We start from the raw sequence: 57,069 nt of genomic DNA on the forward strand, positions 1-57,069 counted from the left end.
GACGGGCCGGGCGGTACCGGGCCAAGGCGTGCGCCTGGCCAACGGGTAACGGGCCAGGGCGGGTCGGCCCGCGAGAAAGGCCAGATTCCAGCGTCGGGACGCCCGCCGGAGGACCGGGAACGCGCGCCGGACGGACCGTCAGCGGACGGGCAGGTGGTACGCGACGCGGTACCGGTCGGCGGGCACCACGATGTCGGCGGTCTCCACGGGGCGGCCCGACGCGTAGTACGTGCGCTGGACGACGAGGACGACGTGGCCGGGCACCCCGCCGAGCGCGAGCAGCTCCTCGGCGAGGCCGGGGCGGGCGCCGACCTCCTCGGCCACGTTGTCCACGACCACGTCGATGGCGGCCATGCGGTCGACGACGCCACAGCCGCCGAGGGGCCCCTCCTCGGGGAGCATCACGGGGGTGCGGCCGGTGACGGCGAGCGGCTCCCAGGAGGTGGAGAGCATCATCGCCTCGCCCGCGTCCCGGAAGACGTACTTGGTGCACATCACGCGGTCGCCCACGCGGATGCCGAGCCGCTCGGCGACGGCGCCGGTCGCCTCGGCCTGCTCGCTGCGGGACTCCCAGGTGCCGCGGGTGCCGTCGGCGGCCTGCTCCTGACGGAAGGGCGAGGAGGCGCCGGGGCCGCGGAACCCCGTGCGCGCGATGCGGCGCGGGACGGGGCGCTCGCGCACATAGGTGCCGGAGCCGGAGCGCCCCTCGACCAGACCCTCGGCCATGAGGACCTTGCGGGCCTCCAGGGCGACCGTGTCCGAGACGCCGTACTCCTCGCGGATCCTGGCCTGCGAGGGGAGCCGGGTGTGCGGAGGCAGCGAACCGTCGGCGATCTTCTTGCGGAGATCACCCGCGACGCGCAGATAGGCCGGCTGCTCACCGAAAGTCACTGGCCACTCCCATCAGGTTGACAGACAGCAACAGCGTGGCAACCGTGGGTTGTTGGCCGCAACCCTAGGCCAAGGAATCACCCGAAGTGATGATTTCCCGGTCCGCAGGGCTTTACGCAGCACCTTTCCAGCGCTATATCCCTCAACTATCCGTAATTCCCGGCCCATTGACGCTCATGCGCCCGGCCGGTGACACCGCCGGAGCGGGCGGCCGCCCCGCGATCCGGTCCAGGAAGCGCCCGAGCACGCCCCGCGCGACCTGGCTCGCCCACCCGCCCCAGTTGACGTCGAAGCAGTGGTCGGCCCAGGGCAGTTCGACGTAGGTCGCGGGGGCCCCGGCGGCGGCGAGGCGTCGGGCCAGGTCACGCGCCTGCGCCACCGGCACGGCCCGGTCCGCGCCGCCGTGCAGGAGCAGCGTGGGCGGCACCCGGCGGTGGACGAGCCGCGCGGGCGAGCCGAGCCGGTAGCGCTCGGGCGCACCGGCCGCCGAACCGCCCATCAGACGCGGCATCAGCGGATCGGCGCGCAGCACGGTCCGCTCGATGAGGCGCCGCATGTCCGTGGGCCCGTACAGCGAGACCACTCCGGCCACGGGACGGTCACGCATCGCGCACGCCGACCGCGTGTGGTGCTCACTCTTCGTACCCGCCGCACGCGGTGCGCCCGGTGTGTGCGAGGAGGGCGCCCGCGCGTAGGCGGCGGCGAGCGCCAGGTTGCCACCGGCGGAACTGCCCGCGAGGACCAGGCGCTCGGGGTCCACGCCGTAGGTGCGCGCGTGCCGCCGCACCCAGCGCACCGCGCACCGTACGTCACGGATCTGGTCGAGCTGGGTGACACGCGGCGCGAGGCGGTAGTCGATGTCGAAGACCGACCAGCCGCGCGCGTTGAGCCAGCGGTTCCAGCGGGGCGACTGACTGCGGTGGCCCTTGTTCCAGCCGCCGCCGTGCACCCAGACCACGGCGGGCCGCCGCACCGCGGGCAGCGCGGGCAGCGTCCACAGGTCGAGCCGGACGCGCTCGCCGCCGGGGCGCGCGTAGGTGATGCCGCGCCCCCGGGCCGGTGTCTTGGCGTAGTTGACGCCGCCGCTCACGTACGTGCCGAGGTCCAGCGTCGCGCCGTGGCGCTCGGCGGTGCGGTACGCCGCCGCGTACGGCATCACGCCGTACACCAGGGCGGCGAACGCGGTGAGGGCGGCGGCCCCCGCCCACCACGGGCACCGCCGCGCCGCGCACACGGCGGCCGCGAGCCCGAGGAGCGCGGGCGGCACGAGGGTGAGGCTCCAGGAGGTGACCGCGACGGCGACGGCCACGAGGGCGGGGACGCGGGGCAGTGGCGCGGCGACGAGCACGGCGAGCGCGGCGTTGAGCAGGCAGAGGACGGCCAGGAGCCCGCGGATGACCACCCCACAGAACTATCACAGAAGCAGACAAAAGGCCCTTAGGGTCACGTTCCCGGGCGCGCACATGCCTCGCCCCCGCGGGCGGCCGGGACGGACCCGGGAACCGCACCGCGAGGGCGAGGCCACTCGCTCATGTCACTGACTCATGTCACCGCTACGGGCAGGAAGGGCTCAGAACTGCAGGCCCCAGCTGTCCAGGGTGCCCTCGTCCTGGTCCGCGTTGTCGGTCACCCGGAGCTTCCAGGTGCCGTTGGCGGTCTCGGAGGAGGCGTCGACCGTGTACGCGGTGTTGATGTCGTCCGAACTGCCGCCCACGCCGAAGTCCTTGAGGACGTACGCGGTGGTGTCGGGGGCCACGAGCTCGATCTTCAGGTCACCGACGTACGTGTGCTTGATGGCGACCGGCACGCTCAGCGTCGACGGGGCGTTGCCCGGGACGCCGGAGACCGTGATCGGGGACTCCACGGAGGAGTTGTCGGTGATGGAGAAGTCCGCGCCGTTCTCGAACTTCGGTCCCGGCGGGTTGGTGCCGCCCCCGCCCACGTACAGCAGGCGGTTGGGCGAGCCGGTGCCGGGGCTGCCGACGACGTTCGGGGTTGCCGCGCTGACCAGGGCCTGGGAGACCTGGGCCGGGGTGGCCGTGGGGTTCTCGGCGACGTACAGGGCGGCGGCGCCCGCGACGTGCGGCGAGGCCATCGACGTGCCGGAGATGGTGTTGGTCGCCGTGTCGCTGGTGTTCCACGTCGACGTGATGCTGGAGCCGGGCGCGAACAGGTCCAGGACGGTGCCGTAGTTGGAGTAGCTGGCCTTGGCGTCGGTGTTGGTGGTGGCGCCGACGGTGATGGCTTCGGTGACGCGTGCGGGCGAGCGGGTCGAGGCGTTGGTGGTCTCGTTGCCCGCCGCGACGGCGTAGGTGACGCCCGCGGCGATGGAGTTGCGCACGGCCGTGTCGAGCGCGCTGTCGGCCGGGCCGCCGAGGCTCATGTTGGCGACGGCGGGCTTGACGGCGTTCTTGGTCACCCAGTCGATGCCCGCGACGACCTGGGCGGTGGTGCCGGAGCCCTGGTTGTTGAGCACGCGGACGCCGACGATCTTCGCCTTCTTGGCGACGCCGTGCGCGGTGCCGCCGACGGTCCCTGCGACGTGCGTGCCGTGGCCGTGGCCGTCCTGCGCGACGTTGTCGTTGTCGACGGCGTCGTAGCCGTCGGCGGCGCGACCGCCGAAGTCCTGGTGGCTCTTCCGGACGCCAGTGTCGATGATGTAGACGGTGGCGCCCTCACCGGCCTTGTCCGGATACGTGTACTTCTGGTCGAGGGGGAGGTTGCGCTGGTCGATGCGGTCCAAGCCCCACGACGGCGGGTTGGGCTGGGTCCCGGCGACCTTATAGGTGCGGTTCTGCACGACGGAGGTGACGGCCGGGTCGGCGGCGAGCTTCTTCGCCTCGGCCTCCGAGGCGTGGACCTCGTAGCCGTTGAGCACCTTCTTGTACGTCCGCTCGATCTCCGCGCCGTGCTTCGCGGCCAGGGCACGGCCCTTGGCCGAATCCGCCTTCGCGGCGTCCTCGTCGAGCGTGACGATGTAGCTGTTCGCGACGGAGCCGGGGGCGCCCGCGTACTGGATCCTGCCTTCCGCGCCGCTCGGCTGCGCGGCCGCCGGGAGAGCGGACACGACGCCCAGGGCGACCGCCGTGGCGGCGGTCAGTGCGAGAGGGCCTGCACCTGTCAGTCTTCGTCGACTGTGACGCGTCACTGCCATCTGAGGGGTCCTCCTCGATCGGTGGTGCGCCTGTGGGGGATACGACAGGGGCATGACAAGGCAGTGGCGCCATGTCTACGCCGAGTTGATCAGTGGTCAACTCTCTGTCGCCGTCGAAAGGTTGTCGGATCCCCAAGGGACGCACAAGGGTGGCGTTCGGACGTAACACGATTGCCATGTGCGGGTCATGGCCGAAATGTGCCGCTGGGCGGGCCCGCGAAGGCCCGCACGCCCATCGCCGCGCACCCCGCGGCCGCCTACGTGATCGACGTGTCGCCGTGCAGCTCCAGGAACGTGCGCAGCAGCTCAGCCGCGCGCAGGACCTCGTCGCGGTCGAGGCCGTCGAGGAGCCGGTCGTAGTTCTCCAGGTGCTCGACCATCAGCGTGTCCGTGAGTTCCTTGCCGCGCTCGGTGAGCTGAATCCTGACGGTCCGGCGGTCGGTGGCGTCCCGGACGCGCTGGACCAGGCCTTTGGCCTCCATGCGGTCGATGCGGTTGGTGATCGCGCCCGAGGTCACCATGGCGGCCTTGAGGAAGGCGCCCGCGGTCAGGGCGTACGGCGGCCCGGAGCGGCGCAGCGTGGTGAGGACGTCGAACTCGCCGGTCTCCACCCCGTGCCGGGCGTGGAACGCCTTCGCCTCCCGGTCGAGCAGCCGGTGCATGCGCTGCACCCTGGCGATCAGCTGCACCGGCCACAGGGCGTCGGCCAGCTCGGGCCGCTCCTTCTCCCACTGCCCGACGATGGCGTCCACGGCGTCGCTCATGCGGACCCACTCTCCTTCGCTTCTGCTCTCTCAACGGACGACTTCTCAATGTTAAGACACTTGACGCTGAAAGAACCTGCGTGCTTTTATCTCAACGTTGAAACTCTCACTGCTCAGAAGACGAGCACGAAGAGAACGAACGCGAAGAGAATGAAGGAGCGCCCCGATGTCCGCCGCCGCCCAGCCCGCTCTCGCCCTCGGCCCCAGCGCCGCTCTCGCCCTCGGCCCCGACGCCCAGGACCTGCTCTTCCGCGAGGCCCGCACCGCCAACACCTTCACCGACGAGCCCGTCACCGACGAGCAGATCCAGGCCGTCTACGACCTGATCAAGTACGGCCCGACCGCGTTCAACCAGTCGCCGCTGCGCGTGGTGCTCGTCCGCACCCCGCAGGGGCGCGAGCGGCTCCTGAAGCACATGGCCGAGGGCAACCGCGCCAAGACCGCCACCGCTCCGCTCGTCGCGATCCTCGCCGCGGACCACGAGTTCCACGAGGAGCTGCCGCGCCTGGTGCCGCACGCCCCCGACACCGGCCGCACGTACTTCTCCGAGCGCGGGGTGCGCGAGCGGTCCGCCCTGCTCAACGGGGCCCTCCAGGCCGCGTACTTCATCGTCGGCGTACGCGCCGCGGGGCTCGCCGCCGGGCCGATGACCGGGTACGACGCGGCGGGCCTGCGCGCGGAGTTCCTGGACGCCGACCACGAGCCGCTGATGGTCGTCAACATCGGCAGGCCCGGCCCGGACGCGTGGTTCCCGCGCTCGCCCCGCCTGCCGTACGACGACGTCGTCACGACGACCTGACCCGACCTCGCGCGTCGACTTGGCCCGGCCTGGCCTCGGCACGACTGCCCGGCCCGGCAGTCCGGCACAGGGCCGTCTCAACGGCCCGGCACCGGCCGCCCGCACACCATTCGCTTCAGGGGGTTCCCATGTCCACCGTCACCGCCCTCGGCAAAGCCGTCCCGCGCCCCGCCGCCGCCCGGGCCCGCTCCGGCCAGGTCCCCATCGGCTGGCTGGCGTTGCTCGCCGCGCCCGTCGCCGCCGGGGCCAACGCGCCGGTGCTGATCCTGCCGGACATGGCACGCTCCCTCGGCGTCGCCACGGCCACGGCGACCTGGCTGGTCACCGCCTTCGCCTGGGCCATGGCGGCGGGCACCCCGCTGCTCGCCGGGCTCCTGCGCCGCCGCGGCCTCGCCCCGGTGCTGCGGCTGAGCACGGGCCTCGTCCTCGGCGGCACCGCGCTCGTCACCGCCGCGCCCTGGCTGCCCGTGGCCCTGGCGGGACGTGCCGCGCAGTCCCTCGGCGGCGCGGGCCTGGTCGCCATCGCGATGAACCTCGCGGGCAACGCCCGCCGCATGGGCGTGATCAGCTCCGGCTTCGGCGTCCTCGGCGCCGCCGGGCCACTGCTCGGCGCGACGCTCACCGACGCCGTGTCGTGGCGGCTCGCACTCGCGGTCTCGGCGGTCGCGGTCGTGGCCGTACCGGCGGTCGCCCGCTACGCCGGACAGACGCCGCCCGCCCAGGGCCGCTTCGACACCCGCGGCGCCACGCTCCTCATCGCGCTCGCCACGACCCTGATCCTGCTGCCGACCGCCCCGCTGCCCGCGCTCGCGGGCGCCCTGGTCGCCGCGGCGCTCCTCGCCGCGCACGTCCGCCGCCGCCCCGAGGGCTTCGTCCCGGCCCGCCTCCTGCGCTCCCCGCTCTTCGTGACCTCCGCGGTGCTCGGCGCGGCCCTGTCCACCTCGTACTTCACGCTCCTGTTCACCGTGCCGCGGCTGCTCCAGGACCGCGCGGGCTGGACCACCGGCACCATCGGCACGGGCCAGCTGGTCACCCTGCTCATCGCGTCCGCCGCGTCGTGGCTGCTCGCCGCGGGCTCGGCCCGCATGGGGCGCGCGGCGGTACGCGCGGTCCTGATCACCGTGGGCGTGACGGCGGCCGTCACCGCGGCCCTCGCGACCTCGGGCGCCCTGCTCCTGCTGGCCGCGGGCGCGGCGGCCTTCGCCGCGACGGGCGCCAACGCGACGCTCTCCGTGCAGGCCGCCGCGGCCACCACGGACGCCCAGCGCCCCACCGCGATCGGCCTGTTCGCCCTCAGCTACCAGCTCGGCGGCGCCTTCGGCCCCGGCCTCGCCACCCTGCTCGTCCTCGGCTAGCCCCCGCACGCGCCACGGCCCCCGCCCCCTCCCCGGCGGGGGCCGCGCCCCTGTTCACAGCGCGGGCCGCCGACGCCCCCACCCCGTCGCGGCCTCGAAGGCGGCCCCCACCTCCAGGACGGCCCGCTCGGCCCGGGGCGCCCCCACGATCTGGATCCCGACCGGAAGCCCGGCCTCCGTGAACCCGGCGGGCACGGCGAGGGCGGGCCCGCCGAGCAGCGACACGTACGACGCCGACCGCATCCAGTCGATGTACGTCTCCTGCGCCTGTCCGTCCACGACCCGCGGGTACTCCCACTCCGCCGGGAACGGCGCGACCTGGCTCACGGGCGCGATCAGCACGTCGTACCGCTCGAAGAACCCGACGGCCGCGCGCAGGACGCGGGTGTGCTCGGCCGTCGCCGCCGCGAGGTCGGCGCCGGTCAGCCTCCGGCCCTCCTCGATGTTCCACACCACGCTCGTCTTGAGCAGCTCGCGGTGCTCGTCGAGGAGCGGCCCCAGCCCCAGCAGGAAGGCCTGCGCGCGCAGCGTACGGAAGACGGCGTCGGCCCCGTCCAGGTCCGGGCAGTCCTCCTCGACCCGCCACCCGAGCGCCTCGAACACCGCGCCCTGCCGGTCCAGTACGTCCCGTACATCGGACTCGACCGGCACCCGCCCGCCCAGGTCCGGCGCCCACGCGACCCGCAGCCCCCGGGTGTCGCGCTCCAGCGGCGCCCGGAACGAGGAGGCGGGCGGGGTGTCGAGCGACAGCGGGCAGCGCGGATCCGGCCCGGCGATGACGGACAGCAGCAGCGCCACGTCGGCGACCGTACGCCCCATGGGCCCCGGCACGGTCAGGCTGTCCCACGCGTTCGCCGCCGGGTACGACGGCACCCGGCCCGGCGTCGGCCGCAGCCCCACGACGTTGCAGAAGGAGGCCGGATTGCGCAGCGAGCCGCCCATGTCGCTGCCGTCCGCGAGCGGCTGGAGCCCCGCCGCGAGCGCGGCCGCCGCTCCTCCGCTGCTGCCGCCCGCGGACCGTCCGAGGTCATAGGGGTTGCGCGTCACGCCGAACACGGCGTTGAAGGTGTGCGACCCGGCCCCGAACTCCGGCACGTTCGTCTTGCCGAAGCCCACGGCCCCCGCCGCCCGCATCCGCGCCACGACCAGCTCGTCCTCGTCCGGCACCCACTCGGCGAACACCCTCGACCCCAGCGTGGTCCGCGTCCCCCGCGTCAGATGCGTGTCCTTGAACGCCACCGGCAACCCGTGCAACGGCCCCACGTCGCCGCCCCCGGCCAGCCGCTCATCCGCAAGCCCGGCCGCCGCGAGCGCCCCCTCACCATCCACGGAGACCACGGCATTCACCCCAGGATTCACCCGCCCCACCCGCCCCAGATGCGCCCCCACCACCTCCCGAGCGGACACCTCCCCCACCCGCACCCTCCGCGCAAGCTCCACCGCATCAACAAAACAGAGATCGTCATCGCCCATACCGGACCACGGTGGGGACCCAGGGCCGGAACGTCAACAGCGACGAAGGGGCCCCCAGAAGCAGACTCCTTCCGAACCTCTTACTTTCCCGGGCAGTAAATCGCCGAGCGGCAGGCAGCATCGAGCCTTGGACGGTCGACTCCGCTGCGCGATACCGGGGTGATCGAGAGAACCTCACTCTCGATCAGCTTGTCCCACTCGTGATCGTCCCCAGTCATGGCAAGGAATGGACGAAGAACAGAAGAGGCAACGGGCAACCCCACCGAACCCCGATTCCTGAGGCGCACCTCGTGTCAAACTCGCTCTCGGATGCGAAGCGAAATGACTACGTCACGACGGGTGTTCGCCGTCGATCTTCGCGTCGACCAGCGAACGTCGAACGCAAGTTCCCGGCGAGAGCGCATAGCTCTCGTGATCGCTGTTCAAGGGGAGGTTTGGCAGTGAGTACAACTCGACGTTTTGGCCCGGAACTTCGCCGTTTACGACAGGAAGCGGGGCTTACTCTGACCGAGTTCTCCGCGGCACTCAACTACGACAAGGGGCACCTCAGCAAAGTCGAGCGCGGAGAGCGTTCCGCGTCTCCCGAACTTTCCCGGCGGTGCGACGCCTTCCTCGGTGCGAACGGCGAGCTGCAACGTCTCGCCGTCCGCCCCGAGATCGGTTCGAGCGCCACCGAAACCCCCGCCACCCCGACCCGCTGGCGCGTCGGACGCCGGGCGGTACTCGCGGCGAGTACGGGAACACTGATCGACCTCGGCCTGAAACTCGGCAGCCAGACGTCCTCCCCCGTCGACCCCCTGCTTCCCTCCTTCCGCGAGCAGTTCGACCAGCTACGCAAGCTCGGCCAGTCCACCGCACCGAAGGTTTTGCTTCCCCTGTTGGAGGCCCAGACGCGCACAGTCGCAGGACTGGCGGTCGACGCCCCGTCCGCCACTCGGGCACCCGCACTCTTACTCGCGTCGCGGTTCGCGGAGTTCACCGGCTGGATGGCACAGGAGACTGGGGACAGCCGCGCGGCACTCGGCTGGACCAGTGAAGCCACCGAACTGGCACGCGCCGGGGGCGATCCGCACCTCGGTTCCTACGCGCTTGTGCGACACGCCCTGATCACGCTCTACGACGGGGACACCGCAGGCACCATCGCTCTGGCCCGCCGGGCCCAGGGCGACGAACTCCCGCCGCGCATCAGAGGGCTCGCAGCCCAGCGGGAGGCGCAGGGACACGCGCTCGTCGGCGCCGAGCGCGACTGCCTCCGCAGCCTCGATAAGGCGCGGGAACTGCTCGACAGCGACGATGCCCGCAGCGGTGCCGAGCCCGTGATCGGTACCACCCACACAAGCGATCCAGCAGCGATGACGACCGGCTGGTGCCTGCACGATCTCGGTCGCCCCAAGGCCGCCGCCGAGATACTCGACCGGGAGTGCCGCCGTCTCCCGCCGCACGCGCTGCGAACTCGCGCCCGGTACGGCTTGCGCAGGTCCCTGGCCCACGCCGCCTCCGGAGAGGTCGAGCACGCGTGCACAATCGCCAGTGAGTTTCTGGGGGTGATGCCGACCGTGCCTTCAGCGACGGTGAACAGCGACATCCGGCGACTCGCTCGGGAACTCTCCCGCTTCCGGAGCAGCCGAGCCGTACGGGACCTGCAACCTGCGTTGGCACGGGTACTCGCCCCCGCGCACGACTAACACCGGCTGGACGACAGAACCCGGCTCAAGTCTCCGGACTCGCCGGACCACCGACCCCTCCGGTCCTGCTCATCACACAGGCTCCGGCGGTATCCCCTGACCCCGCCCGACGGTTCGTACCGTGTCTCCGGCTTCTTCGGCCTGCCCACGATCAGTGACGCACGGGCAGTGCACCACCATCCGTACGCCCTCCCGTCGACCCGCCATGCCGTCACACGGCCAGAACCTCATGGCCAGGGTGGACCCGGCCCTGGAACGCCGGTCCGCAACCCCCGCGCTTGTCCCCCGTCACCCCGTCTTCCGTTTACCTCTCACGAAGGGAACCTTCATGCCCGACGTCTTCGTCAACTACCGCACAGGCGACGAGGAATCCGCAGCGACCATGATCGCTCGGGAGCTCGCCCGACGGTTCGGCAGCGACCGGATCTTCTTCGCAAGCAACTCGATCGAGCTCGGGCACCGCTTCCCGGTGGAGCTGGTCAGGGCGGTGGAGGAGTGCCAAGCACTCCTCGCCGTGATCGGCCCGCGCTGGGCAGAAGTAAGGGGGGTGGACGGCCGCCCCGCCCTCGAAGCCGAGCAGGACTGGACCCGTCGTGAGATCCAGACCGCGCTCGACCGCGGGATCCTAGTGATCCCTGTGCTCGTCGGAAAGGCCACGCGGATCGACCGCGCCACCCTCCCGGACAACCTGCGCGAGCTGGCAGACTGCCAGTACAGGCGATTCGACCACCGCAACGCCGAGTCGGACCTGACTGCGCTGGGCGATGCCCTCGCCCGGCTGCTGCCCGAGATGGGCACAGTGGACCGCGACGCCCGTGCAGCGCAGGAACGGGCTGAGGCGAAGTCCCGCAAGAAGTCGGCCCAAGACACCGAGCACACCAGGATGCGGACCCGTGACGTCGAGCAGCGCGTGCGCGGCGGCATCGGAAACCTCAACGGAGACCTGTCCGGCACTTTCGTCAACGAGCCACAGGGGCCCGTGAACACCGGTCGGGGTCCTCAGTACAACGCTCCCCGCTTCCAGGGAGACAACACCGGAGTCCAGTTCACCGCGGGCGACAACAGCGGTACGGCCCACCAGCGCTTCGAGCGCGAGTGCCAACACTCGGACGACGGGCGATGACCGATCAGGACCGTGTCACCGTCAACGATCCGCGCGGCCCGGTGAACAACGGCGTAGGGCCCCAATACGTCTTCTACGGCGCCGGCGCGGATTGGATGAGCCGCAAAGGGGTCGAGTCCCTCAGGATCGTCCGCGAGGACCGGGTGCGCCTGGCCGACCGGTTCGTTGCGCCAGGGGGCTACCGCGTCGCTGCCGACCGCCTGGAGAAACCCGGATCGATGGTGCTCTTGGAGGCGCCACCCGGCAGCGGCCGCCGCGCTGCGGCGATCATGCTGTTGCACGAGCTCGGTGAGGACCGGGGCGCCGATGAGAAGAAGGTCCGGTTCGAAGAGCTTCCTGCCACGGACAACAACAAGGACGAGGTCCCCCTCACCCCCGGTGCAGGGGACCGCTTCCTCCTCGACCTCTCCCGGATCACCGACGAGGAAGGGTACGCCAAGGCCCAGCACCACCTGGCCGTACGCCGGTCACAGATCCAGGAGGCGGGGGCCCACCTGGTCGCCGTCCTGCCCTCGGGCATGGAGCACGCCCACGCGCCGGACCTCGAGCCGCACACGGTGACGCTGGGGCGCCCCCGAGGCATCGCCGTCGTCACCCGGTACCTCCGCATGGACCGGATGGCATTCCGCCCCGGGGACCTGGGGAGCGCCGACCTCCAACGCCTGTGCGACCGCTCCCCCATGCGGGAACTGGCGCGGCTCGCGAGGCTGGTGAGGGCCGCTCGCGACAGCGGGTTCGGCGCCGACTTCGCGGGATGGCTCGACCAGGCACTGCACGCGGTGACCAACCGGGCTGGTGAGGTGGGCCGACAGGTGGCTACGGTCCGCACCACACCCGAGCGGGCTTTGCTGCTCGCGACGGCGGTGTTCGAGGAAGCCCGTGCAGACACTGTCTACGAGGCGTGGCACGGCCTGATGAAGACGGTGAGGCACGAAGAAGAGACGACGACCGAGCTCGCGCGAAAGGATTTCGGGGAGCAGTTGGCGGCGCTCGGGATCGAGCGGGACTCGGACGGACGGCTCCGCTTCGGTCGGCTGGCCTACGCCGACGCGGTACGGACGTACTTCTGGGCGAACTTCCCCGGGACGCGCGACGACCTGAGGGATTGGATCGGCCAAGCCGCCGGACTCCGCGGTCTGACCATCGACGACCGAGTGAACGTCGTCGTCCGCTTCGGCGAACGGTCCTTGGCCGTCGAACGGCCCGACCACCTCTTCGACCTTGTGACCCTCTGGGCAGACAAGGCGACTGGGGCGTCCTGCGACCCACGAGCCGTGGCCGCCCTCGAACTCGGTCTCAGCCACGAGCGGTTCGGAGGATGGTTCCGCAGGCGGATGTACGAGTGCGGAAGGTCCGGCCCCCTCTCGGACGGACTCGTCCGCGTTCTGACGGCCGCTTGCCTCCAGAGCCTCAGCACGACGCACCCGGATCAGGCGCTGGTGCGGCTCCATTACCTCGCCGTACGGAAGGGAGGGGCAGCGCGCGAGGCCCTGGAGGCCCTTCTCGACCTTGCCAGCCGCGACCGTCGGCTCTACCGGCTGTTGGTCGACCGCGTGCGGGACCGGACGCGTCGGGAGCTGCGCGGGGCGGAGCCCCACCTTCAGCTGCTCACAGAACTGTTGTGGAGTGACCGGGCACCGGACCCGCCGCCCTGGCCGGACCTGTTCCTAGGCTGGGAAACGGTGTTCTCCCAGCCCCCGACGGAGCTCTGGCACCCGATGGTGAGCAGCTGGCTGAACACTGCGGCGGGTGACAGCACGCAGGAGATGGCGCTGAGCGTGATGGTCGGGGCAACACACGGCCGCACGGCCGCTCTCCACCGCCTCTACACCATCGCCTGCGACTGGGCCGGGCCCTCGCGTCACCCGCCACGGGCGGCCGTCGCCGCCACTTTCTGGCAGCACATCGACCACGCGCAGTTCGCCCGCGCGGAGAGCGCGAAGCGTGCGAGCGCCGGCCCCCGGACCACGGAAGAGGAACGATGAAACGCCGTTTTCCCAGCCTGCTGTTCGTCGCTCTCTGCGGCCTCTCACCGGCTGTGCTCGGAAACCTCCTGGCCTGGTCAGCATGGCTGTGGGGCTTCATGTCCATGGTCACGGTCTCAGGTTCCCTGCTGCTTGTGATGACGGTCCTCAGCGGGGGACGCGCGCTGACCGATCCGTACGAGCCCGGGGAATCTGAGCCCCCCGCGCCGCCGACGGAGCGGCCGTACCAGGAGACGCGGGTGGTCGACGCGGCGCTGCCGAGCGCAGTGGACGGCTACGACTTCCGCTTCTCCGCCACCGTGTGGTGGCGGCCGGTCCCCGACCACGCCGACCGGTCGGACAGCGCCTTCCCGGCCCTCGCCGTGTCCTCGGTCGTCAGCCGGGCCCTGGAGGTCGTCCGCCACGAGGAGCCCGGCCGGGCGAGCTTCGCGCGATATCTCCTGGATGGCGAGCTCGGCGTCCCGCTACCGGACCGGAGCGGACGAGTGAAGGCCCTGGCGGCTGATGTGACGTTGACCCTCGCCCCTGCCGACCGAGAGCGCCTGCGGAAGTTGAACGACCTTCGCAAGGACGAGGAGATCTGGGAATACGAGCGGCAGCACGAGCGCAACAAGCGGCGCTACCTCGGCGACGACGTACTCAAAAGCGCGGGCAGCGCGGTGGTGTGGTGGCTGACCCGTCACGAGAACGAAATCGAGAAGGCAGTCGACATGATCGGCCCGCTCGCGCAGATCACGGCGGCGGCCAACGATGAAGAGGTGCCCGAGCTCTTTCGCCACCTGCTTGTCCCGCCGGTGGGCGCGCGGAGTGAAACGACCGTCGGGAGCCCTCTGTGGGACGGCCACGGCAAGGGAGGAGGGATGTACGACCGCGAGGAGGAAGTGGGGGTTTCGGATCGGCTACTGCTGTTGCTGGCGGCAGTGGGCCTGAAGCCAGACATGGACGAGTACACGGTGCTCGTACACCGTGTGGTGCGGAGCCTGGAAGCCACCGGGCTGGACGAAGCCGCCGAGGAGATCAGGCAGACCCTTCTGTCTACGCCCGCCGAGGGCGGGGGGCCGGAGGGTGAGTCTTCAGGCGAGAGGGACACCACGAGGCCTTGGGAGCCGCGTTCACCATTCACCGACGCGGCCACAGCCTCCAACCCGGGTGCCGACAGGGGGGCGGGCACGTTCACGCCAGGGATGGCGGAGAACGGAGCAGACGAACGGACGCACGGCTCGCGGGAGCCGAGCGAGGAAACCACGCCTCCGTACTTCTGGGACACCTCACACAGTCCGCAGCGGCCCGCCGCAACGCGTGCATCGGACGAGGACGACGAGGACGAAACCTAATCCGGTAGGCAGTCGGCTCGTCGGGGCTCCCCCTTCACCACACACCGCGGCGAGGGGGGACCTTGCGAAGCTGCGCCCCATGAACCCATGCGGGAGCCTCACTGGCGGCCCACCAGATCAGCGACGTGGCGATACAGCGTCCACTACACGTTGAACCTGAATCTGTAGCGCAGAGCCCCCACCTGCGGAAACGCAGGTTTTGGAGGGGGTATCACAGCACCATCCCAGCACGGGGCCGCCATTCCAGCACCGTGCAGCTCGAATGTCGCCTCCATCACTCATCACTCGGCTGTTGCGGCCGGTGGAGTCCAGCAAGCGGTGAAGGCCGTGAGGCTTCAGGAGCAGGCTGGGGACGGGGCCCCGCAGCGCTCTACATCCGGGACACGGGCTCGCGCCTTCGTCGCCCCGTAGCTGATTACCGCTTCCGGTGTGTCCGATTATTACTGGGCTCTCCGCTCCTATGTGACCGAAGGGATGGCTCTGTCGCTGGTGTGTCCCCCTGCGGCGCGATCGGCCTGACTGCATGCGGCTCCCGCAGTTCGATGCCCTCAGTCCCTGGAATGGTTTGGTCACGCGATGGGGCCGGAGCTGAACGGCGAGCGCGTTCGGGCACAGGAAGGACACCACGCCTGAGGAGCTCTTCCACACTAATCAGTGGGGAGGCAAGAATACGGTCAAGCAAAAGGGATTGAGCGGGCTGCGCCTCGACCAGGTGCCACAGGACTGCCAGCACATGCTGGAGTTCTTCACTCCAAGAAGGAAGCCAATGGTTCGGGCGTATATGGTCCAGTTCACTGCCTGCCTTGGGTGACAGGGGACCGCTTCGCCGCCGTAGCCAGCCGTCGAGTACGTTCTGCCCGCCGACCTGGTACGCACGCACTCCAGGCGTTACCGGCCCGAAGACACCACTACCGAGACGAAGCTCAAGACGGTCGGGATCGTAAAGGAATCTCTCGGGAAATTCATGTCTACCGACCTGCTTGCGATACGTGATGGTCGGCAGTGCTGTTTCCCAGACCTGGTCAGCGCCTCGGGATCGCCCTTCCTGCGGATCAATGAAACGTTCACCAAAGGTCGAGGCCCAGATCACGGCCCTGCCGATAGAGAGTGCTTCCGACCACAGAGTGGCATCACCAGTGAGCGGCACTCGAACGCCGCGCGTAGTCAGTTCGTCACCGAACCGCGATGTGAAGCCAGGATGAGCGGTGACGGCTGCAATGTACGCAGCCAGATCCATCGCGGAGACCTTCTGGAAACCGTAGGAGTTGGTCAGGTGCTGGAGTAGGCCGGGAACCACATTAGGCGCGCCATCCTTCTGAAGAAGAGACAGAACTCGACCGCCCCGACCATCGAAGCAATGATGGTCGGGCAACAGAACCGAAAAGACCACAGCTGGCCCAGGGCCGAACTTTCTGGAATGTTGCTCAACTACTCGTAACTGATTCGGAACCTGACTCTCCCACAGGTCTGGTGAACTTCTATCAAGGACCCTATTATCCGGAATAACCCACTGGCGATCGAATGGACGATAGGCCACTGGCACTGGCTCGGGACAGACAGGGGAAATTTCCATCATCGACTGTCTCTGCAGTCCAGAGCCAGGCAGAGGATACACCTTCCGGTCAATGGTTCTGCTGTGCGTTTCCCGAAAAAGCGAACGCTTTTCCTCGACGTCCCTCTCTGTGGCCAGTCTCTGCCATCGATCTCGTAGCGTGTCCTTGTCCGTGGAGTATACCTACGTACGCTTAGGCAGCACACCGGGCGCCGACCACGGCAATAGGTCACCGAGGGCTGGATAGCGTCCCTCTAGAGCAACATATCGAATGTTGGCTGGCTCCTCATCGCCCTCAGCGCGAACGAACACGGCGATCGCGAGCTGCTGTTGCGCATGAACTCCCACTGCTCGCGGTCGCGTTTCGTAAAGCCATCCGGTGTGATGTCGTGGCTCGGCGCCTTCAACTCCAGAAAGCCAGTGACACGCCCCCCGCTCTCCACTGCATAGTCGGGCCGAACTTTCGCTTCTGGAAGAGGAAATTCTGGATGGAGACGGGAGTTCAACTTCCAGCGTGAGCCGAATGCCTCGACGAGCTTCTTCACCGGAGGACTGATCGACGCCTCTGTATCACTAAACCTCAGTCCCGCACTGCATTCGACTCCAAAGTTCGCCACGAGATCCCGGATCCAGTCCTTCGGCACATCGCCCCCCTCCAGGCTGCAGCCCTTTGCGATGCTTCATCACCGTCCCACAGCATCGGCCAGAACAATAGGGCAGGGGAGCGCTCATACAAGGGCGCAGGGCGCGCGGGGGGCGCATACCGAGGCCAATGGTTCTCGAGGTAAGGGTGTTAACTCAGTGGGGCAGATCCGGCGATCGCCTACTGCCACCGACCCCATTGCGCCTGGCGGGGGGGGAGGCTATGCATGGCCGTCCGATGACGACTGGGGCTGACGTGCCCCGCAAGATCCTCCGGTTCAGTGAGCGGAAAGCGACGGACCATCCGCCACCCCGCAGCGGGAAACTGCAACCAGTGGAGTATCCGGGCCAGCGCCAGGCACGGCCACCATGTCACGCACCAAGACGTCGTACTCGTGACGGCCAAAGAGCTGGGCCTCCAGCCACTTGACCGACCCGACAAAGTGCACCTGCCGGACCACCGGCTCGCGGTCTGCCCCAACGGGGTCGATCTCGGGGCTGTTCTGCCGTTTCCACCAACCGCCGATGGCCTCGGTCTCAGGCCACTCGTCGTTGGGCATCAGACACAGCAGGGACTCTCGGATCAGCGGCTCGACCGCTCGATCGTGCCAAGAGGTCCACGACCGCTCAATGCGTTCCAACGCCAGTCACCACAGCCACGCTCGATGAGCGGGATCGCGCGGCCCAGGGGACATCACACCGCCACGAGCCGGACCCGATCGCCGCAGAGCTTGGTCATTTCGTCGATATCGGAGGTCAACATGACCACGGGGCGGTGCTGGCGCAGCGCAGCCTCGGCGACAGCCGCATCGATCGCGTACTTGTGCCCGTGCAAACCGGCATTCATTAGCAACTTCGACGCTGCCCTGGCCTCCTCGTTACCCACCGGGGCCACACGCAGTCCGGAAAGCGCCCAGTTCAGGCGGGAGGTGTTCGTACGGGCATGGACCGCCTCGATAATGGTCAGCGCGCTGATCACGACTTCCATGCCGCGCGAGCGCGCCTCAGCAACCAGAGCCACCACCTGCTCATCGTCAGCGAGCAGCTTCGAGAGCCCTTCGCTGTCGAGGACCAGCGTTCCCTCGTGACTCAGCCTGCGGCGGGCCACTCGGCCTCCCCAGCAAACACCTCGTCGAAGACCTGCCGCGCCCGCTCACGGGCCGACTCAGAAACCGGCCCCTTGCTCTCATAGTCCGCCAGGTACTCGTCCAGGACCTGCCCGCGCAGCTCCCGTTCGACCGCCCCGGCGATGAACGCTGAGAACTCCCGCTTGCCCACCCGCGCCCGGATTGCCTCAGCCGTCCCTTCCGGCAGTGACAAGCTCACGCGCGTCGCCGGCCCTTCCCCGATGCCGTACGTCGTCACACCCACACTCCGGGTGTGTCAAACGAGTAGGAAAAGCGCCACGGTCGATGCCGCCCACAAGCGCCGAGCGGCACGCATCCCAGCACGGGCCTTCTTATGCCATCCCAGCACGACCCCAGCACGGTAGGGATGAGCAGGGGTGATGACAGGTGACGAGGGGTCAGCTATCCCAGCACCATCCCAGCACGGGAAAAAACAAAGGGCCCGACTCCGAAGAGTCGGACCCTCTCTGACCTGCATGTTTGCCAGATCGGCAACGTGGCGATATGTCAGCCGCTACACGTTGAAGCGGAACTCCACCACATCCCCGTCCTGCATCACATACTCCTTGCCCTCCATGCGGGCCTTGCCCGCTGCGCGGGCGTCGGCTACCGAGCCCGTTTCGACCAGGTCGGCGAAGGAGATGACCTCGGCCTTGATGAAGCCCTTCTGGAAGTCGGTGTGGATGACACCGGCCGCCTCGGGGGCCGTGGCGCCCTTCTTGATGGTCCAGGCGCGGGATTCCTTGGGGCCTGCCGTCAGGTAGGTCTGGAGGCCGAGGGTGTCGAAGCCGACGCGGGCGAGGGTGGCGAGGCCGGGCTCCTCGGCGCCGACGGACTGGAGGAGCTCCAGGGCGTCGTCCTCGTCCAGCTCGGCGAGGTCGGCCTCCAGCTTGGCGTTGAGGAAGATCGCCTCGGCGGGGGCGACCAGGGCGCGCTGCTCGGCCTTGAAGGCGTCGTCGGTCAGCTCGTCCTCGTCCACGTTGAAGACGTAGAGGAAGGGCTTGGTCGTGAGGAGGTGCAGGTCGTGCAGGAGCTCCGCGCGGTCCGAGCCCTGGACGACGCCCTGCGAGAAGAGCGTGTCGCCCTTCTCCAGGATCTCCTTGGCCTCCTCGACGGCCTTGACCTTCGGCGCGATGTCCTTCTTGATGCGCGACTCCTTCTGGAGGCGCGGCAGGACCTTCTCGATCGTCTGGAGGTCGGCGAGGATCAGCTCGGTGTTGATCGTCTCGATGTCGTCCTTGGGCGAGACCTTGCCGTCGACGTGGACGACGTTCTCGTCCGCGAAGGCGCGGATGACCTGGCAGATCGCGTCGGACTCGCGGATGTTCGCCAGGAACTTGTTGCCCAGGCCCTCGCCCTCGCTGGCGCCGCGCACGATGCCTGCGATGTCCACGAAGTCGACGGTCGCCGGGAGGATCTTCTGGGAGCCGAAGATCTCGGCGAGCTTGTCCAGGCGGGTGTCGGGGACACCGACCACGCCCACGTTCGGCTCGATCGTCGCGAACGGGTAGTTGGCCGCAAGGACGTCGTTCTTGGTCAGGGCGTTGAACAGGGTCGACTTGCCGACGTTGGGCAGACCGACGATTCCGATCGTGAGCGACACGTTGCGACTTCCCGTACGTGAGGAGTGGGGTCTTGGCTGGGGCTGCGCGAGGGCCCCGTGGGCGGACCCGGCGGGTCGGCTGCTGCGCTCGCCGTCCCCGTCGTACGGGGGTCTCCTCCGGGGCCCGCGGTGGTCCCTCACCGGCCCCGCACTGCCCGGGGCACGATCCACCAGTCTACGGTGTGCCGGGGCCCGTGCCCCGCCCGCGTACCGCCTCCGCGTCGAACGCCGGACCAAGGTCGGCCAAAACGCGTGTCCCAGTCCCGGTTCCGCCCCCGGCCCGACCTAGGTTGGTGCGGTGGAGCAACACAGGACCCGTCCCCCGCGCGCCAGGCCGCGCCCCGCCGCGCCCCTGCCCGGGCAGGGCAGCCCCACGGAGTCGGCGACGGTCTACCGGGCCGCCTCCCGGCCGCCCGGCGCCTCGTCCCCGCTCACCCGGATCCTGCGCAGGAACCCGGTGTACCGGGCCCTGAGCCGGATGCCGCTGTACCGCAAGCTGCGCCGGATGCCGAACCCGCGCCTCACCGGGCTCGGCAGCGGCCTGTTCGCGGCCGTCGTCATGCTGCTGCTCGCGTGCCTGCTGCGGCTGCTCTTCGGCAGCTCGGTGGTCGCGTACGGAGTGCTGTTCCTGCCGGTCAGCGCGCTCACCGCGCTGTGGGTGCGGCCCGCGGACCTGGTCACCGCGCCCGTCGCCGTGCCGATCGCCTTCGCGGCCGGGGTGCTGCCCATCGCCGAGGGCACCGGTGGCCTCGGCGGCCACGTCATGGGCCTGCTCACCTCGCTGGCCCTGCACGCGGGCTGGCTGTACGGCGGCACGCTGGTCGCCGGGGTGATCGTGACCGTGCGCAAGCTGCGCCTGATGGGGCGCCGCCGGGCCCAGCGCAGGGAGCAGCGCGCGCCGCGCCCGGGCGGCCGCGCCCCGCGGCCCGCCGAGCGGGACAGCATCAGCCCGTCCGGCGTGTGAGGACGAGCGCGCGGCGCGATGAGGGCCCGCGCGGACGCGGGGCCCCAGGCCCGCCCTAGTCCCCGGCGGCAGCCCTCGCGGCCATGGCCGCCCCCACGATCCCGGCGTTGTTCTGCAGCTTCGCCGGGATCAGCTCGGCCCGGACGCCCTCGATCAGGGGCAGGAACTTGTGGGCCTTGCGGCTGACGCCGCCGCCGATGATGAACGCCTCGGGCGAGAACAGCATCTCCACGTGCGCCAGGTACTTCTGCACGCGGCGCGCCCAGTGCTCCCAGGTCAGGTCCTCGTCCTCGCGGGCCTTGGAGGAGGCGCGCTTCTCCGCGTCGTGGCCGTGCAGCTCCAGATGGCCGAGCTCCGTGTTCGGCACGAGGCGGCCGCCGGTGAAGACGGCGCTGCCGATGCCCGTGCCGAGGGTGAGCACGATGACCGTGCCGGTGCGGCCGCGGCCCGCGCCGAAGTGCATCTCGGCGACGCCCGCCGCGTCCGCGTCGTTCAGCACGGTGACCGGGACGCCGCCGAGCCGGTCGGCGATCAGGCCGCGGATGTCCGTGCCGACCCAGCTCTTGTCCACGTTCGCCGCCGTGCGGGCCGTGCCGTCGGTGATGACACCGGGGAAGGTGGCGCCGACCGGGCCCGACCAGCCGAAGTGCTCGACGACCTCGCACACGCGCGCCACCACGCCCTCGGGCGTGGCCGGGTGCGGCGTCAGGACCTTGTGCCGCTCCTGCGCCAGGTCTCCGCGGTCCAGGTCCACGGGAGCGCCCTTGATCCCGGATCCGCCGATGTCCACACCGAAGATCTGCATGGCCCCACCGTACGACGGCGGACCGACAGTGACGCGGTGGTCACTTCTTCCCGGACAGCTCCGCGGCCTCGGCGCGCAGGTCCCGGCGGAGCTCCTTGGGCAGCGAGAAGGTGATCGACTCGTCGGCCGTCTTCACCGTCTCCACGTCCGCGTACCCGCGCTCGGCCAGCCACTCGATGACGCCGTCCACCAGGACGTCCGGGACGGACGCGCCCGAGGTGAGGCCGACCGTGGTCACGCCCTCCAGCCAGGCCTCGTCGATCTCGCCCGCGTTGTCCACCAGGTACGAGGCGGGCACGCCCGCCTCCAGGGCGACCTCGACCATGCGGATCGAGTTCGAGGAGTTCTTGGAGCCGACGACGATGACAAGGTCCGCGTCCTCGGCGAGCTTCTTGACCGCGGTCTGGCGGTTCTGCGTGGCGTAGCAGATGTCGTCGCTGGGCGGCGAGAGCAGGTTCGGGAACTTGTTCTTCAGGGCGCCGACCGTCTCCATCGTCTCGTCGACGGAGAGCGTGGTCTGGGAGAGCCAGACGACCCGGTCCGGGTCGCGGACCTCGACGTTCGCCACGTCGTCCGGGCCGTCGACCAGCGTGATGTGGTCGGGGGCCTCGCCGGAGGTGCCGATGACTTCCTCGTGCCCCTCGTGGCCGATCAGGAGGATGTCGAAGTCCTCCTTGGCGAACCGGACCGCTTCCTTGTGGACCTTGGTGACCAGCGGGCAGGTCGCGTCGATCGTGGCGAGCTTCCGCTCGGCGGCCTCCTCGTGCACGGTCGGCGCGACGCCGTGCGCGGAGAACATCACGATGGACCCCTCGGGCACCTCGTCCACCTGGTCGACGAAGATCGCGCCCTTCTTCTCCAGGGTCTGCACGACGTACTTGTTGTGGACGATCTCGTGGCGGACGTAGATCGGGGCCCCGTACTGCTCCAGGGCCTTCTCGACGGCGATCACGGCACGGTCCACGCCCGCGCAGTAGCCACGGGGAGCGGCGAGCAGGACACGGCGGGAGCCAGGCGTTGCAGTCATAGGCCCATCGTAAGGCCGCGTACGAGAGGTCAAAGATCGCCTGTGTGGGGAGACTGGGAGCCAAGTGTGCGATCAGCGTCAGGCACCCGGAGGCACGATGTCCGCCCACAGCACGAATGCGCACCCGCCGTCCGACGGGGACCACGGGTCCGCCACGAACAGGGCCGGGACCGAGGGCGAGGGCCTGCGGCGCAGCCTGGGCTTCCGCGACCTCGTCGTCTACGGACTCCTCTTCATCGCCCCCATGGCCCCCGTCGGCGTCTTCGGGACCCTGGACGCCAAGTCGCACGGCGCGGTGGCGCTGGTGTACGTCGTGGCGACGGTCGCCATGGCGTTCACCGCCTTCAGCTACGCCCAGATGGTGCGGGTGGTGCCCCAGGCGGGCTCGGTCTTCGCGTACGCGCGCGTGGGCCTCGGCAACGGCGCGGGATTCATCGCGGGCTGGATGGCGATGCTGGACTACCTCCTGATCCCGGCCGTCGCGTACCTCTTCTCCGGGATCGCCATGCACGAGCTGGTGCCGGAGGTGTCCCGGTGGGTGTGGACGGCGATCGCGGTGGTCGTGACGACCGCCCTGAACCTGTGGGGCGTACGTCCCGCCGCGCGGGTCGGCTTCGCGGTCCTCGCCATGGAGATCGTGGTCCTGGTGGTCTTCGTGGTGTCCGCGATCGTGGTCCTCGCGCGCGACGGCGCGGAGCGGGGCTGGCTCTCGCCCCTTTCGGGCGACGGTACGCAGGGGGCGTTCGCCCTCTCCGCGGTGGTGGGCGCGGTGTCCGTGGCGGTCCTGTCCTACCTGGGCTTCGACGCGATCGCCTCGTTCGCGGAGGAGGTCACCGGGGGCTCGGCGAAGGTGGCGCGGGCGGTCCTGTTCTGCCTGGCCCTGACGGGCGTCCTGTTCGTGGCGCAGACGTATCTGGTGGCCCTGATGACCCCGATGTCCTCCGCCGACCTGGCCGCGCACCCCAATGACCAGGGTTCCGCCTTCTACTCGGCCGTGGAGGCCTCCGTCGGCTCCTGGCTGCACGACCTGGTGGCGGTGAGCAAGGCCATCGGCGCGGCCTTCGCGGCGCTCGCCGGGCAGGCCGCGGCGGGCAGGCTGCTCTTCGCGATGAGCCGGGGGCGGCGCCTGCCCCGGCTCCTGTCCCGTACGGAGTCCGGCACTCCGCGGGTGGCCCTGCTGTGCGCGGCGACGGTGACCATGGCCGCGGCGGTGTGGGCCGCGCGCCGCGACGACGGCATGGACCACCTGGTCTCGGTCGTCGACATCGGCGCCCTGACGGCCTTCGCCCTGCTGCACGCGAGCGTGGTGGGCTGGTTCGTGGTGCGGCGCCAGGGAGGCCCGGTGAGCTGGTGGCGGCACCTCCTCGTGCCGGTCCTGGGCGCGGCGATCGTCATCGCGGTCATCAAGGAGGCGTCGGGCACGGCACAGGTGGTGGGCGCGATCTGGCTGGGGGTGGGGCTCGTGGTCCTTGCGGCGCAGGGCGCCGCGGAGCGGCGGGGATAGGACCTGCGTCGGCGAAGCCGGGGAGACACGGGCGGGTGGGCGAGCACGCCGCGGAGCGGCGGGGATACGACCCGCGCTGGCGAAGCCGGGGAGAGACGGGTGGGCGGGTGGGAAACCCCGCCGCGGAGCGGCGAAGAGCCCCGGCCCGCCGCGGAGCGGCGGCACTGTCCGCCCCGACGGCTAGTCTCGGGCGTCATGGGTCTCAATACGTCCGCCGACACCCCCCTCCCCGTAGGCGAGGTGTCGCGCCTCATCGGCGGCTGGATCGACCGGCTCGGCGCCGTCTGGGTGGAGGGGCAGATCACTCAGCTGTCCCGGCGCCCCGGCGCGGGCGTGGTCTTCCTGACGCTGCGCGACCCGTCGCACGACATCTCGGTGAGCGTCACGTGCTACCGCCAGGTGTTCGACGCGGTCGCGGACGTCGTCTCGGAGGGCGCCCGCGTCGTCGTCCACGCCAAGCCGGAGTGGTACGCGCCACGCGGTCAGCTGTCCCTGCGGGCGGCGGAGATAAGGCCGGTCGGGGTCGGCGAGCTGCTCGCCCGCCTTGAGCAGCTGAAGAAGACGCTCGCCGGGGAGGGCCTGTTCGCCGCCGACCGCAAGCGGCCGCTGCCGTTCCTGCCGCAGCTGATCGGCCTGGTCTGCGGCCGCGCGTCGGCCGCCGAGCGCGACGTCCTGGAGAACGCCAGGCACCGCTGGCCCGCCGTCCGCTTCGAGGTGCGCAACGTGGCGGTGCAGGGCGTGCACGCGGTGCCGCAGGTGGTGCAGGCCGTCAAGGAGCTGGACGAGCTCGCCGAGGTCGACGTGATCATCGTGGCGCGCGGCGGCGGCAGCGTGGAGGACCTCCTGCCGTTCTCGGACGAGCAGCTGGTGCGGACGGTCGCCGCGTGCCGTACGCCGGTCGTGTCGGCGATCGGCCACGAGCCGGACAACCCCCTCCTCGACCACGTGGCGGACCTGCGCGCCTCGACGCCGACCGACGCCGCGAAGAAGGTCGTACCGGACGTCGGCGAGGAGCTGGAGCGGGTCGCGTTCCTGCGGGAGCGGGCGCGGCGCAGCGTGACGGCGTTCCTGGAGCGCGAGGAGCGGGGCCTCAAGCACGCCCTCGCCCGGCCGTGCATGGAGCAGCCGCACCGCATGGTCGAGGAGCGCGAGGAGCAGGTCACGGCGTATGTGGACCGGGCCCGGCGCACGCTCGGGCACCTCCTGGACCGCGCGGAATCGGAGCTGACCCACACGCACGCGCGCGTGGTGGCGCTCTCCCCCAAGGCCACGCTCCAGCGGGGGTACGCGGTGCTGCAGAAGCAGGACGGCGCGGTCGTCCGGGCGGCGGACGAGGTGACGGACGGCGAGGCGCTGCGCGCGCGGGTCGCCGAAGGCGATTTCCCCGTACGGGTCGACATCTAGGGTGGGCGCATGACCAGCAAGACGGACGAAGCCGCCGGGACGGCGGGCGCGCTCGGCTACGAGCAGGCGCGGGACGAGCTCATCGAGGTGGTGCGCCGCCTGGAGGCCGGGGGCACCTCCCTGGAGGAGTCCCTGGCCCTGTGGGAGCGGGGCGAGGAGCTGGCGGCGGTGTGCCGTCGCTGGCTGGAGGGCGCCCGGGCCCGCCTGGACGCCGCGCTGGCCGAAGAGGACTGAGCCCCGGCCTCCCGACCCCAGGGCCCCGCCCCCGGCCGAAGAGGCCCGGCCCCCGGCCCCGCCTCGCGACCGAAGAGGCCCGGCCCCGGGGCACCTCCCCGGCCCGCCCCGAATGTTGCGTAGCTCACCCCGCCCTCACTTTAGTTGAAGGTTGAACCTCACTGGAGTAAGGTCATCCTCACGTCCCCGCCCTTGACGTACGGCGCCCCGTACGACGACGCATTGAGATTGAGAAGGCTGACTCAGATGTCCCTCGTTCTTGACCCCGCCGCCCAGGACCTGCTCTTCCGCGAGGCCCGCACCGCCAACACCTTCACCGACGAGCCCGTCACCGACGAGCAGATCCAGGCCATCTACGACCTGGTCAAGTACGGCCCGACCGCGTTCAACCAGTCGCCGCTGCGCGTGACCCTGGTGCGTACGCCGGAGGCCCGTGAGCGGCTCGTGCAGCACATGGCCGAGGGCAACCGCCCCAAGACCCTGACGGCCCCGCTCGTCGCGATCCTGTCGGCGGACAACGAGTTCCACGAGGAGCTGCCGCACCTCTTCCCGCACTTCCCGCAGGCCAAGGACGTCTTCTTCGCCGAGCGCCCCGCCCGTGAGCAGGCCGCGGGCCTGAACGCCGCGCTGCAGGCCGCGTACTTCATCGTCGGCATCCGCGCCGCGGGCCTCGCCGCGGGCCCGATGACCGGGCTCGACTTCGAGGGCGTGCAGAAGGAGTTCCTGGACGAGGACCACACCCCGCTGATGGTCATCAACATCGGCAAGCCGGGCGAGGACGCCTGGTTCCCGCGCTCCCCGCGCCTGGAGTTCGACCAGGTCATCAAGACCGTCTGAGCGACTCCCCGCGCGTACGGCACCCCCGTAGCGCACGTCTAAGGCCCCCGGCACCGTGCCGGGGGCCTTAGACGTGCGCGAGACGGAGAGGGTCAGCCCGCCTTCACCGGCTCCACCGGCGTCCGCTTCATCTCCAGGGACTCCACCATCGTCGACAGCTGGTCGAAGGAGGCCGTGCCGAGCACCACGGTCGTGGCGCCCTTGTCCCGCAGCACGAGCGCCTTGTAGCGCGTGCCCTTGTAGCGCTGCCACGTCTTGCCCGCGATCTTCTCCGTCGCGTCCGTCTTCCGGGCCTTCTGCGTGGCCTCGTCGATGAACTCGGACGGCTTGCCGGTGGACTGCTTGATGGCCACGTACTCACCGGCCGGGTCGAGGAAGCCCAGGTGCCAGTTGTCGTGGGCCGCGCCGTTGTACCGGACGGAGGTGGGCTTCCAGGACTCGGGCAGGCCCGTGGGGGCCGCCACCGGGTACGGCGCCGCCCGCCGGGCCGTCAGGAGTTCGACGCGGTAGTCGACCCGCTCGACCGGGTCCTTGGACTCGTCGTGGGGGATGAAGACGTAGATCGCCGCTACGACGAGGCCGATGACGGCCAACGAGAGCAGCATGTTGCGCACGGTCTGCTTGCCAGTTCTGCCTGCCACACCCCCATCGTCGCAGGTCTCCGGCGGGGCTCTCGCGCGCCCCCTCCCCTGCCGCCGCTCCGCTCATGCGTGGGGCCCTCTGCTCACTTTGTCGACCTGCGGATAGAGTCAGGGCATCACCCTCATCCGGCCGCCCGCCCGTCTCCCACCACCGCCCTTTCAGGGACGCCCTTCGGGCGGAGTTCTTAATTCCGTATCAGAAAGGTGCGCCTCGATGACCGAGCATCACCATTTGCCCTCCGAATTGGAGGTCTCTCCGGAGGCCCCCGACCGCAACCTCGCCCTGGAGCTGGTCCGGGTCACCGAGGCCGCCGCCATGGCCGCGGGCCGCTGGGTCGGCCGCGGCGACAAGAACGGCGCGGACGGCGCGGCCGTGCGGGCCATGCGGACCCTCGTCCACACCGTCTCGATGAACGGCGTCGTCGTCATCGGCGAGGGCGAGAAGGACGAGGCGCCGATGCTCTTCAACGGCGAGCGCATCGGCGACGGCACCGGCGCCGAGGTCGACATCGCCGTCGACCCGATCGACGGCACCACGCTCACCGCCAAGGGCATGCCGAACGCGATCGCCGTGCTCGCCGCCGCCGACCGCGGCACCATGTTCGACCCGTCCGCCGTCTTCTACATGGACAAGCTGGTCACGGGCCCCGAGGCCGCCGACTACGTGGACATCAACGCCCCGGTGTCGGTGAACATCCGCCGGGTCGCCAAGGCCAAGAAGTCCTCCCCCGAGGACGTCACGGTCGTCATCCTGGACCGGCCCCGGCACGAGGGCATCGTCAAGGAGATCCGCGAGACCGGCGCGCGCATCAAGTTCATCTCGGACGGCGACGTGGCCGGTTCGGTCATGGCCGTGCGCGAGGGCACCGGCGTCGACCTGCTCATGGGCATCGGCGGCACCCCGGAGGGCATCATCAGCGCCTGCGCCATCAAGTGCCTGGGCGGCGTCATCCAGGGCAAGCTGTGGCCCAAGGACGACGAGGAGAAGCAGCGCGCGCTCGACGCGGGCCACGACCTGGACCGCACGCTCACCACGAACGACCTGGTCAGCGGCGAGAACGTGTTCTTCGTCGCGACCGGCATCACCGACGGCGAGCTGCTGCGCGGCGTGCGCTACGGCGCCGAGATGGCCTCGACCCAGTCCCTGGTCATGCGCTCCAAGTCCGGCACGATCCGGAAGATCGACTCCGATCACCGCCTGGCGAAGCTGCGCGCCTACAGCGCGATCGACTTCGAGCGGGCGAAGTAGACCCACCGGGCGCGGCGGTCGGCCGCGCGCAGACGACGGGGGCGCTCCGTGCGGGGAGCGCCCCCGTCGTCGTACGCGCCCCCGTCGTCGTACGCGCCTGCTGACGTAAGTGTCTGCACGTCGTACGTGTCTGCAGTCCTACGTGTCTGCAGGCGTACGTGCCCCGAGTCCCGGCCGTGGCCGGAGGTGCGGGTGCTAGCCCGCGGCCGCGACCGGGCCGGTCGCCGCGCGGGCCGCCTTCTTGAGCTCCAGGTCGCGTCGGCGGCGCCGGGCGAGGACCACGCGGCGCTCGGCGGCGGTCAGGCCGCCCCACACGCCGTACGGCTCCGGCTGCAGCAGGGCGTGCTCGCGGCACTCCACCATCACCGGACAGCGCGCGCAGACCCGCTTCGCGGCCTCCTCGCGGGAGAGGCGCGCGGCGGTGGGCTCCTTGGACGGGGCGAAGAAGAGACCGGCCTCGTCACGGCGGCAGACGGCGTCGGAGTGCCATGGGTTGTCCTGGTCCCGCTCCCGCACTGGCACCTTTCCCCACGCACTCGGCTGCGCTCGTGCAGGGGAGGCCCCATCGGTCGGGGCGGCGACCTGCAGGGACTGATGCGTCGGTTGCAGCACGGTCTACTCCTGACGACGGCTTCGCGAGCGAGAGACGATGCCCGAAGCTCTACCCGCTGTGTGCGGGCCTATGCACTGTGTCCCGGTGCACGGAAGTTCCGGTTCCTGATACCGAGTTGGCCTGGCCGAAACGTGCCGTCGCCGTGGCGCCGCCCCACGCGCGGGGCGTACGGCGGCGCGCTCAGCCCTGTAGGCGCTTGCGCAGCAAGCCGCGCAGGTCGCGGATGAGCTTGCCGCGCCGGGGGCGGGCCGTGAGGTCGCCGAAGACGGCGAGGCCCGCCACGAAGACCACCGGAGCGTCACGCTCCGCGGAGGCGAGGGTGTCCACTTCGAAGGTGCCGAAGACGGCGGTGCCGCGGCCGCGCAGCGACACGTTCTCCGGGACGCGGACCTTGACGTCGCCGAAGAGGGCGAAGCCCTTGACGACGATCTGCCGGTGCTGGAACACCGCCTCGCTGAGGTCGACGACCACGTCGCCGAAGACGGCGTACGCGTGCGTGCGGCGGCCGGGGCTCCAGCGGCCCCTGCGGACCACGTCGCTGAAGACGCCGTACAGCGTCTCGTCGGCGCTCTCGGGGATCGCGCCGGGCGAGGGGCGCTCGGGGACCTCCGTGAACGGCGCGCCGCCGCCGGGCCCTTCGGGGTCGGGCAGGTCCGCGAGGTGGGGCTCGATCTCGGCGAGGGTCTTCGCCGCATAGACGCGGTCGAGGCGCTCGCTGTGCTCCTGCGGGTCGATGCGGCCCGTGGCGAGCGCGTCCGCGAGGACATCGGCGGCCCGCTCCCGGTCGGCGTCCGAGGCCCTGAGGTGCGGCGTCGCCGTGCGAGGCGGCGCCTCGGCCGGAGGTGTCGGGGAGCGCTTCTCTAGGTCCACGGCACCACACTACCCAGACGCGATAGATCGCGACTACCCCCCGTCGGCCCGCCTCCGTCCCGGGCGGGCCCCGCGCCCAAGTGAGCCTTACCTCACCAGCACCCCGCTCCCCTCCCGTTCTACGCTGGGCGGGTGCCGCCAATGGAGGCGAGCGCCGCGCTGTCTGCCAAGTGAGGAATTGGGCGTCATGCCAGAGTTTGCGTACTCCGATCTGCTCCCGCTGGGAGAGGACACCACCCCGTACCGGCTGGTGACCGCCGAGGGCGTCTCCACCTTCGAGGCCGACGGGCGCACCTTCCTCAAGGTCGAGCCGGAGGCGCTGCGCAAGCTGGCCGAGGAGGCCATCCACGACATCCAGCACTTCCTGCGGCCCGCGCACCTGGCCCAGCTGCGCCGGATCGTCGACGACCCCGAGGCCTCGGCCAACGACAAGTTCGTCGCCCTTGACCTGCTGAAGAACGCGAACATCGCGGCCGCGGGCGTGCTGCCCATGTGCCAGGACACTGGCACCGCCATCGTCATGGGCAAGCGCGGGCAGAACGTGCTCACGCGGGGCGGCGACGAGGAGGCCCTGAGCCGCGGCGTCTACGACGCGTACAAGAACCTGAACCTGCGCTACTCGCAGATGGCTCCGCTCACCATGTGGGAGGAGAAGAACACCGGCTCCAACCTGCCCGCGCAGATCGAGCTGTACGCGACCGACGGCGACGCGTACAAGTTCCTGATCATGGCGAAGGGCGGCGGCTCCGCCAACAAGTCGTTCCTCTACCAGGAGACGAAGGCCGTCCTCAACGAGGCCTCGATGATGAAGTTCCTGGAAGAGAAGATCCGTTCGCTCGGCACGGCCGCCTGTCCGCCGTACCACCTGGCGATCGTCGTCGGCGGCACGAGCGCCGAGTACGCCCTGAAGACCGCCAAGTACGCCTCCGCGCACTACCTGGACGAGCTGCCCGACGAGGGCTCGGTCCTCGGCCACGGCTTCCGGGACAAGGACCTGGAGGAGAAGGTCTTCGAGCTGACGCAGAAGATCGGCATCGGCGCGCAGTTCGGCGGCAAGTACTTCTGCCACGACGTGCGCGTGGTGCGCCTGCCCCGGCACGGCGCCTCCTGCCCCGTCGCGATCGCCGTGTCCTGCTCGGCCGACCGCCAGGCCCTCGCGAAGATCACCGCCGAGGGCGTCTTCCTGGAGCAGCTGGAGACGGACCCGGCGCGGTTCCTGCCGGAGACGACGGACGAGCACCTGGCCGACGAGGGCGAGGTCGTGAAGATCGACCTGAACCAGCCCATGGACGACATCCTCGCCGAGCTCACCAAGTACCCGGTCAAGACCCGGCTCTCGCTGACCGGCCCGCTGGTCGTGGCCCGCGACATCGCGCACGCCAAGATCAAGGAGCGGCTCGACGCGGGCGAGGAGATGCCGCAGTACCTGAAGGACCACCCGGTGTACTACGCGGGTCCGGCGAAGACCCCCGAGGGCTACGCCTCCGGCTCCTTCGGGCCGACCACGGCCGGGCGCATGGATTCCTACGTCGAGCAGTTCCAGGCGGCGGGCGGCTCGAAGGTCATGCTGGCCAAGGGCAACCGCTCGCAGCAGGTCACCGACGCCTGCGCCGCGCACGGCGGCTTCTACCTGGGCTCGATCGGCGGGCCCGCGGCGCGGCTCGCGCAGGACTGCATCAAGAAGGTCGAGGTCGTCGAGTACGAGGAGCTCGGCATGGAGGCCGTCTGGAAGATCGAGGTGGAGGACTTCCCGGCGTTCGTCGTCGTCGACGACAAGGGCAACGACTTCTTCCAGAACCCGGCCCCCGAGCCGACGTTCACGTCGATCCCGGTCCGGGGCCCGGGCCTGGCGTAGCGCGCCCCAAAGGGGCGCGGGGCCGTATCGACATGCGGCTCCGCCGCGTGGGCGCGACCAGCCACGGCGAAGCCGCAGCCGCTACGCGAACCGCTGGCTCGCAGTCCCTGTGCACTTCTGGAGCCGCAGCGGCTCCTTGGCGCCCGCGAGGGTCAGGCAGAGTCCGGTCGCCCCGGCGGGGCGCAGGGTGCCCGACTGGCGCACGAAGTCCTGGTTGGTGCCGCCGTGGCAGTTCCAGAGGGTGACGGCGGCACCCTCCTCGTAGGCGCCCTCGGGCACGTCCACGCAGCGGTCGTGCGTCAGGCCGGTGCGCAGGGCCTGCTGTTCGGCGTCGTACCACCAGGTCTGGTTGCGGTTGCCGGTGCAGTCCCAGCCCTGGACCTTGGTGCCGTTGCGGCTGCTGGAGGCGTCGGCGTCGAGGCAGGTGCCGGTGCCCTCGTTCTTCAGCGGCTCGAACGCGTCGTCCCAGCCGCCCTTGTGGAGCTTGGCGCTGCCCGTGCTGGCCGGGTCGGCGCAGCCGCCCTCCTCCCAGCCGGAGTCGTACAGCTGGGTCAGGCAGGACGCGAAGGCGGCGTGGCCCCGGGCATTGGGGTGGAAGGACTGGCGCACCGAGTTGGAGTCCGGCGGGACGGGGTTGGACAGCTCGACGTACAGGCCCCGCGCCCAGGTGTCCTCCGTGCAGACCTCGTGGCCGTGGAAGAGGCGGGAGTTGTCGAGGTAGGTGGCCCCGGCGCTCCGCGCGGCCCGGCGCATGCCGCGTTCGAAGGCGGGCACGGCCTCGTTGCGGCCCCACTGGGTGTCGGAGTCGTAGCCGAGGCCGCCGCAGGCCAGCTTGCCCGGGAAGTTCGGGTTGTCGCGGAAGTCGGGGCCGATCGGGCTCGGATAGCCCATGACGACCAGCTTGTAGTCGCTGCCGGAGTACCCGGCCTGGCTCATGACGGTGCGCAGGTCGCGGACCGTCTGCTCGACCTTGGGCACGAGCGCGTCGACGCGGGCCTGCCAGCCGCCCGCGTACTTGGGCGCGCACGGGCCCTGGAGCGTGAGGTAGCGGGTCACGCAGTCGGTCATGACGGGCGCGAACTGGAGGTCGTCGTTCGCGCCGATGACCAGCATGATCGCCTTGATCCTGGTGTTGCGGGCCTTGATGGCGAGGTTGTCGCTCTGCACCAGCTCGTCGGCGTACTGCTGCTGGCCCCCGATGCGGACGTTCGCGGTCGTCGCCCCCGAGCAGGCGACGTTGTACGTGACGTCGGCGGGGATGCCCGTGCGGTGGATGGCGGCGTCCGGCGAGCGGTGGCACCAGTTGTCCGGGCCGTCCGTGCCCGGCTCGTAGCGGCCGATTCCCTCGCCGCTGATCTCGCTGTCCCCGAGCGAGATCAGGCCGGTCTTGCGCTCGGCGAGCGGGCGCTCGGCCGCGTCTCCGTAGAGCTTGGTGGCCTCGGCCGCGCGGATCTTCTCCAGGTCCTGCGGCAGCGGCACGGCCGCCCCTGCCGGGCCCTGCGGCCGCGCGGGCGCGGCCTGGGCGGGTGCGGCCGCCAGAGCGCCGCCGAGCAGGGCCGCCAGGGCCGTGGCGGCGGTGACCGTGGCTCGCAGGCGGCCCGCGCCGCCGTGTCCGACGCGTGTCGTGCGCTTCATTGCGCCTCCCCGGATTGGTGTTACCCAGGGTTTTTACTGGTGGGTAGGAGTCTTGGGAATACTCCGAACAAGACAAGGGCTCACCTTTCCGAGGCAGTTGCCCGGCCTTTGCGGCACTTGCGGGCGATACGGAACGGAAGGACAGTCGGAGCATGAGCGGCGGCGCGGACAGCAACGGCAGCGGCGAGTACCGGATCGAGCACGACTCCATGGGCGAGGTACGGGTCCCCGCGGGCGCCAAGTGGCGCGCCCAGACCCAGCGCGCCGTGGAGAACTTCCCGATCTCCGGACAGCGCATCGAGCGGGCGCACATCGCCGCGCTCGCCGAGATCAAGGCGGCGGCGGCGAAGGTCAACGCGCGGCTCGGCGTGCTCGACGAGGACGTCGCCGACGCCATCGTGGAGGCGGCCCGCGAGGTCGCCGAGGGCCGCTGGGACGACCACTTCCCCGTCGACGTCTTCCAGACCGGCTCCGGCACCTCGTCCAACATGAACACGAACGAGGTCCTCGCCACGCTCGCCACCGAGCGGCTCGGCCGCGACGTGCACCCGAACGACCACGTCAACGCCTCGCAGTCGTCCAACGACGTCTTCCCCTCCTCGATCCACATCGCCGCCACGGCCGCCGTCACCGGCGAGCTGATCCCGGCCCTGGAGCACCTGGCCGCCGCCCTGGAGCGCAAGGCCGCGGAGTTCGCCGACGTCGTCAAGTCCGGGCGTACGCATCTGATGGACGCCACGCCCGTCACTCTTGGGCAGGAATTCGGCGGGTACGCGGCGCAGGTGCGCTACGGCGTCGAGCGGCTGCGGTCCTCCCTGCCGCGCCTGGCCGAACTGCCGCTCGGCGGCACCGCCGTGGGCACCGGCATCAACACCCCGCCCGGCTTCTCCGCCGCCGTCATCGCCGAGGTCGCGCGGTCCACGGGGCTGCCGCTCACCGAGGCCCGCGACCACTTCGAGGCGCAGGGCGCGCGCGACGGCGTCGTCGAGACCAGCGGGCAGCTGCGCACCATCGCCGTCGGCCTCACGAAGATCTCGAACGACCTGCGGTGGATGGCGTCCGGGCCGCGCACCGGGCTCGCCGAGATCAGCCTGCCCGACCTCCAGCCCGGCTCCTCGATCATGCCCGGCAAGGTCAACCCCGTGATCCCCGAGGCCGTCCTGATGGTGGCCGCGCAGGTGACGGGGAACGACGCGACCGTGGCCGCCGCCGGGGCCGCGGGCAACTTCGAGCTGAACGTGATGCTGCCCGTCATCGCGAAGAACGTCCTCGAGTCCGTGCGGCTGCTCGCCAACGCGTCGCGGCTGCTCGCCGACCGGACGGTCGACGGGGTGGTCGCGCACCGGGAGCGGGCGCGGGAGTACGCCGAGTCCTCGCCGTCCGTGGTCACTCCGCTGAACAAGTACATCGGGTACGAGGAGGCGGCGAAGGTGGCGAAGCGGGCGCTTGCCGAGCGGCGGACCATTCGCGAGGTCGTCCTCGACTCCGGCTACGTCGACCGCGGCGACCTCACCCTGGAGCAGCTGGACGAGGCCCTGGACGTCCTGCGCATGACCCACCCGTAGGCGCGCCCCGCTTCATCGGCGCTCCGCGCCTCGAAACCCGGAGCCCCCGGCAGGGGCGGCGCGGTGGGTCCTAGTATCTGTTCATGACAGACCACCGCGACGGAAGCACGGCTCGGGCGAGCACCCGGCACTGGGCCCCGGGGACCCCCATCCTGTGGCGCTACCGCGCCAACGGCGGTGACGGGATCCACATCTGTCGGCCCGTCACCGTCGTGGAGGACAGCGAGGACCTGCTGGCCGTCTGGCTGGCGCCGGGCACGGAGTGCGTGCGGCCCGTGCTCGCCGACGGCACCGCCGTGCACGAGGAGCCCCTGGCCACCCGGTACACCAAGCCGCGCACGACCCGCCGCGGCCACTGGTTCGGCACCGGCGTCCTGAAGCTGGCCCGGCCGGACGAGCCCTGGTCGGTGTGGCTGTTCTGGGAGCCGGGCTGGCGGTTCAAGAACTGGTACGTGAACCTGGAGGAGCCCCGTACCCGCTGGTCCGGCGGCGTGGACTCCGAGGACCACTTCCTCGACCTCTCCGTGCTCCCGGACCGCACCTGGCGCTGGCACGACGAGGACGAGTTCGAGCAGGCCCGGCGCGCGGGCCTGATGGACGACGGGCGGGCGGCGGCGGTCCGCCGGGCGGGCCGCGAGGCCGTGGCGGCGATCGAGGCGTGGGGCCCGCCCTTCGCGGACGGCTGGGAGCGGTGGCGGCCGGACGCGGCCTGGCGCGTTCCCGCCCTGCCGGGTGACTGGGACCGCACGCCCGCGCATGCCTCGTCATGAGACCCTTGATGCGCCCCCGTGGTTCAAACGTAGGATCGTCCTCCGCAAGGGCGCACAGCAGCAACTCTTGGTGCCCCCGCGCGGCCTGACAGGATGTCATCGAGGAGCGGCTGAACGTGAGCGAGGAATACGGAGCGCGTGGCGGCCGCGACCGCACGGGCCAGGCCGCGGCGTTCGACGCCATCGGCGCGGCGTACGACGTCGCGTTCCCGCACAAGGAGGGGCAGCTCGCGGCCGGAAAGCGGCTGGTCGCCGAACTTCCTCCCGGGTCCAGGGTCTTGGACGTGGGCTGCGGCACCGGGCTGCCCACGGCCCGTCAGCTCACCGACGCGGGGCACACCGTGCTCGGTGTCGACCTGTCAGCCGGAATGCTGGACCTCGCGCGCGGGAATGTACCCTCGCCCGCGGCCGAGTTCCGCCGCCTGGACCTCGCCGACCTGCGGATCGACGGCGAAGGACCGGGTGCTGTGGGGCAGTTCGACGGGATTGCCTGTTTCTTCGCGCTGTTGATGCTGCCCCGGGAGGAGATACCGTCTGCTCTTCGGCTGCTGCGGTCCTTGCTCAGGCCCGGTGGTCTGCTCGCGCTGTCCATGGTCGAGGCCGACCTGGACGACGCGGCGATTCCGTTCCTGGGGCACGTAATCCGGGTATCCGGTTACCTGCGGGACGAACTGCGGCAGGTCGTGCGGGACGCCGGTTTCGACATCGCCCACGAGGAGTCGTACGCGTACGCCCCGGCGAGCACCGACGCACCACCTGAGCACCAGTTATTCCTGCACTGCCGGCGCGGCTGAGCAACGCTTGGACGGCGCGCGCGGCGCGCAGCCCCGGACGGACGGATTCAAAACGCGTGACGGAGCACCTCAGCCCCTACGAGGGCCGCAAGGCACCAGTGGCCCGGCCCCCCGCCCCCGCGGATCCCCGCGGGGCGCTGCTGCGTACCCCGGAGCCGGAGGTGCGCGGCTCCGCGGGGGTGAACGCCATGCCCGCGCAGGCACGTACGGGTGAGCAGGACGCGGGCAGCGAGCACGCCCAGTCGACGGCGGGCGCGTTCGGCCCCGGCGGCCACCGGCCCCGGCCCGCCCCCGAGGGCGTTCCCGGCCAGCCGCACACCGGCGCGGGCGAGTCCCGCCCCGCCACCGAACTCGCGCCCGCCGCGCCCGGCGGCCCGCCGGGGGGCACCGAGCGCCGCACCGGGCTGCCGCGCCCGCCGGGCCCGGCCGCGATGCGGCGCGACGGCGACCGGCTGCGCTTCGTGGGCGCGGCGACCCGGCGCATCGCCCGCGGCATCGACCTCGACGAGATCGTGATGGGTCTGTGCCGGGCCACGGTCCCGACGTTCTCGGACGCGATCCTGGTCTATCTGCGCGACCCGCTGCCGGTGGGCGACGAGCGCCCGGTCGGGCCGCTGCTGCTGCGCCTGCGCCGCACCGACCGCATCCCGGAGGACCACGACACCGACGGCGGCACGCTGCCCGCGCTCCAGGTCCAGTCCGATCTGGCGACCGCCGCTGAGCTGTGCGAGGTCGTCAGCGAGAGCGCGCTCGACCACGTGCTGCGCGGGGTGCGGCCGGTGTTCGCGGACTCCCCCACGGCGCTCGGCGCGCTGCCGCAGCTCCTCGGCGAGGGCCGCTCGGCCCCCAGCGGGCAGCGGGCCATCCTGGCGCCGCTGCGGGGGCGGCGGCGGGTCATCGGCGCCGCGGTGTTCCTGCGCCGCCCGGACCGGCACGCCTTCGAGGCCGACGACCTGCTCGTGGCCGCCCAGCTGGCCACGCACAGCGCCCTGGGCATCGACAAGGCGGTCCTGTACGGCCGCGAGGCGTACATCGCGGACGAGTTGCAGCGCACGATGCTGCCCGAGACCCTGCCGCGCGCCACCGGCGTGCGGCTGGCCTCGCGCTACCTCCCGGCCGCCGAGACCGCCCGCGTCGGCGGCGACTGGTACGACGCGATCCCGCTGCCCGGCAGCCGCGTGGCGCTCGTCGTCGGCGACGTCATGGGGCACTCGATGACGTCCGCCGCGATCATGGGCCAGCTGCGCACCACCGCGCAGACCCTCGCCGGGCTCGACCTGCCGCCGCAGGAGGTCCTGCACCACCTGGACGAGCAGGCCCAGCGGCTCGGCTCGGACCGCATGGCGACCTGCCTGTACGCGGTGTACGACCCGGTCTCGCACCGCATCACCATCGCCAACGCGGGCCACCCGCCGCCCGTCCTGCTGCATCTGGGCGGGCGCGCGGAGGTCCTTCGCGTGCCCCCGGGCGCGCCCATCGGCGTCGGCGGCGTGGACTTCGAGGCCGTCGAGCTGGACGCCCCGGCGGGCGCCACGCTGCTCCTGTACACGGACGGGCTCGTCGAGTCCCGCCTGCGCGACGTGTGGACCGGCATAGAGCAGCTGCGCGAGCGGCTCGCCGCCACGGCCCAGCTGACCGGGCCCGACCACCCGCCGCCCCTGGAGGCGCTCTGCGACGAGGTGCTCGACATGCTCGGGCCCGGCGACCGCGACGACGACATCGCGCTGCTCGCCGCCCGCTTCGACGGGATCGCGCCCAGCGACGTGGCGTACTGGTTCCTGGAACCGGAGGACGCCACGCCGTCGCGCGCGCGCAGGCTCGCCCGCAGCGCCCTGGAGCGCTGGGGCCTGACCGACCTGAACGACGCGGTGGAGCTGCTCGTCAGCGAGGTCGTCACGAACGCCGTGCGGTACGCCACGCGCCCGATCACGCTGCGGCTGCTGCGGACCGACGTCCTGCGCTGCGAGGTCGGCGACGACGTGCCGCAGCTGCCCCGGCTGCGGCAGGCGCGCGCCACGGACGAGGGCGGCCGGGGCCTGTACCTGGTCAACAAGCTGGCGCGGCGCTGGGGTGCCACGCGGCTGAGCACGGGAAAGGTGGTCTGGTTCGAGCTGAACCAGACATGAGCCGGGCCTGAGCGGGAACCCGGACCCGGTCGCCGCCAGGTCCGGCCCCGGGCTCGGCCCTGCCCTGCCCTGCCCGGTCCGGCCAAAAAGTTGCCGACGCCTTGTCGGCGTCGTTGACTGGCGTGGTGACCGAAGCGACCTGACCCCCCTTCGCGACGGGAGGACGCTCGTGAGCGAGGCGCCCCGCAAGGTTCCCCCCACCACCGACAACGCAGGCATTCCGGTCGAGAGCGACGAGCACTCGCTGACCGTCGACGCGAACGGCCCGATCCTGCTCCAGGATCACTATCTGATCGAGAAGATGGCCCAGTTCAACCGCGAACGGGTGCCCGAGCGCGTGGTGCACGCCAAGGGCTCGGGCGCGTACGGGACGTTCGAGGTCACCAACGACGTCAGCCAGTTCACCAAGGCCGATCTTTTCCAGCCGGGCAAGCGCACGCAGATGCTGGCCCGCTTCTCCACCGTGGCGGGCGAGCAGGGCTCCCCCGACACCTGGCGCGACCCGCGCGGCTTCGCGCTGAAGTTCTACACGGAGCACGGCAACTACGACCTGGTGGGCAACAACACCCCCGTGTTCTTCGTGCGCGACCCGCAGAAGTTCCAGGACTTCATCCGCTCGCAGAAGCGCACCCTCGACAGCGCGGTGCGCGACCACGACATGCAGTGGGACTTCTGGACCCTGTCGCCGGAGTCCGCGCACATGGTCACCTGGCTCATGGGCGACCGCGGCATCCCGAAGACGTACCGCCACATGAACGGCTACTCGTCGCACACCTATATGTGGATCAACGGCGGCGGCGAGAAGTTCTGGGTGAAGTACCACTTCAAGACCGACCAGGGCATCGACTTCCTCACCCAGGACGAGGCGGACGACCTCGCGGGCAAGGACGGCGACCTGCACCGCCGGGATCTGTTCGAGTCGATTCGGCGGGGAGACCATCCGAGCTGGACGCTCAAGGTCCAGGTCATGCCGTTCGACGACGCGCCGGACTACCGCTTCAACCCGTTCGACCTGACGAAGGTGTGGCCGCACGGCGACTACCCGCTCATCGAGGTCGGCCGGATGACCCTGAACGAGAACCCCGAGGACTACTTCGTCCACATCGAGCAGGCCGCGTTCGAGCCGTCCAGCATGGTGCCGGGCATCGGCCCCTCCCCGGACAAGATGCTGCTCGGCCGCCTGTTCTCGTATCCGGACACGCACCGCTACCGCATCGGGCCCAACTACCAGCAGCTGCCGCCGAACCGCCCGCGCTCCGGCGTCCGCTCGTACGCGAAGGACGGCCCGATGCGCTACGAGCCGGCGAACGTCGCGCGCCCGTACGCGCCCAACTCGTACGGCGGCCCGGCCGCCCCCGTCCAGGAGGCCGTCGACCCGGCGGGCTGGCGGACCGCGGGCGAGATGGTGCGCGAGGCGTACAAGCCGCACCGCGAGGACGACGACTTCGGGCAGCCGGGCACGATGGTGCGCGAGGTGCTCGACGACGCGGCGCGCGAGCGCCTGGTGGCGAACATCAGCGGGCATCTGCTCGACGGCGTCTCCCGGCCGGTCCTCGACCGGGCGCTGCGCTACTGGCGCAGCGTGGACAAGGACCTCGGCGACAAGGTCGCGGCGCGGGTCAACGGCGCGGGAGCGAGCTGACCCGGATGCGGAAGGTGCCCGGAACCGTGTGGTTCCGGGCACCTTCCGTGTCTGCTTCCGTCTCCGCCGCTATTCGTCCGAGCGCGACGATCTGTCGGCCCGCCGGTCGTCCGGGTCGTCCGGGATCCCGAAGGTGGGCGACGTCGGCGTCGTCGGCGGGGTCGTCGGCGGCTTCGTCGTCGGGTCCGTGGGCGGCGGGGTCGTCGGCGGCTTCGTCGACGGCGGCTCGGTCGTCGGGGGCTTCGTCGACGGCGGCTTGGTGCTCGGCTTGTCCTTCTCGTCCGGCTCGCTGGGCCGTGTCGCCGGGGTCTGCGGGGCCCGCGTGGTCGGGTCGGGCGGCGGCGCGACGGCGGCACCCATGTCGGTGTCCAGCTTGAACTTGGTGCGCGAGCCGGTCGCCTCGAAGGTGTACGCCGCCCATATCTCGGCCGGGAAGCTGCCGCCGTCGACGCGGGGCTTGCCGCCCGCGCCGCGCATGGACACCTGGGTGCCCCGCTTGACCTCGCCGTCGTCCTTGGGCTGCTCGCCGAACAGGCCGACCGAGGTGACCAGCTTCGGCGTGTAGCCCACGAACCAGGCCGACTTGTTGTCGTCGGACGTACCGGTCTTGCCCGCGACCTGCTGGCCCTTGCGGGTGGGCGCGTCCCGCACGGACGTGCGGGCGGTGCCGTCGTCGACCACGCCGGTGAGCACCGACGTCACCGAGTCGGCCGCGCCCCGGCTGATGACCTGGTCGCCGATCGCGTCCGGCAGGTCGACGGTCCGGTCCCGGTGCTCGACGGACTTCACGAGCCGCGGGGTGACCAGCTTGCCGTGGTTGTCGAGCGTCGCGTACGCCCCGGCCATCTCCAGGGGGCTCGCGCCCATCGTGCCGAGCGTCTGCGCGGGCACGGCGGGCAGGCCCTTGGTGCTCATGCCGAGCTTGCCCGCGACCTCCAGGACCTTGTCCATCTTCACGTCCACGCCCATCTGCGCGAACACGGAGTTGACGGACTTGTTCATCGCGGTCTGCACGGTGATGGGGCCGTACGACTGGTCGTCCTCGTTCGGCGGCGCGAAGGCGATGTCGCTGCCCTTGACGGGGCGCTCGCTGCGGCCGCTGTAGATCGTGTTCGCCGTGATCGGCTTGCCGTCCTGGGTGGTGGCGCCCTTCTCCAGGGCGGCGGCGAGTATCAGCGGCTTGAAGGTGGAGGCGGGCTGGTAGTCGGTGCGGGTCGCGTTGTTCCTGAAGTGCTTCAGATAGTCGCGGCCGCCGTACATCGCGACGATCGCGCCGGTCTTCGGGTTCACGGACACCGCGCCCGCCTGCACGCGCGCGTCGGCCTTGCTCTTCTTCGGGTCGAGGCGGTCGTCGAGCCTGCGCTCGACGGCCTTCTCCAGGGCGCGCTGCTTCTTGCGGTCGATGTTCAGCGTGATGGTGTAGCCGCCGGCCTTGAGCTGCGCCTCGGCCTCGGACTTGGTGTAGCCCTGCTCCACCAGCTGCCGCTGGACGATCTCGTTGGCGAACTGCACCAGATAGCCGGTCTGCCCCTTCATGCCGGGCGCGACCTTCGGCGCGTGCGGGTAGGGGAACTTCAGGCCGACGCGCTCGCCGGAGTCGAGCCAGCCCTCCTCGACCATGTTGTCCAGGACGTAGTTCCAGCGCTCCTTGACCAGCTTCTTGGCGGTGGGCGTCGCGGTGGCCCAGTCGTAGGAGCTCGGCGCCTGGAGCAGGGCCGCGAGGTAGGCGCCCTGCGAGACGTTCAGCCGCGCGGCGTCGACGCCGTAGTAGGCCTGGGCGGCGGCCTGGATGCCGTACGCGCCGCGACCGTAGTAGCTGGTGTTGATGTAGCCCGCGAGGATGTCGTCCTTGCTCTTCTCGCGGTCCACCTTCAGCGAGATGACCAGCTCTTTGAGCTTGCGCGTGACGGTCTGTTCCTGCGACAGGTAGTAGTTCTTGACGTACTGCTGGGTGATCGTCGAGCCGCCCTGCTTGCCCTTGCCGGAGAGCGTGTTGATCACGCCGCGGGCGGTGCCCTTGAAGTCGATGCCCGTGTCGTTGTAGAAGGACTTGTTCTCGGCGGCGACGAAGGTGCGCTGCACCTTCTTGGGGATCTTGTCGAGGTCGACGATCTCGCGGTTGACCTCGCCGTCGCGGTACAGGACCTCGCCGTCGCTGTACTTGATGATGTTGCTCTGCTTCTTCGCCAGGGCGTTGCCCTTGGGTATGTCCACCACCAGGTAGAGCACGACGAAGCCGAGCATGCCGAGCAGGACGAAGCCGAAGACGTAGCCCACGAGCTTCTTCCAGGTGAAGAAGCGGCGGATGCCGGTGCGCTTGGGCTTGGCCTTGCCGCCGCGCGTGCGCCGCGCCGGGGTGGCGCCGCCGGAGTCGCCGGAGCCCGAGCCGGGCCCGGTGCCCGCCGGTGCGCCCTCGGCGGGGCTGGAACCGGCGTCGGCGGGCGTGCCGGGGGCCGGGGCGCCGCCGGGCGGGCGGCCGCGCGCTGCCCGGCGCGCATCGCGCTGCCGCGCTTTTCGCTCTTCCGCTCGGCCCATGACTGTCGTCGCTCCGCTTCTTCGTCGTATCCGTCTCGTGCCGCTCGTACGCCGCGTACGTCTCGTACCGCACGCACGGGTCAGGTCAGCTCACGAAGCTAACACCGCACCCGAGGACAAAAGGCGCCCAATCCGGTCTTTTCCGGACGTGACAATGAGCACCCGCGCCAAGGGAACCCTTGCCACTCCACCGGAATCGACTCCTCGGAAGCGCGGACGGTTGCCTGCCTTTTCTGCCGGGGTGGTCACACCCACCGACCCCGAGCGGCCCCCGCCCCGGCTACACACACCACGTATACACACCACGTATACGTGGTGTGTATAGTGCTCCGCATGTCCATCGGTCACACCCTCCTCGGCCTCCTTGAGTCCGGCCCGCGCCACGGCTACGACCTCAAGCGCGCCTTCGACGAGAAGTTCGGGCACGACAAGCCGCTGCACTACGGCCAGGTCTACTCGACCATGTCGCGCCTGCTGAAGAACGGCCTCGTCGAGGTCGACGGCATAGAGGCGGGCGACGGCCCCGAGCGCAAGCGCTACGCCATCACCGAGGCGGGCATCACCGATGTCCAGCGGTGGCTCGCGACGCCGGAGAAGCCGGAGCCGTACCTCCAGTCGACGCTGTACACCAAGGTCGTCCTCGCCCTGCTCACGCACCGGGACGCCGCCGACATCCTCGACACCCAGCGGTCCGAGCACCTGCGCATGATGCGCATCCTCACCGACCGCAAGCGCAAGGGCGACCTCGCCGACCAGCTGATCTGCGACCACGCCCTGTTCCACCTCGAAGCCGACCTGCGCTGGCTCGAACTGACAAGTGCGCGCCTCGGCAGGCTCGCCAAGGAGGTGCTCCCCGCATGACCCCCGCCGGTTCCCTGCTCACCGCCCACGGGCTGCGCAAGGCCTACGGGCCCACGACCGCGCTCGACGACGCCGCGTTCTCCATACATCCCGGCGAGGTCGTCGCCGTCATGGGCCCCTCCGGCTCCGGCAAGTCCACGCTGCTGCACTGCCTCGCCGGAATCGTGCGTCCCGACGCGGGCGAAATCTCGTACCACGGCCACTCATTGACGTCGATGACGGACACGGCACTGAGCGCGCTGCGGCGCAGCGAGTTCGGCTTCGTCTTCCAGTTCGGGCAGCTCGTGCCGGAGCTGACCTGCGTCGAGAACGTGGCGCTTCCGCTGCGGCTCAACGGCGCGAAGCGCAAGGACGCCGAGCGCACCGCCCTGACCTGGATGGAGCGCCTGGAGGTCGACGACGTGCGCGCCAAGCGGCCCGGCGAGGTCTCCGGGGGCCAGGGCCAGCGCGTCGCCGTGGCCCGCGCGCTCGCCACCAGCCCGCGCGTGATCTTCGCCGACGAGCCCACGGGCGCGCTCGACTCGCTCAACGGCGAGCGCGTGATGGAGCTGCTCACCGACGCCGCCCGGTCCACCAACGCCGCCGTCGTCCTGGTCACGCACGAGACCCGCGTCGCCGCGTACTCCGACCGCGAGATCGTCGTCCGCGACGGCAAGTCCCGGGACATGGAGCGCCTCGTATGAGTACGACGCGGACCAAACCGTCCGTGGCCGAGACCCCCGCCGCCCCGCACCCCGGCCCCACCGGCGCCCGCGCCTGGGTCCGCGACCTGGCCCTAGGCCTGCGCTTCGCGATCGGCGGCGGCCGCCAGGGCTGGACCCGCACGATCCTCACCGCCGTCGGCGTGGGCCTCGGCGTGGCACTGCTGCTCGGCGCCGCGTCCGTGCCGGACATGCTGAACAAGCGCGACGCCCGCTCCACGGCGCGCACCCCGCTCACCGAGATGGACGGCAAGCAGGTCAAGCCCGGCGACACGACGGTCCTGTCCATCAACATCAGTACGGACTTCCGCAACTCCGAGATCGCCGGGCGCATGCTGCGCGCGGACGGCTCCCACCCGGTGCTCCCGCCGGGCCTCGACGCCCTGCCCAAGGCGGGCGAAATGGTCGTCTCGCCCGCCCTGCGGGACCTGATGAACGGCTCCGGCGGCAAGCTCCTCAAGGAGCGCTTCAGCCAGTACCGCCAGGTGGGCACCATCGGCGACGCGGGTCTGATGCACCCCAAGGAGCTGTACTACTACCTCGGCTCCGACACCCTGACCAAGGCCGACGGCGCCTACCGCACACCGTCCTTCGGCTACAAGGAACCCGCCGAGCCCCTCGACCCGCTCCTGGTCGTCCTCATCGTCCTGATCTGCGTGGTGCTGCTCACCCCGGTGCTCATCTTCATCGGCACCGCCGTCCGCTTCGGCGGTGAGCGCCGCGACCAGCGGCTCGCCGCGCTGCGCCTGGTCGGCGCCGACCGCCGTGCGGTGCGGCGGATCGCGGCGGGCGAAGCCCTGTGCGGGGCGCTGCTCGGGCTCGTCGCGGGCGCCGTGTTCTTCCTGCTCGCCCGGCAGCTCGTCGGCATGGTCGACATCTGGAAGGTCAGCGCCTTCCCCTCCGACATGGTGCCGCTGCCGGGGCTCACCGCGCTGATCCTCGTGGCCGTGCCCGTCTCCGCGGTGCTCGTCACCCTGGTGTCGCTGCGCTCGGTCGCCATCGAGCCGCTGGGCGTCGTGCGCAGCTCGGCGCCGCGCAAGCGCCGCCTGTGGTGGCGGCTGCTGCTCCCGGTCCTTGGCCTTGGGATCCTGCTCGGCCAGGAACGCATCTCCAGCGAGTCCACCACGGCCGACGTGCACGTCTACGTCATCGCCGTCGGCGCGACCCTCGCCCTGGTGGGTCTCGCCACGCTGCTGCCCTGGCTCGTCGAGGCCGCCGTGGCCAAGCTGCGCGGCGGGCCCGTGCCCTGGCAGCTGGCCACCCGCCGACTGCAGTTGAGCAGCGGTACGGCGGCCCGCGCGGTCAGCGGCATCACGGTCGCGGTGGCGGGCGCGGTCGCCCTGCAGATGCTCTTCGCGTCCATGCACGACGACTTCAACACCGTCACGGACAACGACCCGCGCCGCGCCCAGCTCAGCGTGGTCTCACCGCAGGCCAGCGGCGCGCTCGCCCAGCGCATGATCGACGACTTCCGCGCCACCAAGGGCGTCAAGAACGTCATGGGCAGCGTCTCGTCGTACGTCGTCAGGCCCGGAAAGCTGCCGAAGGGCCAGGAGTCCGACGGCTTCCGGCCCACCGCGGAGCTGCGCGTCGGCACCTGCGAGACGCTGCGCGAACTGGCCCACGTCAAGTCCTGCGCGAACGGGGACACGTTCATCGTCCACGCCGGGGGCCAGCAGGGGAACACGCAGGTCGACTTGGTGGCCGCCCCCGGCAGGAAGATTGACCTCAACTCCGGCGCCTGGAACGACTACGACGGCGAGCCGCGCGGCAAGAGCTCCCCGTGGACGCTGCCGAAGTCGACGCGCACCGTGGAGGCCAGACCCGACCCGGTGGGCGACAAGTACTACGGCGTCTTCGCGACGCCGCGCGCCCTCGACGTGGACCGCATGGCCGACGCCTCGACCAACGCCATGGTCCAGATCGACCGGAGCGTGCCGGACGCCGAGGAGTACGTGCGCAACGCCGCGGCCCGCATGGATCCGCTGGTGCGCGTGGGGACCATCGAGATGATGGACCGCGACAAGCAGTACGCGTCCGTCCAGAAGGGCCTGCAGGCCGGGGCCATCGCCACGATGATGCTGATCGCCGCGTCCATGCTGGTGTCGATGCTGGAGCAACTGCGGGAGCGCAAGCGCCTCCTCGCGGCCCTGACCGCCTTCGGCACCCGGCGCGCCTCGATGGGCTGGTCGGTCCTGTGGCAGACCGCCATCCCCGTGGCCCTCGGCCTCGGCCTCGCCGTCGTCGGCGGCCTGGCCCTCGGTACCGTGATGTGCCGCATGATCGCCAAGCAGGTCACGGACTGGCTGGTGTTCATCCCGCTGGCGGGCGCGGGCGCGGTCCTGGTGGCCGTCGTGACGGCCCTGAGCCTGCCGCCGCTGTGGCGGATGATGCGGCCGGACGGCTTGCGCACGGAGTGACGCGAGTGCGGCGCTGGGGGCGGGAGTTCATGAACTCCCGCCCCCAGCGCGTGCGGCAGCGCCCCGAAGGGGCGCGGGGAACTGCGCGACCAGCCACGACGGCCCCGCAGGCGATCGACAGCCCATCGCGGCCATTCCAGCGAAGCGCTTAGAGCACCCGCACGGGCAGCGGCCGCAAGGCCCCCCGCAGTGCTTCGGCCAGTTCCGCGTACTCCGCGGCGCGGGCCGCGCCCGAGCGCATCGCGAGGGCGACGCGCCGGGTGGGCGCGGGGTCGGCGAAGTACCCGGTGAGCAACTGGCTGCTGCGGCTGGTCTCGACGCGCACGGCGGTCCGCGGCAGGAGCGTCACGCCGAGCCCACCGGCCACGAGCTGCACCAGGGTGGAGAGCCCCGCGGCGGTCGTGGTGACAGGGGCGTCGGCGCGACCCGCCTCGCGGCAGATGTCCAGGGCCTGGTCGCGCAGGCAGTGGCCCTCGTCGAGGAGCAGCAGGTTCAGCTCCCGCAGCGCCTCGCGGGGGATCCCCTCGCGGCCGCCGAGCCAGTGGTCGAGCGGGGTGACCAGGACGAAGTCCTCGTCGAACAGGGGCAGTTCGGTGACGCCGGGCACCCCGAGCGGCACCGCGAGGAGCAGCAGGTCCAGGCGCCCCGCGGCCAGGCCTTCGAGGAGCGACGAGGTCTGCTCCTCGTGCACCTGGAGATCCAGGTCCGGATACCTCTCGTGGACGAGGGCGAGCACCGTCGGCAGCAGATAGGGCGCCACGGTCGGGATCACGCCGAGCCGGAGCGCGCCCGTGAACGGCGCCTTCACGGCGTCCGCCTCCTCCAGGAGCGCCTCGACCTCGCCGAGGACGGCCTTGGCGCGCACGGCGAGCCGCTCCCCGGCCGGGGAGAGCAGCACCTTGCGGGTGGTCCGCTCCAGGAGCTGGACACCCAGTGCCTCCTCCAGGGCGGAGACGGCGCCGGAGAGCGCGGGCTGGCTCATCCCGATCGCCGCGGCGGCGTCCCGGAAGTGCAGGTGCTCGGCGACGGCGGCGAAGGCGCGCAGCTGCGCCAGGCTGGGCTGCTTGCCCCTACTTACGGCAGCCACTGATAGCCACCTCCAATCAACGAGACCCAGTGTAGCTATTTCCCTAATCAATGCACCCTGTGCCACGATCATTGGAGTCCAACCCCTTGGAAGCCCTCGACCGGGGTTTCCTCCGCTGCAAGGAGTGCGCGTGCTCACTGTCGGTGACAAGTTCCCCGAGTTCGACCTGACTGCCTGTGTCTCGCTGGAGAAGGGCAAGGAGTTCGAGCAGATCAACCACAAGACCTACGAGGGCAAGTGGAAGATCGTCTTCGCGTGGCCCAAGGACTTCACCTTCGTGTGCCCGACCGAGATCGCCGCCTTCGGCAAGCTGAACGACGAGTTCGCCGACCGTGACGCCCAGGTCCTCGGCTTCTCCGGCGACTCCGAGTTCGTGCACCACGCCTGGCGCAAGGACCACGACGACCTGCGTGACCTGCCCTTCCCGATGCTGGCCGACTCCAAGCACGAGCTCATGCGCGCGCTCGGCATCGAGGGCGAGGACGGCTTCGCGCAGCGCGCCGTCTTCATCGTCGACCAGAACAACGAGATCCAGTTCACGATGGTGACCGCCGGTTCCGTCGGCCGTAACCCCAAGGAGGTCCTGCGGGTCCTCGACGCTCTCCAGACGGACGAGCTGTGCCCCTGCAACTGGAGCAAGGGCGAGGACACCCTGGACCCGGTCGCGCTCCTGGCCGGTGAGTGAGCATGGCCCTCGATGAGCTGAAGGCCGCCGTCCCGGACTACGCCAAGGACCTGAAGCTGAACCTCGGCTCGGTCATCGGCAACTCCGAGCTGCCCAAGCAGCAGCTGTGGGGCACGGTGCTCGCCTGCGCGATCGCCTCGCGCTCCGCGCAGGTGCTGCGCGAGCTGGAGCCCGAGGCGAAGGCGAACCTCTCGCCGGAGGCGTACACCGCGGCCAAGTCCGCGGCCGCCATCATGGCGATGAACAACGTCTTCTACCGCACGCGCCACCTGCTCTCCGACCCGGAGTACGGGACGCTGCGCGCGGGCCTGCGGATGAACGTCATCGGCAACCCGGGCGTGGAGAAGGTCGACTTCGAGCTCTGGTCGCTCGCGGTCTCCGCGATCAACGGCTGCGGCATGTGCCTCGACTCGCACGAGCAGGTGCTGCGCAAGGCCGGTGTGGACCGCGAGACGATCCAGGAAGCCGTCAAGATCGCCTCCGTGATCCAGGCCGTCGGCGTCACCCTGGAGTCCGAGGCCCACCTGGCCTAGCGGCCGCGCTTGCCTGTACATCCCGAAGGGCCCCACTCGCTTCCCACGAGTGGGGCCCTTCGGCGTGACCGGCCCCGTACGGGAGGGCCCCGTAGGGGCGCGGGGAACTGCGCGACCAGCCACAACGGACCAGCAGACAGCCGACGACGCGGCGCAGCCGTCAGCCAGAGGAAGGGCGGGTGGGTGGGGAAGCCACCCGCTCCGGTGCGGGAGCCGGGTCCGCCACCGCTTCGGCCTGGCGCAGGGCCACCTCCCGGGAGTAGGCACGCAAGTGCCCGACCACCGTGTTCGTCACGGCGACGAGCGGCACGGCCACCACCGCTCCCCCGATCCCGGCCACCATCCCGCCCGCGGCCACCGAGAGCACCACGGCCAGCGGATGCACCCGCACCGCGCGGCCGAGGATGAACGGCTGGAGGATGTGCCCCTCGATCTGCTGCACCGCGAGGACCACCACGAGCGACATCACGGCCGTGAACACGCCCTGCGTGACCAGCGCGACGACGACCGCGAGCGCGCCCGAGATCACCGCGCCCACCAGCGGGATGAACGCGAACAGGAAGATGAAGACGGCCAGCGGCACCGCCATCGGCACGCCCAGGAAGTAGATCCCGAGCCCGATGAAGACCGCGTCGATGAGGGCCACTATCACCGTGCCCCGCACATACGCGGTGAGGGTGCGCCACGCCTGCGGCCCCGCCCCCGCGACGCCGGGCCGGGCCGCGGCGGGCACGAGCCGCAGGAACCACTTCCAGATGCGCGGGCCGTCGTACAGCAGGAAGAGCGTGGAGAAGACCGCGAGGAGGATGCCGGTCAGGGCCTCCATGATGACGGTGACGCCTTCGAGGCTCGCGGAGGTGATCTCCTCGGAGTTCGCGCCCACCGCCTCGCGCAGGCTCTTCGCGATGTCGTTGATCTGGTCCTCGGTGACGTGGAAGGGGCTGTTGAGCAGCCACTTGCGCAGGTCCTCGATGCCGTCCTGGATCTGGCTGGAGAGCGTGTCGACGTTCTCCATGACCTGCCAGACCACGAACCAGCCCACCAGGCCCATGATCACGAAGCCGAGTACGGCGGTGACCATCGTGGCGAGCCCGCGCGGCAGGCCGAGCCTGCTGAGCCGGGCCACGGTCGGCTGGAGCAGCGCCGTGATGAGCAGCGCGGCGACGAAGGCGAACACGACGAGCTGGACCGCGCTGATGACCTTCATCAGGACCCAGACCGTGCCCGCGAGCACGAGCAGCCGCCACCCGGCCTCGGCGGCGACCCGCACGCCCCACGGCACGGCGGCCACGGGGTCGGGCCGCGCCGCGATGGCGGGGGCGTAGGCGGGCGGCGCGGGCACGTGGTCGGCGGCCGCGTCGGCCGGCTCCTCGTCCCGGCCCTCGGCGTCGGCGCGGGCGTCGGCGGCGTGCCGCACCATGTCGGCGTACCGCTTGCGCAGCGACAGCTTGGGGCCCGCCGGGGCGGGCTCCCCGGTGGGGGCGGTGTCCACGGGGGCGGGGCGCGCGGCGGGCGCGGAGTCGTCCGCGCGCGCGTGCGCGCCGTCGGGCGTGACGTCCTCGGCGGGTTCGGGAGCGGAGCCCTCGCCGGGTTCGGGAGCGGAGCCCTCGGCGGTCACGCCACCGACGGGCACGCCTGACGCAGCGGATACGTCGGACGTACGAGACGCGTCGGACAGGGCGGACGCGCCGGGCGGCTCGTCCCGTCCGGCCGTGGCCGACGCCGGTTCGGGGGTGTCCGGGGCACCCTGGGCGCGGCCCGTGTCCAGGCGTTCACCCAGCCTGGTCAGGCCCGCGCCGACGCGTCGGCGCCACCCTGGAACTCGCGACATGATCCGTCCTCTTCCCCCCGCTCATTCCCCACCGGAAGCCCCGGTCGTACCCGCTGGGGCGTTCGAACCGACCGTACATGGCGAAGCCCCCCACCGTAGGACGATGAGGGGCTGCGCCAGGTTGAGCGTGATCGCTCAGTACCAGTTGTTCGCCTGCCAGAAGCTCCAGGCTCCGCACGGGCTGCCGTAGCGGTCGTTCATGTAGTTGAGGCCCCACTTGATCTGCGTGGCCGGGTTGGTGCGCCAGTCGGCACCCGCCGAGGACATCTTGGAGCCGGGCAGCGCCTGGACGAGGCCGTAGGCGCCGGAGGAGGCGTTGGTGGCGCGGTAGTTCCACGTGGACTCGTGGTTCACGATGTTGCTGAAGCACTGGAACTGGCCCGCGGGGACCATCTGCCGGGCCATCGCCTGGACCTGGGCCACCGTGTAGGAGCTCTGCGGGGCGAAGTCGGAGGCGTCGCGCGAGGAGGAACGGCTCGCCTTGTTCTCCAGGCGCTCCTTCTCCTGCTGCTTCTTCTTCTCCGCGGCTTCCTTGGCGGCGGCCTTCTTGTCCGCTTCCGCCTGCTTCGCGGCCTTCTGCTTGGCCACGGCGTTCTTGGCGGCCTGGACGCGGGCGGCCTCGGCGGCGGACTTCTTCGCGGCCGAGTCGGCGGCCATCGCCTGGGCGTCGGCCTGCTGCGCCACCGAAGTGGTCTGCACCTGGGCCTGCTCGCCGGCGGGGATGTCTGCGAGGAGAGTCGAGTCGCTGGCCGTCGCCTCGAGGTCGTTCGAGTTCGAGGACGGGGTGTTGCCCGAGGCAACGCCCACGACGGCGCCGACGGTGGTGACCGCGGTGGCCGACGCCACTGCGAATCCCCGGACCGAAATCCGGCTCACACGGTTTCCTTCCAGCATCGCCCGCATAGGTGACCTCGCGGACGCAATCGTGCCCCTGACGCTGGCCTCCGCTTGCTGCTCGGTCACGGGAGGCGCGGGCCCGGTGGACAACTCCCTTGACGGGAGCGCCGCGTGGTGCTCGGGCGGCATACGGCGACCACTATGAAGTTCTGTTGTTCCGTACCGCTGGGGGTACAGGAGTGCCGTATGCGGGGCCTGACAGGACCCAGACTCTGCCGTAGCGAGACGCCGGGAGGCAATTCCGAGTTGCGTGGGAAAGCTCACATCCCGTTTGTCCCAGCAGTTTTACGGAAACACAGACGCGGAGGCCCGTGACCCCACTAGGCTCGCTCGCTCCTCCGGTCGCGGCCAATCGCCGCCGCCCCAGGAGCAATTGACCGCACCTCAGCCGCGAAGCGCGAAAATCCCCCGTTCCGCGCGGAACGGGGGATTTTCGCGCTTCGGGCGAAACGGTCAGATCTGACTGTCCTCCAGCATCTCCGTCACCAGGGCCGCGATCTGCGAGCGCTCCGAGCGCGTGAGCGTCACATGGGCGAAGAGCGGATGCCCCTTCAGCTTCTCGATGACGGCGACCACCCCGTCGTACCGCCCGACCCGGAGGTTGTCGCGCTGGGCGACGTCGTGGGTGAGGACGACGCGTGAGTTCGCCCCGATCCGGGACAGGACCGTCAGGAGGACGTTCCGCTCCAGGGACTGGGCCTCGTCCACGATGACGAAGGCGTCGTGGAGGGAGCGGCCCCGGATGTGCGTGAGCGGCAGGACCTCCAGCATGCCCCGCGCCGACACCTCCTCGATGACCTCCTTGCCCGCGACCGAGCCGAGCGTGTCGAAGACGGCCTGCGCCCAGGGCCCCATCTTCTCGGCCTCGGTGCCGGGCAGATAGCCGAGCTCCTGCCCGCCCACCGCGTACAGCGGCCGGAAGACCATCACCTTCTGGTGCTGGCGCCGCTCCAGGACGGCCTCCAGGCCCGCGCAGAGCGCGAGCGCGGACTTGCCGGTGCCCGCGCGGCCGCCCATCGAGACGATGCCGACGTCCGGGTCGAGGAGCAGGTCGAGCGCGACCCGCTGCTCGGCGCTGCGGCCCTTGAGGCCGAAGGCCTCGCGGTCGCCCCGGACCAGGCGGACGGTGCCCTCGGCCGTGACCCTGCCGAGCGCCTTGCCGCGCTCGGACTGGATGGTCAGGCCGGTGTGCACGGGCAGCTCGGACGCCTCGGGGACGTACAGCGTCTCCGTCTCGTAGAGGAGGTCGACCTGCTCACCGGAGAGGGTCAGTTCGGACATGCCGGTCCAGCCGGAGGAGTCCGTGATGGCGAGCTCCGCGCGGTACTCCTCGGCGAGGAGGCCGACGGAGGACGCCTTGATCCGCAGCGGCAGGTCCTTCGAGACGACGGTGACGTCGTATCCCTCGGCCTGGAGGTTGCGGGCCACGGCGAGGATCCGCGAGTCGTTGTCGCCCAGGCGGTAACCGGCCGGGAGCACGCCGGGGTCGGAGTGGTTGAGCTCGACGCGCAGCGTCCCGTCCAGGCTGCCGATCGGGATGGGCGCGTCCAGGCGTCCGTACCGGATGCGGAAGTCGTCGAGCAGGCGCAGGGCCTGCCGGGCGAAGTAGCCGAGCTCGGGATGGTGGCGCTTGGCCTCTAGCTCCGTCACTACGACGATCGGCAGCACCACTTCGTGCTCGTCGAAACGCGCGAGCGCGTTCGGGTCGGCGAGCAGGACGCTGGTGTCGAGAACATAGGTGCGCCGGCCTTGCTGGCGCTTCGTGCTGGTCACCACGGAAGGACGTACCCCCTCGGATGAGGTCGGGGAGCGACGGAGGGAACTGGGCCGGTGTGCGGCCCCCATGCGCGGGCCGGGCACCGGCCCTCCGTGTCGTCCGCGCTCACCGCGCGGTCGTCCTTGCGCAAAGGGCCTCCCGGGCGGACGGCCCCGTGCCGCCCGCTGAGATACGGCGCCCGTGAGTCGGACGCCGACCTGGAAGGCTTATTCCCTCGAACAAGCGCAGCCATGCCATGGCATATGACGGCGCGTTGGTTAACTCCCGGTTACCGAGTCCTCAGTCCACCCGGTCCGTCATCCACCGTAACGGCGGTGGCGCGCGGCGTAATCGCGCAGCGCACGCAGGAAGTCCACCTTCCGGAACGCCGGCCAGAAGACTTCGCAGAAGTAGTACTCGGAGTGAGCGGACTGCCAGAGCATGAAGCCGGAGAGGCGCTGTTCACCACTCGTCCGGATCACCAGGTCGGGGTCCGGCTGACCGCTGGTGTAGAGGTGCTTGGAGATCTGTTCGACGTCGACGCTGTCGGCGACGTCCTCGATGGAGGTGCCGCGCTCGGCGTGGTCGAGCAGCAGGGAGCGGACGGCGTCGGCGATCTCCTGGCGGCCGCCGTAGCCGACGGCGACGTTGACGAGTATCCCCGTGTTGGTGTCGGTGGCCTGCTCGGCCTCCTTCAGGACCCGCTGGGTGCGGCCAGGGAGCAGGTCGAGGGTGCCCACGTGGTGCACGCGCCAGCGGCCGTCGGCCGCGAGGCTGCGGACCGTCTCCTCGATGATGCCGACGAGCGGGACGAGCTCCTCGTCGGGGCGGTCGAGGTTGTCCGTGGACAGCATCCACAGCGTGACGACCTCGACGTCGGTCTCGGCGCACCAGCCGAGGAACTCCTCGATCTTGTACGCGCCCGCCTGGTGGCCCTGCGCGGTGGTGCCGCCGGAGGCCTTCGCCCAGCGGCGGTTGCCGTCGAGGATGACGCCGATGTGCTTGGGCACCTGCGCGTGGTCGAGGCGGCCCTCCACCCGGTGTGCGTACAGCCGGTACACCAGGTCGCGCAAGCTCACGAGATTCCACCTCTCACGAAAGACGGCCGCTGCCCCCGGGGCCCGACGGCAGCCCCCGAAGCCGAAAGGGTACCGCTGCGCGGGCGCTCCCTCGGCCCGGGTGCCGTTACGACCGCGAGAAACCGGGGCACGGGGAAGGAGGTTGGACCACGCACACCGACGAACGCACGCGAGCCCCCCATCAAGCCCGTCCGGCGCTCAAGGACAAGGCCGCAAGCCAAAGACCAAGCCCGTCCGGCGTTTGAGGACGAGGCCGCAGGCCGAAGATCAGCCTGTCCGGCGCCTGAGGACGAGGCCGCAGGCCGACACACCCCGCCCAAGCCAAACGCAGTGGCGTAGCTTCGTTTCATGAACGACATCTCCCCCTACACCGCCACCCCCGCCCGCTACGACACGATGGAGTACCGCCGCTCCGGCAGGAGCGGCCTGCGGCTGCCCGCCGTCTCGCTCGGCCTCTGGCACAACTTCGGCGACGACCGCGCGCTCGACTCCCAGCGCGCGATCCTGCGCCGCGCCTTCGACCTGGGCGTCACCCACTTCGACCTGGCGAACAACTACGGCCCGCCGCCCGGCAGCGCGGAGCTGAACTTCGGCAAGCTCTTCGCCCAGGACTTCGCCCCCTACCGGGACGAGCTGATCGTCTCGACCAAGGCGGGCTATCTGATGCACCCCGGCCCGTACGGCGAGTGGGGCTCCCGCAAGTACCTGCTGTCCTCGCTCGACGCCTCCCTGAAGCGCATGGGCCTGGACTACGTCGACGTCTTCTACTCGCACCGCTTCGACCCGGACACCCCGCTGGAGGAGACCATGGGCGCCCTCGCGTCCGCGGTCCAGCAGGGCAAGGCGCTGTACGTCGGCGTCTCCTCGTACACCAGCGAGCAGACCGCCGAGGCCGCGCGGCTGCTGCGCGAGATGGGGGTCCGTCCGCTCATCCACCAGCCCTCGTACTCGATGATCAACCGCTGGACCGAGGACGACGGCCTGCTCGACACCCTGGAGGCGGAGGGCATGGGCTGCATCTCCTTCGTGCCGCTCGCGCAGGGCCTGCTGACCGGCAAGTACCTGAAGGGCATCCCCGAGGGCTCGCGCGCGACCCAGGGCAAGTCGCTCGATCCCGGGCTCCTCAGCGACGAGGTCGTACGCCGCCTCAATGGCCTGAACGACATCGCGGCGCGGCGCGGCCAGTCGCTCGCGCAACTGGCGCTGAACTGGGTGCTCCGGGACGAGCGCATGACGTCGGCGCTCATCGGCGCGTCCAGCGTGCGGCAGCTGGAGGAGAACGTGGCGGCCCTGTCCGGACCGAAGCTCACGGAGGCGGAGCTCAAGGAGATCGACACCTTCGCGGTGTCGACGCCGGGGACGAACATCTGGGCCGGTCGGAGCTGACGGCGCGGTCCGGCGCGCGGCCCCGCGCCCGGCCTCACGGCCGTGGCGCGGGCGGCCGCCGGGCGACCAAAAGAAACGGGCCGGTCCGTGGGGGGGGAGACGGACCGGCCCGAGGGGGGGTTTCCACCATAACCCTTCGTAAGTGCTTCGCGGGGCATCGGCGTGCCACCACTACTCTCCGAAACCGCCCGGCGACTGCTTGGCCCCCATTCCCCACCGGTTTCCGGCCCTCGCGGCGGGATCCGACCGCCGGAGGCGGTAGCTCCGAAGGGTGACGCGTGTGCGGGGCGCGCGCTTGACGCGCCGGGCGCTAGCGTCGCTCCATGGCGACGTTGACGGTGCCCGGCTCCGGGAGCCCCTTCGTGGTCCCCCTGGAGGTGGCGCACTCGCCCCGCGCGCGGCGGCGCGGGCTGCTCGGCCGCGAGGGCGTCCGGGGCGCTCTGCTGCTGCCGCGGACGAGCGCGGTGCACACCCTGGGGATGCGGTTCGCGGTGGACGTGGCGTACCTGGACCGGAGGTCGCGCGTGCTCGCGGTGCGGACGATGCGGCCCGGCCGGGTCGGCCTGCCCCGGCTCCGGGCCCGGCGCGTGCTGGAGGCGGAGGCCGGAGCGATGGCGGGGTGGGGGGTCCGCAGGGGCGTGCGCCTGGTGGTGGATCTGGACGGACCGGCGCGGAACGGCGCCTAGGAGCACGGTGGGGCGCTCGCCCTCGGGCCGAGCACGCACGAGGCCGCGCAGCCCCCTCCACTGCGCGGCACCCGCCCCGCGCAGCTTTGCGCACGCGAATTAGCGTTGGTCCGAACCTACGCGAGTCCGGCGACCGAATCGAGCCGGTGCACAGAACAATCGATAACAATGTTGAATCGACCGCCGGGGCGCATCGGAGTCGCCCCGAATTGCCCGAATTGACGTATGGGGCACCGGGCTTCGGGGCGGGGCCCGCCGGGCCGCGCGGCGCGGAGCGCGGGCGCCCCGGGCTACGGCGACGCCCGGCCTCAGGCGCCGCGCGCGACCGCGGCGGCGGCCTTGGCCTCCTGGTTGGCGACCAGGCGCTCCATGTTCGCGTCGCCCCACAGGCCGAGCGGCTCCAGGGCCCGGTTCAGGGACTGGCCGAGGTCGGTGAGGGAGTACTCCACCTTCGGCGGCACCTCGCGGTAGACCTCGCGGTGCACGATGCCGTCCGTCTCCATCTCCCGCAGCTGCTGGATCAGCATCTTCTCGCTGACACCGGGGACGTGCCGCCGCAGCTCCCCGAACCGCAGGGTGCCCCCCGCGTA

Annotated in this window: 49 protein-coding genes and 1 pseudogene (1 of these 50 running past the window's edge); 25 read left to right on the top strand and 25 right to left on the bottom strand. The window is 70.9% G+C overall.

Annotated features, from left to right (window positions below):
* Positions 1-138: 138 nt before the first annotated feature.
* The 4 genes from ACIG3E_RS00755 to ACIG3E_RS00770 all read right to left on the bottom strand — a co-directional run bounded on the left by ACIG3E_RS00755 (position 139) and on the right by ACIG3E_RS00770 (position 4,809).
* The gene (locus ACIG3E_RS00755; protein WP_366794346.1) at positions 139-891 is read right to left on the bottom strand and encodes a GntR family transcriptional regulator; all 753 of its coding nucleotides are present in this window, start codon (positions 889-891) and stop codon (positions 139-141) included.
* Positions 892-1,033: 142 nt separating this feature from the next.
* A complete protein-coding gene (locus ACIG3E_RS00760; protein WP_399609609.1) occupies positions 1,034-2,293 on the bottom strand; it encodes an alpha/beta hydrolase fold domain-containing protein in 1,260 nt (419 codons plus the stop codon).
* Positions 2,294-2,461: 168 nt separating this feature from the next.
* Positions 2,462-4,045 carry a S8 family serine peptidase gene (locus ACIG3E_RS00765; protein ID WP_399609611.1) on the bottom strand — a complete coding sequence of 528 codons (1,584 nt, stop codon included), beginning with the start codon at positions 4,043-4,045 and terminating at the stop codon, positions 2,462-2,464.
* 257 nt (positions 4,046-4,302) lie between these two features.
* Positions 4,303-4,809 (bottom strand): MarR family winged helix-turn-helix transcriptional regulator, encoded by a 507-nt coding sequence (locus ACIG3E_RS00770; RefSeq protein ID WP_399609613.1) that lies wholly within the window; start codon positions 4,807-4,809, stop codon positions 4,303-4,305.
* 166 nt (positions 4,810-4,975) lie between these two features.
* On the opposite strand from ACIG3E_RS00770, the gene ACIG3E_RS00775 reads away from it, so the two are divergent.
* Positions 4,976-5,608 (top strand): malonic semialdehyde reductase, encoded by a 633-nt coding sequence (locus tag ACIG3E_RS00775; RefSeq protein WP_399609615.1) that lies wholly within the window; start codon positions 4,976-4,978, stop codon positions 5,606-5,608.
* Positions 5,609-5,736: 128 nt separating this feature from the next.
* The gene (locus tag ACIG3E_RS00780; protein WP_399609618.1) at positions 5,737-6,963 is read left to right on the top strand and encodes an MFS transporter; all 1,227 of its coding nucleotides are present in this window, start codon (positions 5,737-5,739) and stop codon (positions 6,961-6,963) included.
* Positions 6,964-7,017: 54 nt separating this feature from the next.
* Here ACIG3E_RS00780 and ACIG3E_RS00785 read toward each other — a convergent pair whose 3' ends face one another.
* The gene (locus tag ACIG3E_RS00785; RefSeq protein WP_399609620.1) at positions 7,018-8,436 is read right to left on the bottom strand and encodes an amidase; all 1,419 of its coding nucleotides are present in this window, start codon (positions 8,434-8,436) and stop codon (positions 7,018-7,020) included.
* Between the two features lie 440 nt (positions 8,437-8,876).
* Here ACIG3E_RS00785 and ACIG3E_RS00790 point away from each other — a divergent pair, with 440 nt between their 5' ends.
* The 4 genes from ACIG3E_RS00790 (at position 8,877) to ACIG3E_RS00805 (ending at position 14,563) form a co-directional block, all read left to right on the top strand.
* The gene (locus tag ACIG3E_RS00790) at positions 8,877-10,121 is read left to right on the top strand and encodes a helix-turn-helix domain-containing protein (RefSeq protein ID WP_399609621.1); all 1,245 of its coding nucleotides are present in this window, start codon (positions 8,877-8,879) and stop codon (positions 10,119-10,121) included.
* Between the two features lie 328 nt (positions 10,122-10,449).
* Positions 10,450-11,244: a toll/interleukin-1 receptor domain-containing protein gene (locus ACIG3E_RS00795; RefSeq protein WP_399609623.1), complete on the top strand. Its 795-nt coding sequence runs from the start codon at positions 10,450-10,452 to the stop codon at positions 11,242-11,244.
* Positions 11,241-13,229 (top strand): hypothetical protein, encoded by a 1,989-nt coding sequence (locus ACIG3E_RS00800; RefSeq protein WP_399609625.1) that lies wholly within the window; start codon positions 11,241-11,243, stop codon positions 13,227-13,229. The genes ACIG3E_RS00795 and ACIG3E_RS00800 overlap by 4 nt, the downstream gene beginning before the upstream one ends.
* Positions 13,226-14,563, top strand: coding sequence for a hypothetical protein (locus ACIG3E_RS00805; protein WP_399609627.1), 1,338 nt, complete (start codon positions 13,226-13,228; stop codon positions 14,561-14,563). The genes ACIG3E_RS00800 and ACIG3E_RS00805 overlap by 4 nt, the downstream gene beginning before the upstream one ends.
* Positions 14,564-14,978: 415 nt before the next feature.
* Here ACIG3E_RS00805 and ACIG3E_RS00810 read toward each other — a convergent pair.
* The 6 genes and pseudogenes from ACIG3E_RS00810 to ychF all read right to left on the bottom strand — a co-directional run.
* Positions 14,979-16,286, bottom strand: a pseudogene (locus ACIG3E_RS00810) (type ISP restriction/modification enzyme); the annotation flags it as partial.
* Between the two features lie 83 nt (positions 16,287-16,369).
* Complete coding sequence (locus tag ACIG3E_RS00815) at positions 16,370-16,660, bottom strand: hypothetical protein (protein WP_399609629.1); 291 nt, start codon at positions 16,658-16,660, stop codon at positions 16,370-16,372.
* 375 nt (positions 16,661-17,035) lie between these two features.
* The gene (locus tag ACIG3E_RS00820) at positions 17,036-17,398 is read right to left on the bottom strand and encodes a DUF234 domain-containing protein (protein WP_399609631.1); all 363 of its coding nucleotides are present in this window, start codon (positions 17,396-17,398) and stop codon (positions 17,036-17,038) included.
* Between the two features lie 53 nt (positions 17,399-17,451).
* Positions 17,452-17,865 (bottom strand): DNA-binding protein, encoded by a 414-nt coding sequence (locus tag ACIG3E_RS00825; RefSeq protein ID WP_399609633.1) that lies wholly within the window; start codon positions 17,863-17,865, stop codon positions 17,452-17,454.
* Positions 17,847-18,128, bottom strand: a complete 282-nt coding sequence (locus ACIG3E_RS00830) for a hypothetical protein (protein WP_399609635.1) — start codon at positions 18,126-18,128, stop codon at positions 17,847-17,849. The genes ACIG3E_RS00825 and ACIG3E_RS00830 overlap by 19 nt, the downstream gene beginning before the upstream one ends.
* A 270-nt stretch (positions 18,129-18,398) precedes the next feature.
* A complete protein-coding gene (gene ychF / locus ACIG3E_RS00835) occupies positions 18,399-19,487 on the bottom strand; it encodes a redox-regulated ATPase YchF (protein WP_399609637.1) in 1,089 nt (362 codons plus the stop codon).
* 298 nt (positions 19,488-19,785) lie between these two features.
* Between ychF and ACIG3E_RS00840 the strand changes: the two genes are divergently transcribed.
* A complete protein-coding gene (locus tag ACIG3E_RS00840; protein WP_399609639.1) occupies positions 19,786-20,451 on the top strand; it encodes a DUF6542 domain-containing protein in 666 nt (221 codons plus the stop codon).
* 55 nt (positions 20,452-20,506) lie between these two features.
* Here ACIG3E_RS00840 and ppgK read toward each other — a convergent pair whose 3' ends face one another.
* Positions 20,507-21,256: a polyphosphate--glucose phosphotransferase gene (ppgK, locus tag ACIG3E_RS00845; protein WP_399609641.1), complete on the bottom strand. Its 750-nt coding sequence runs from the start codon at positions 21,254-21,256 to the stop codon at positions 20,507-20,509.
* A gap of 40 nt (positions 21,257-21,296) precedes the next feature.
* Entirely contained in the window at positions 21,297-22,283 is a 987-nt protein-coding gene (locus ACIG3E_RS00850) for a 4-hydroxy-3-methylbut-2-enyl diphosphate reductase (RefSeq protein ID WP_399609643.1), read from the bottom strand.
* A gap of 97 nt (positions 22,284-22,380) precedes the next feature.
* Here ACIG3E_RS00850 and ACIG3E_RS00855 point away from each other — a divergent pair, with 97 nt between their 5' ends.
* From ACIG3E_RS00855 to ACIG3E_RS00870, 4 genes are all read left to right on the top strand, one after another.
* Entirely contained in the window at positions 22,381-23,787 is a 1,407-nt protein-coding gene (locus ACIG3E_RS00855) for an APC family permease (RefSeq protein ID WP_399609645.1), read from the top strand.
* A 195-nt stretch (positions 23,788-23,982) separates the two neighbouring features.
* Positions 23,983-25,191 carry an exodeoxyribonuclease VII large subunit gene (xseA, locus tag ACIG3E_RS00860; protein WP_399609647.1) on the top strand — a complete coding sequence of 403 codons (1,209 nt, stop codon included), beginning with the start codon at positions 23,983-23,985 and terminating at the stop codon, positions 25,189-25,191.
* Positions 25,192-25,200: 9 nt separating this feature from the next.
* Positions 25,201-25,425: an exodeoxyribonuclease VII small subunit gene (locus tag ACIG3E_RS00865; RefSeq protein WP_138961577.1), complete on the top strand. Its 225-nt coding sequence runs from the start codon at positions 25,201-25,203 to the stop codon at positions 25,423-25,425.
* A 246-nt stretch (positions 25,426-25,671) separates the two neighbouring features.
* Entirely contained in the window at positions 25,672-26,262 is a 591-nt protein-coding gene (locus tag ACIG3E_RS00870; RefSeq protein WP_399609649.1) for a malonic semialdehyde reductase, read from the top strand.
* 92 nt (positions 26,263-26,354) lie between these two features.
* On the opposite strand, the gene ACIG3E_RS00875 is transcribed toward ACIG3E_RS00870, so the two are convergent.
* The gene (locus ACIG3E_RS00875; protein WP_399609651.1) at positions 26,355-26,903 is read right to left on the bottom strand and encodes a DUF4245 domain-containing protein; all 549 of its coding nucleotides are present in this window, start codon (positions 26,901-26,903) and stop codon (positions 26,355-26,357) included.
* A 214-nt stretch (positions 26,904-27,117) separates the two neighbouring features.
* On the opposite strand from ACIG3E_RS00875, the gene glpX reads away from it, so the two are divergent.
* Positions 27,118-28,152, top strand: a complete 1,035-nt coding sequence (gene glpX, locus ACIG3E_RS00880) for a class II fructose-bisphosphatase (RefSeq protein ID WP_366794333.1) — start codon at positions 27,118-27,120, stop codon at positions 28,150-28,152.
* Here the strand turns inward: glpX and ACIG3E_RS00885 are convergent.
* From ACIG3E_RS00885 to ACIG3E_RS00895, 3 genes are all read right to left on the bottom strand, one after another.
* Positions 28,119-28,271, bottom strand: a complete 153-nt coding sequence (locus tag ACIG3E_RS00885; protein WP_399609653.1) for a hypothetical protein — start codon at positions 28,269-28,271, stop codon at positions 28,119-28,121. The genes glpX and ACIG3E_RS00885 overlap by 34 nt on opposite strands.
* Positions 28,272-28,347: 76 nt before the next feature.
* A complete protein-coding gene (locus ACIG3E_RS00890) occupies positions 28,348-28,764 on the bottom strand; it encodes a WhiB family transcriptional regulator (RefSeq protein ID WP_375256674.1) in 417 nt (138 codons plus the stop codon).
* 181 nt (positions 28,765-28,945) lie between these two features.
* Positions 28,946-29,635 carry a DUF1707 domain-containing protein gene (locus tag ACIG3E_RS00895; RefSeq protein ID WP_399609656.1) on the bottom strand — a complete coding sequence of 230 codons (690 nt, stop codon included), beginning with the start codon at positions 29,633-29,635 and terminating at the stop codon, positions 28,946-28,948.
* A 187-nt stretch (positions 29,636-29,822) separates the two neighbouring features.
* Here ACIG3E_RS00895 and ACIG3E_RS00900 point away from each other — a divergent pair, with 187 nt between their 5' ends.
* A complete protein-coding gene (locus ACIG3E_RS00900; RefSeq protein WP_399609658.1) occupies positions 29,823-31,490 on the top strand; it encodes a fumarate hydratase in 1,668 nt (555 codons plus the stop codon).
* Positions 31,491-31,571: 81 nt separating this feature from the next.
* Here ACIG3E_RS00900 and ACIG3E_RS00905 read toward each other — a convergent pair whose 3' ends face one another.
* Positions 31,572-33,125 carry a ricin-type beta-trefoil lectin domain protein gene (locus ACIG3E_RS00905; RefSeq protein ID WP_399609660.1) on the bottom strand — a complete coding sequence of 518 codons (1,554 nt, stop codon included), beginning with the start codon at positions 33,123-33,125 and terminating at the stop codon, positions 31,572-31,574.
* A gap of 152 nt (positions 33,126-33,277) precedes the next feature.
* Between ACIG3E_RS00905 and ACIG3E_RS00910 the strand changes: the two genes are divergently transcribed.
* The 5 genes from ACIG3E_RS00910 to ACIG3E_RS00930 all read left to right on the top strand — a co-directional run bounded on the left by ACIG3E_RS00910 (position 33,278) and on the right by ACIG3E_RS00930 (position 40,022).
* A complete protein-coding gene (locus ACIG3E_RS00910) occupies positions 33,278-34,690 on the top strand; it encodes a class II fumarate hydratase (protein ID WP_399609662.1) in 1,413 nt (470 codons plus the stop codon).
* An 83-nt stretch (positions 34,691-34,773) separates the two neighbouring features.
* Positions 34,774-35,460: a DUF402 domain-containing protein gene (locus ACIG3E_RS00915; protein WP_399609664.1), complete on the top strand. Its 687-nt coding sequence runs from the start codon at positions 34,774-34,776 to the stop codon at positions 35,458-35,460.
* Between the two features lie 116 nt (positions 35,461-35,576).
* Positions 35,577-36,254, top strand: coding sequence for a class I SAM-dependent methyltransferase (locus ACIG3E_RS00920; RefSeq protein ID WP_399609666.1), 678 nt, complete (start codon positions 35,577-35,579; stop codon positions 36,252-36,254).
* Positions 36,255-36,310: 56 nt separating this feature from the next.
* On the top strand, positions 36,311-38,380 hold the full coding sequence (locus tag ACIG3E_RS00925; protein WP_399609668.1) for a SpoIIE family protein phosphatase: 2,070 nt from the start codon (positions 36,311-36,313) through the stop codon (positions 38,378-38,380).
* Between the two features lie 169 nt (positions 38,381-38,549).
* On the top strand, positions 38,550-40,022 hold the full coding sequence (locus tag ACIG3E_RS00930) for a catalase (RefSeq protein WP_399609670.1): 1,473 nt from the start codon (positions 38,550-38,552) through the stop codon (positions 40,020-40,022).
* A gap of 69 nt (positions 40,023-40,091) precedes the next feature.
* Here ACIG3E_RS00930 and ACIG3E_RS00935 read toward each other — a convergent pair whose 3' ends face one another.
* Positions 40,092-42,557: a transglycosylase domain-containing protein gene (locus ACIG3E_RS00935; protein ID WP_399609672.1), complete on the bottom strand. Its 2,466-nt coding sequence runs from the start codon at positions 42,555-42,557 to the stop codon at positions 40,092-40,094.
* A gap of 333 nt (positions 42,558-42,890) precedes the next feature.
* Here ACIG3E_RS00935 and ACIG3E_RS00940 point away from each other — a divergent pair, with 333 nt between their 5' ends.
* The 3 genes from ACIG3E_RS00940 to ACIG3E_RS00950 are packed head-to-tail and all read left to right on the top strand — an operon-like array spanning position 42,891 to position 46,539.
* The gene (locus ACIG3E_RS00940) at positions 42,891-43,418 is read left to right on the top strand and encodes a PadR family transcriptional regulator (protein ID WP_030668264.1); all 528 of its coding nucleotides are present in this window, start codon (positions 42,891-42,893) and stop codon (positions 43,416-43,418) included.
* Positions 43,415-44,101 carry an ABC transporter ATP-binding protein gene (locus ACIG3E_RS00945; RefSeq protein WP_399609675.1) on the top strand — a complete coding sequence of 229 codons (687 nt, stop codon included), beginning with the start codon at positions 43,415-43,417 and terminating at the stop codon, positions 44,099-44,101. Before ACIG3E_RS00940 ends, ACIG3E_RS00945 begins: the two co-directional genes overlap by 4 nt.
* Positions 44,098-46,539 (top strand): FtsX-like permease family protein, encoded by a 2,442-nt coding sequence (locus tag ACIG3E_RS00950; RefSeq protein ID WP_399609677.1) that lies wholly within the window; start codon positions 44,098-44,100, stop codon positions 46,537-46,539. The genes ACIG3E_RS00945 and ACIG3E_RS00950 overlap by 4 nt, the downstream gene beginning before the upstream one ends.
* Positions 46,540-46,687: 148 nt before the next feature.
* Here ACIG3E_RS00950 and ACIG3E_RS00955 read toward each other — a convergent pair whose 3' ends face one another.
* Positions 46,688-47,626 (bottom strand): LysR substrate-binding domain-containing protein, encoded by a 939-nt coding sequence (locus ACIG3E_RS00955; RefSeq protein WP_399609679.1) that lies wholly within the window; start codon positions 47,624-47,626, stop codon positions 46,688-46,690.
* A gap of 130 nt (positions 47,627-47,756) precedes the next feature.
* Between ACIG3E_RS00955 and ACIG3E_RS00960 the strand changes: the two genes are divergently transcribed.
* On the top strand, positions 47,757-48,311 hold the full coding sequence (locus ACIG3E_RS00960; RefSeq protein WP_399609681.1) for a peroxiredoxin: 555 nt from the start codon (positions 47,757-47,759) through the stop codon (positions 48,309-48,311).
* A 2-nt stretch (positions 48,312-48,313) separates the two neighbouring features.
* The gene (locus tag ACIG3E_RS00965) at positions 48,314-48,844 is read left to right on the top strand and encodes an alkyl hydroperoxide reductase (RefSeq protein WP_399609683.1); all 531 of its coding nucleotides are present in this window, start codon (positions 48,314-48,316) and stop codon (positions 48,842-48,844) included.
* 160 nt (positions 48,845-49,004) lie between these two features.
* On the opposite strand, the gene ACIG3E_RS00970 is transcribed toward ACIG3E_RS00965, so the two are convergent.
* From ACIG3E_RS00970 to ACIG3E_RS00985, 4 genes are all read right to left on the bottom strand, one after another.
* Positions 49,005-50,675 (bottom strand): AI-2E family transporter, encoded by a 1,671-nt coding sequence (locus ACIG3E_RS00970; RefSeq protein ID WP_399609685.1) that lies wholly within the window; start codon positions 50,673-50,675, stop codon positions 49,005-49,007.
* A 135-nt stretch (positions 50,676-50,810) separates the two neighbouring features.
* Entirely contained in the window at positions 50,811-51,569 is a 759-nt protein-coding gene (locus ACIG3E_RS00975; protein ID WP_171075844.1) for a transglycosylase SLT domain-containing protein, read from the bottom strand.
* 456 nt (positions 51,570-52,025) lie between these two features.
* A complete protein-coding gene (locus ACIG3E_RS00980; protein WP_399609688.1) occupies positions 52,026-53,348 on the bottom strand; it encodes a PhoH family protein in 1,323 nt (440 codons plus the stop codon).
* 297 nt (positions 53,349-53,645) lie between these two features.
* Positions 53,646-54,407 carry an isoprenyl transferase gene (locus ACIG3E_RS00985; protein WP_138961556.1) on the bottom strand — a complete coding sequence of 254 codons (762 nt, stop codon included), beginning with the start codon at positions 54,405-54,407 and terminating at the stop codon, positions 53,646-53,648.
* Between the two features lie 348 nt (positions 54,408-54,755).
* Between ACIG3E_RS00985 and mgrA the strand changes: the two genes are divergently transcribed.
* Both mgrA and ACIG3E_RS00995 read left to right on the top strand, forming a co-directional pair.
* On the top strand, positions 54,756-55,793 hold the full coding sequence (gene mgrA, locus ACIG3E_RS00990; RefSeq protein ID WP_399609690.1) for an L-glyceraldehyde 3-phosphate reductase: 1,038 nt from the start codon (positions 54,756-54,758) through the stop codon (positions 55,791-55,793).
* Between the two features lie 323 nt (positions 55,794-56,116).
* On the top strand, positions 56,117-56,479 hold the full coding sequence (locus ACIG3E_RS00995) for a DUF192 domain-containing protein (protein ID WP_399609692.1): 363 nt from the start codon (positions 56,117-56,119) through the stop codon (positions 56,477-56,479).
* Between the two features lie 308 nt (positions 56,480-56,787).
* On the opposite strand, the gene ACIG3E_RS01000 is transcribed toward ACIG3E_RS00995, so the two are convergent.
* Positions 56,788-57,069, bottom strand: the 3' portion of a protein-coding gene (locus tag ACIG3E_RS01000) for a winged helix-turn-helix transcriptional regulator (RefSeq protein WP_399609694.1). 93 nt of this gene lie beyond the right edge of the window; only the last 282 of its 375 coding nucleotides appear in the window; its start codon lies off the right edge, out of view — the gene reads right to left on this strand; its stop codon occupies positions 56,788-56,790.

It is taken from the genome of Streptomyces sp. NPDC053474, assembly GCF_044544845.1.
Taxonomy (GTDB): Bacteria; Actinomycetota; Actinomycetes; order Streptomycetales; family Streptomycetaceae; genus Streptomyces.

Excerpts from the sequence above, each read along its gene's own strand:
- ACIG3E_RS00765 (WP_399609611.1), bottom strand. The coding sequence starts at position 4,045 with ATGGCAGTGACGCGTCACAGTCGACGAAGACTGACAGGTGCAGGCCCT.
- ACIG3E_RS00770 (WP_399609613.1), bottom strand. The coding sequence starts at position 4,809 with ATGAGCGACGCCGTGGACGCCATCGTCGGGCAGTGGGAGAAGGAGCGG.
- ACIG3E_RS00775 (WP_399609615.1), top strand. The coding sequence starts at position 4,976 with ATGTCCGCCGCCGCCCAGCCCGCTCTCGCCCTCGGCCCCAGCGCCGCT.
- ACIG3E_RS00780 (WP_399609618.1), top strand. The coding sequence starts at position 5,737 with ATGTCCACCGTCACCGCCCTCGGCAAAGCCGTCCCGCGCCCCGCCGCC.
- ACIG3E_RS00785 (WP_399609620.1), bottom strand. The coding sequence starts at position 8,436 with ATGGGCGATGACGATCTCTGTTTTGTTGATGCGGTGGAGCTTGCGCGG.
- ACIG3E_RS00795 (WP_399609623.1), top strand. The coding sequence starts at position 10,450 with ATGCCCGACGTCTTCGTCAACTACCGCACAGGCGACGAGGAATCCGCA.
- ACIG3E_RS00800 (WP_399609625.1), top strand. The coding sequence starts at position 11,241 with ATGACCGATCAGGACCGTGTCACCGTCAACGATCCGCGCGGCCCGGTG.
- ACIG3E_RS00805 (WP_399609627.1), top strand. The coding sequence starts at position 13,226 with ATGAAACGCCGTTTTCCCAGCCTGCTGTTCGTCGCTCTCTGCGGCCTC.
- ppgK (WP_399609641.1), bottom strand. The coding sequence starts at position 21,256 with ATGCAGATCTTCGGTGTGGACATCGGCGGATCCGGGATCAAGGGCGCT.
- ACIG3E_RS00850 (WP_399609643.1), bottom strand. The coding sequence starts at position 22,283 with ATGACTGCAACGCCTGGCTCCCGCCGTGTCCTGCTCGCCGCTCCCCGT.
- ACIG3E_RS00855 (WP_399609645.1), top strand. The coding sequence starts at position 22,381 with ATGTCCGCCCACAGCACGAATGCGCACCCGCCGTCCGACGGGGACCAC.
- xseA (WP_399609647.1), top strand. The coding sequence starts at position 23,983 with ATGGGTCTCAATACGTCCGCCGACACCCCCCTCCCCGTAGGCGAGGTG.
- ACIG3E_RS00865 (WP_138961577.1), top strand. The coding sequence starts at position 25,201 with ATGACCAGCAAGACGGACGAAGCCGCCGGGACGGCGGGCGCGCTCGGC.
- ACIG3E_RS00870 (WP_399609649.1), top strand. The coding sequence starts at position 25,672 with ATGTCCCTCGTTCTTGACCCCGCCGCCCAGGACCTGCTCTTCCGCGAG.
- glpX (WP_366794333.1), top strand. The coding sequence starts at position 27,118 with ATGACCGAGCATCACCATTTGCCCTCCGAATTGGAGGTCTCTCCGGAG.
- ACIG3E_RS00900 (WP_399609658.1), top strand. The coding sequence starts at position 29,823 with ATGCCAGAGTTTGCGTACTCCGATCTGCTCCCGCTGGGAGAGGACACC.
- ACIG3E_RS00905 (WP_399609660.1), bottom strand. The coding sequence starts at position 33,125 with ATGAAGCGCACGACACGCGTCGGACACGGCGGCGCGGGCCGCCTGCGA.
- ACIG3E_RS00910 (WP_399609662.1), top strand. The coding sequence starts at position 33,278 with ATGAGCGGCGGCGCGGACAGCAACGGCAGCGGCGAGTACCGGATCGAG.
- ACIG3E_RS00915 (WP_399609664.1), top strand. The coding sequence starts at position 34,774 with ATGACAGACCACCGCGACGGAAGCACGGCTCGGGCGAGCACCCGGCAC.
- ACIG3E_RS00935 (WP_399609672.1), bottom strand. The coding sequence starts at position 42,557 with ATGGGCCGAGCGGAAGAGCGAAAAGCGCGGCAGCGCGATGCGCGCCGG.
- ACIG3E_RS00940 (WP_030668264.1), top strand. The coding sequence starts at position 42,891 with ATGTCCATCGGTCACACCCTCCTCGGCCTCCTTGAGTCCGGCCCGCGC.
- ACIG3E_RS00945 (WP_399609675.1), top strand. The coding sequence starts at position 43,415 with ATGACCCCCGCCGGTTCCCTGCTCACCGCCCACGGGCTGCGCAAGGCC.
- ACIG3E_RS00950 (WP_399609677.1), top strand. The coding sequence starts at position 44,098 with ATGAGTACGACGCGGACCAAACCGTCCGTGGCCGAGACCCCCGCCGCC.
- ACIG3E_RS00965 (WP_399609683.1), top strand. The coding sequence starts at position 48,314 with ATGGCCCTCGATGAGCTGAAGGCCGCCGTCCCGGACTACGCCAAGGAC.
- ACIG3E_RS00970 (WP_399609685.1), bottom strand. The coding sequence starts at position 50,675 with ATGTCGCGAGTTCCAGGGTGGCGCCGACGCGTCGGCGCGGGCCTGACC.
- ACIG3E_RS00975 (WP_171075844.1), bottom strand. The coding sequence starts at position 51,569 with ATGCTGGAAGGAAACCGTGTGAGCCGGATTTCGGTCCGGGGATTCGCA.
- mgrA (WP_399609690.1), top strand. The coding sequence starts at position 54,756 with ATGAACGACATCTCCCCCTACACCGCCACCCCCGCCCGCTACGACACG.
- ACIG3E_RS00995 (WP_399609692.1), top strand. The coding sequence starts at position 56,117 with ATGGCGACGTTGACGGTGCCCGGCTCCGGGAGCCCCTTCGTGGTCCCC.